The following is a 57,671-nucleotide window of genomic DNA, read 5'->3' as shown; positions in this document are numbered from 1 at the left end:
ACCGGCACGCTCCCCCAGGCGTCGGACATCGCGGCGACGAGGAGGATGCCCCGGCCGCCGGTGGCCTCCCAGCCCGGGTCGGTCGGCTTGACGGGCGTGCGCGGCGAGCCGTCGGTGACGGCGATGCGCAGCCTGCTGCCGATCAGGGTGAGGTCCAGGCGGACCGGGCCGCCGGTGTGCACCAGGGCGTTGGTGACCAGCTCGGACACGACCAGGAGGGCGGCGTCCATCGCGGTCTCGGCGATGCCCCAGGCGCGCAGCGTGCGCCGGGTGAAGCGGCGGGCGTGCCGGGACGCCTCGGGTACCCTCCACACCGTCCAGCCCTCGCGCAGGGGTTTGACGGCCATGCCGTCGTAGCGCATGAGGAGAAGGGCGACGTCGTCCCCGCGGTGGGCGTCGCCGAGCAGGGCGTCGGCGACGAGACCGAGGTGGGCGGGATCGGACGCGGACAGGGTGCGGGCGAGCCGGGCCAGGCCGGTGTCGATGTCCAGGTCGGCGGACTCCACGAGGCCGTCCGTGGTCAGGGCGACGACGGCGCCCGGCGACAGCCGCAGCGGGGTCATCGGGAACTCGGCCTGGGCCAGTACGCCCAGCGGCGGGCCGCCGTCGGTCTCGGCGACTTCGGTCGAGCCGTCCGGGTGGCGCACGACGGGCGGCGGGTGTCCGGCCCGCACGCACCAGGCCGTGCCGTCCTCCATGCCGACGTCGACGTAGCAGCAGGTGACGAAGAGGTCGGTCTCCAGTTCCAGCAGGAGCCGGTTGGCGTGGGCGACGACCACGTCCGGCGGATGGCCCTCGGCGGCGTAGGCGCGCAGGGCCGTGCGCATCTGCCCCATGAGGGTGGCGGCGGCCGCGCTGTGGCCCTGGACGTCGCCGATGACGAGGGCCACGTGGTGGTCGGCCAGCGGGATGACGTCGTACCAGTCGCCGCCGACCTCCAGGCCCGCGGTGGCGGGCAGGTAGCGGGCGACGGCGACGGCGCCGGGCAGTGCCGGCAGCCGGCGGGGCAGCAGCTGGCGCTGGAGCATGGCGACGAGCTCGTGCTCGGCGTCGAAGGCGTGGGCGCGCATCAGGGCCTGCCCGGCGAGGCCCGCGGAGGCGGTGAGCAGGGCGCGCTCGTCGGGCCCGAAGTGGTGCGGCCGGTCCCAGCCGATGAGGCAGGCGCCCGTCGTGCGACCGCCCGCGGACAGCGGCAGGACGGCGAGACCGCCCGGACCGACCCCGGCCAGCGCCGGTTCCAGCGCGGTGCCCGCGGGCCAGATCCGGGCGCGTCCCTCGCGCAGGGCGGCGGCGAGGGTCGGCATGGCGCGCACGGAGGCGTCCGGCCACTCGGTGCGCCACTCCAGCCGCCACAGCGCGGGCCAGGACTGCGGCTCGGGAGGGTCGAGGACGGTGACGACGAGCCGCTCTCCCTCCAGCTCGGCGAGGGCGATGCGGTCGGCCCGCAGCGGCTCGCGCAGGGCGGCGACGACGGCCTGGCTGACGTCGCGGACGGTGCCGGCGGTGGCGAGGGCGGCGGCCAGCCGCTGCACGCGCGCCACGTCGGTGACCTCGTCGCGCAGGGCCGACGCGTCGGCGACGGTGCCGACCAGCCGGGCCGGGCGGCCGTCGCCGCCGGGCAGCAGCCGGCCGCGCAGCCGCAGCCATTTCGGCGGCCCGGTGGGCTGGAGCACGCGGAACTCCAGCTCGCGGTCGCCGATCGACATGTGGTCGGCCTCGACGACGGACATCAGCGAGGGCAGGTCCTCGGGGACCGCGCGCCCGAGCAGGGTCTCGACCCGGCCGTCGAACTCGGCGCGGGGCATGCGGAACAGTTCCAGGATCTCGTCGCCGACCTCGACCCGGCCGGTGTCCATGGCGAGGCTGAAGTCACCCGCGCGCAGTTCCTCGCCCTCGGCGGGAGCGCCCGCCGCGGGGAAGGCGACGACCTCGGCCACCAGCTCCAGACAGGCCCGGTCGTCGGCGTCGAAGCCGCCGGGGCGCTCCCCGAGGGCGAGCAGACAGCCCGCGCCGTCGGGCAGGGGCAGCGCGGCCAGATGGACGTCGCGGGCCGGCATCCGCCGTGCCTCGGGGCAGTCGGCCAACTCGGCGGGGCCGAGCCACACCGGGCGGCCGGTGCGGTGGGCGTCGGCGGCCGGCGAGCGGCCGTCCAGCGGATAGCTCTCGCGCAGCCCGTACAGGGTCCGCGGGACACCGGCCGACTCGGCCAGGCACAGCAGCTCGCCGCCGTCCCCGGGCGTGTACACGGCGGCGAGGGACGCGCCCGCGAAGACGAGCGCCTGTTCGAGGGTGCGGCGCACCCGTTCCGGCGCGGCGAGGTCGGCCGTGATCGTCTTGAGGGCGATTTCGGCGCGCGAAGGTCCCGTTCTGCGCGCTGCGGCACCCTCACTGACCACGACCGCAATTACAGCGCCATCGGGGTCCGCGCGCAGCCCCTGTGCCCGTTTCGGGTCCAGGAGGACGACGGGACGACGCGAGGAGCGGGGTCGGGAGGGCCGCCGCGCGGGTCCGGCGGCCGGGCGGCGGGCGGAGCGCCGGGGGCGGGCGCGGGCGCGGGAGGGCCGGGTTTGACCGGCGGTCGGTGAGCGGGGCGGTCGGCGAGTGGGCCCGTCAGCCGGTCGGCGGGTCGGCCGTCGGCGGGTCGGGCGGCGGTCCGTGTTTCGAACGGACCGAACAGGTCTTTACCCGTGCGTTCCGCACGGTGAGCTCGTGACAGGCGTGACTGTCCGCGGCCCCCTGCGGCTTGCGAGGCTCTTCCCGGGTCCACGGAGGGGGACGCATGGACAAGCGGTACGAGGTGTACGCGCTGGCGGACACGCACTTCTACGAGACGCCCGACCGGCTGAACGCCGGCGGCACGGGGAGCGCCCCGCTGTACGGCACGGCGCGCCGGCCGGTCCCGGAGGGATGGACCTCGGCGCGGATCGGCGACTGGCTGACGCTGACGCCGCTCGACGCGGACGGCCGGCCGGCGGCGGGACCGGCCCAGGGGTGGAAGATCCACGCCTCGGCCACCCGGACGAACGCGGAGCGGATCGCCGCCATCGTGTGGGACTACTGCGTCGGGCGCCGCATCCCCTTCAAGTTCGTCCCGGGCCCGCACCTGCTGCACCTGCGCAACACCAAGTACGCGGGCCGCGACACGAGCGGCAAGTTCGTCACCGTCTACCCGGCGGACGAGGAGCAGCTGCACACGGTCCTGCGCGAACTGGGCGCGCTGCTGGAGGGCTTCGAGGGCCCGTACATCCTCACCGACCTGCGCTGGAACGAGGGTCCGCTCTACGTCCGCTACGGCGCGTTCGCGCGGATGTTCGTCGTCGACGACCGGGGCTCGCTGGTGCCGGCGGTGCGCGACGGCGAGGGCGGCCTCGTGCCGGACCGGCGGGCGCCGTCCTTCCAGGTGCCGCCGTGGGTGACGCTGCCCGCGTTCCTGGAGCCGCACCTCGCGGCCCGCAACACCACGACGGTGGGCGAGCTGCCCTACCGCATCGAGAAGGCGCTGCACTTCTCCAACGGCGGCGGGGTGTACGCGGGCACCGACACCCGCGACGGGCGCAAGGTGGTGCTGAAGGAGGGCAGGCCGCACGCCGGTCTGGCCTCCGACGGGGCGGACGCGATCGTCCGGCTGGAGCGCGAGAAGCGGGCGCTGGAGGCGGTGTCCGGCACCGGGGTGGTGCCGGAGGTGCGCGACTGGTTCCTGCTCGGCGACCACCGCTTCCTGGTGATGGACCTCGTACCGGGGCGGCCGCTGAACTCGTTCTTCGCCGAGCGGCACCCCCTGCTGTGCCCCGACCCGGATCCGGCCGCCGTCGCCGCGTACACGGCGTGGGCGGTGCGCATCCACCGGGCGGTGGAGCAGGCCGTGGAGCGGGTGCACGCGCGCGGCATCGTCTTCAACGACCTGCACGTCTTCAACATCATGGTCGCGCCCGACGAGGAGTCGGTGCACCTGATCGACTTCGAGGCGGCGGCCCCGGCCGGGGAGAACGGCCGCCAGGTCGTGGCGCACCCGGGCTTCTTCGCCCCGCCGGACCGCCGGGGCGCCGACGTCGACCGGTACGCGCTCGCGTGCCTGCGGCTCGCCCTGTTCCTGCCCGTCACGACGTTGTTCGTGGTCGACCGGGGCAAGGCGGCCCACCTGGCGGAGGTGATCGCCGAGCAGTTCCCGGACGTGCCGCGCGCGTTCCTCGACGAGGCGGTCGCCGAGATCACCCGTGACGCCGGTGACGTCGCACAGGCCCCGCCCGGCGCCTCGCCCGCCGGTCGGTCGCGCCCCGCGCGCGTGGCGGCGGCGCCCGCCCCGCGCGTGGAACCCGCCGACTGGCCGCACAGCCGTGACTCGATGGTCAAGGCGATCCTCGCCTCGGCGACCCCGGAGCGCGACGACCGGCTCTACCCCGGAGACGTCGCCCAGTTCTCCGACGGCGGCGGGCTGGGTCTGGCGCACGGCGCGGCCGGCGTCCTGTACGCGCTGAGGGCCACCGGCGCCGAGCGCCACGAGGAGGGCGAGCGCTGGCTTCTGGACCACACCGCCCCGCCGCCGACGGGCACCCCGCTCGGCCTCTACGACGGCCTCGCCGGCGTCGCCCACGTACTGGAGCTGCTCGGCCACCGGCAGCGCGCGCTCGACCTGGTCGACGGCATCCTGCGCGAGCGGTGGCAGAACCTGTCCTCCGACCTGCACGGCGGTCTGGCCGGGCTCGGGCTCGTCCTCGCCGACCTGGCGCACCGGACCGGCGAGCCTGAGCTGCGCGCACGGGCCGCCGAGGCCGCCGACGTCGTCGTGCGACGCCTGGCCGAACCCGTGCCGGACGCGCCCCGGCGGCGGGCCGGGCTGCTGCGGGGCGCGAGCGGACCGGCGCTGTTCCTGCTGCGCCAGTACGAGGCGACCGGCGAGAGCGCGCTGCTCGCGGCGGCGGACGTCGCCCTGCGCCGGGACCTGGCGGCCTGCGTGGAACGCGAGGGCGGCTCGCTGGAGGTCGACGAGGGCTGGCGGACCCTGCCCTACCTCGGCGACGGCAGCGTGGGAGTGGGCGCGGTCCTCGACGACGCCGTGGTCCATCTCCCCGACCCGGACGGGGAGTTCGCACGGGCCCGGGCCGGCGTCCTGACCGCCGCCACGTCCCGCTTCTACGCGCAGCCCGGCCTCTTCCAGGGCCGCGCGGGGATGATCCTGCACCTGGCCCGCACCACCGCCGAGGGCGCGACCCGGGCGCGGCTCGACGAGCAGATCGCCGCACTCGGCTGGTTCGCGATGCCCTACCAGGGCCAACTCGCCTTCCCCGGCCACCAGATGATGCGGCTGTCCATGGACCTCGGCACCGGCACGGCGGGCTGTCTGCTCGCGCTGGCCGCCGCCCTCGACCCCGACGGCACGGGCGCCGGCGCCCGGTTGCCGTTCCTTCCGCCGCCGCACCGGCGGCCCTGAAGACGCGGCTCCGCGGCAACGGCGGAGTCGTGACGCAACCCCGTCCCCACGGGACGAACATCCAACCGACGAAAGGACACACCATGGCCCTTCTCGACCTTCAGACGATGGAATCCGACGACTACAACGGGGGCGGCGGCAACAGCACCGTCAGCCTGCTGTCCTGCGTCAGCGCGGCGAGCGTCATCCTCTGTCTGTGATCCGCACGTCGTGCTGAAGGCCCCGGGCGGTCCGCTCCTGCGGGAGAGGGCCGCCCGGGGTCCTGCCGCCCCCTGAGACCTCGAAGGAAGCGCGGGACCACGATGCCGATGGACCGGACGACCGGTGAGCTGCTGCGCGCGGCCGCCCGGCACAGCGCCGGACGCTGCGTCGCCCTGTGCCTGGTGAGCGTGACGGCGACGGGCGCGAGCCTGCTGCTGCCGGCGGCCCTCGGCCGCACCCTCGACCTGCTGATCGCCCAGACGCCCGCGACGCGCTGGGTGCTGTACTGCGCGGCCCTCGTCGCGCTGCTGACGCTGCTGGACGCCCTGGAGACGGTGCTCGCCGGGACCACGGACGCACGGACCACCGCGTTCCTGCGCCGCCGCGTCACCGGGCACGTCCTGGCCGCGGGCCCGCGCGCCGCCGACCGTTTCGGCGCCGGGGACCTCGTCGCCCGCGTCGTCGGCAACGCGGCCCAGGCCGGAACCGCGCCCGCGGCCCGCGCCGCGCTGCTGGCCGCGCTCGCCGGGCCCGTCGGCGCCGTGGCGGCGCTGGCCCTCGTCGACTGGCGGCTCGCCGCCGTCCTCCTGGCCGGGGCGCCGGTCCTGACCCTCCTGCTGCGCACCCTCGCCCGGGACACCTCGACCTGCGTGGCGGACTACCAGCGGGCGCAGGGGCGGATCGCGGCCGCGCTCGCCGAGGCGGTGGCCGGGGCCCGCACCATCCGCGCCGCCGGCACGGCCGGCCGCGACACCGCCCGCGTCCTGCGGCCGCTGCCCGAGCTGTCGCGGGCCGGGGTCCGCATGTGGCGGGTCCAGGGCCGGGCCGCCGCGCAGGCGGTCGCCGTGGCGCCGCTGCTGCACCTCGCGGTCGTCGCCGTCGCGGGCGTCCTGCTCACCCGGCACCGCCTGACCGCGGGCGACGTCCTCGCCGCCTCGCGCTACGCGGTGCTCGCCACCGGCGTCGGCGTGCTGGTCGGACGGCTCTCCGGGCTGGTGCGGTCCCGCGCCGCCGCCGCCCGCCTGGGCGAGGTCCTGGACCAGCCCGCGCCCGCGCACGGCGACCGCCGTCTGCCGCCGGACGGCACGGGCCGGCTGGAACTGCGCGGGGTCACCGCCCGGCGCTGCGGGCGCACCGTGCTGGACGGCGTCGACCTGGTGGTGCCCGGCGGGCGGACGCTGGCCCTGGTGGGCCGCTCCGGCGCGGGCAAGTCGCTGCTGGCCGCCCTGGCCGGCCGGCTCGCCGACCCGGACGCGGGAGAGGTCCTGCTGGACGGCGTGCCGCTCGCCGCGCTGCGCCGGGACGAACTGCGCGCGGCGATCGCCCAGGCCTTCGACCGCCCGGCCCTGCTGGGCGGCACGGTGGAGGGCACGATCGCGCTCGGGCCGCCGGGCCGCGCCCCCTCCCCCGCCCGCGTCCGGGAGGCCGCCCGCACCGCCCGCGCCGACGACTTCGTCCGCCGTCTGCCCCACGGCTACGCCACCCGGTGCGCGCACGCCCCGCACTCCGGGGGCGAGGCCCAACGCCTCGGCCTGGCCCGCGCGTTCGCCCACGGCGGCCGGCTGCTCATCCTGGACGACGCCCTCTCCAGCCTGGACACGGTCACCGAACGGCAGGTCACCGACGTCGTGTTCGGCAGCTCGACGACCGCCACCCGGCTCGTCGTGGCCCACCGCGCCGCCACGGCCGCCCGCGCGGACGCCGTGGCCTGGCTGGACGGGGGGCGCGTGCGGGCGGTGGGGACGCACCGGGAGCTGTGGCGCTCGCCCGGTTACCGGGCCGTGTTCGGCGCGGCCGGGTCCGGAGGGGCGGGGTCCGGAGGTGAGCCGCGGTGAGCCGCGTCGGCCCGCACCGGCTCGGGGCGCGGGGACTGCGGTTCCTCAAGGAGCACCGGGGGGCGCTGGCGCGGCTGGCGGGCTGGTCGGTGCTGGAGTCCGGGCAGACCTTCCTGCTCGGATACGCGCTGGCGCGGGCCCTGGACGACGGCTTCCTGGCCGGGCGCGCGGCCGTGGGACTCGGATGGCTCGCACCGGCCGCGCTCGGGGTGCTGCTGGGCGCCTACGGGACCGGGCGGGTGTACGCGGCGGTGGCCGCGCTGGTGGAACCGCTGCGGGACCGGCTGGTCGTGCGGGTGGTGGACCGCGGGGTGCGCGAGGCGGACGCGGGTGCGCTGTCCGGGCTCACCCAGCAGGTGGAGATCGCCCGCGACACCTTCGCGGGGCTGGTGATGGTCTCGCGTTCGTTCGTCTTCACGTCCGCCGGGGCGCTGGCCGGTCTGTGCTCGCTGGCCCCGCCGCTGCTCCTCGTCGTCGTGCCGCCGCTCGCCGCGGGGGTGGCCCTGTTCGCGGCGACCCTGCGCCCGCTGGCCGGGCGGCAGGAGGCGTTCCTCACCGCCGACGAGGCGCTGGCGCAGGACCTGGGCGCCGTGTGCCCGGGGCTGCGGGACGTCACGGCGGCCGGCGCGGAGGACCGGATCGCCGCGGACACCGGCGTCCTCGTGGACTCGGAGCTGCGGGCGGCCCGCGCGCTGGCCCGCTGGGGCGTGACGCGGGTGGCGTGCCTCGCGCTGGGCGGTCACCTGCCGCTGGTGCTGCTGCTGGCCGGCGCCCCCTGGCTGCTGGCGCACGGCGTCACACCGGGGGCGCTGGTCGGCGCCCTGGCCTACGTCAGCCAGTCGCTGCTCCCGGCGCTGAGCGGTCTCATCCACGGCCTGGGCACCAGCGGGTCCCGGCTGACGGTGGTGCTGCGCCGGCTGACCCCGCCCGCCCCGGCGCCGCCCCGCGCGACCGGCGGCGAGGACCGGGACGACCGGCTCCCGGACGGAGACGAGGAGCGGGCCCGCCCACTCCCGGAGGGAGGCCAGGAGCGCGGCCGCCCACTCCCGGACGGAGACGAGAAGCGGGCCCGCCCACTCCCGGAGGGAGGCCAGGAGCGCGGCCGCCCACTCCCGGACGGAGACGAGAAGCGGGCCCGCCCACTCCCGGACGGAGACGAGAAGCGGCCCCGCCCACTCCCCCAGGACGCCGGCGCACCGCCCCCCGCCCTCTCCCTGACCGCACTCGCGTTCGCCTACGGTCCCGCCTCCTCGCCCGTCGTCGACGGCCTCACGCTCACGCTGCCCGCCGGGGGGCACTTGGCCGTCGTGGGCCCCAGCGGGGTCGGGAAGTCGACCCTGACCGGGCTGGTGGCCGGCCTGCTGGAACCGGTGCGCGGCGAGATCCGGGTCTGCGGCCGGCCGGTGCCGGGAGACGACGCCGCGGCCCTGCGCGTCCTCATCCCGCAGGAGGCGTACGTGTTCAGCGGCACCCTGGGCGAGAACCTGGCGCATCTGCGGCCCGATCCCGTGCCCGAGGAGGAGGCGCTCGCCGCCGCCGAGGCCGTCGGACTGACCCCGCTGCTCGACTCCCTGGGCGGCCTGGGGGCGGCCGTGGACCCTACGGCGCTGTCGGCGGGCGAGCGCCAGCTGATCGCGCTCACGCGCGCGTACCTGTCGCGGGCCCCGCTGGCCCTGCTCGACGAGGCGACGTGCCACCTGGACCCGGAGGCGGAGGCCCGCGCCGAGCAGGCGTTCGCGGCCCGGCCGGGCGGCACGCTGCTCGTCGTGGCGCACCGCGTCAGCTCCGCCCGGCGCGCCGGGCGGGTGCTGGTCATGGACGGGCCCCGCACGATCTGCGGGACGCACGGGGAGATGGTGCGCCGCTCCGCCCTCTACCGCGACCTGGTCGGCTCATGGACGCCCCGGGAGGCCGACGAGGGCTGCGGAGCGGGGACAGCCGGGGAGAGCGGGGACGCGGGGCGGGTCGGGTCACAGCCAGCCCTGCCCCTGGGAGATGCGGATGGCGTCCACGCGGTTGCGGGCGCCGGTCTTGCGGGTGATCGCCGCCATGTAGTTGCGCACCGTCCCGTGGGACAGGTGGAGGCTCCCCGCGATCTCCGCGATGGAGGCGCCCTCGGCGGCGAGGGTCAGCACGCTCAGTTCCCGGCGGGTCAGGGGCATCTCGGCGGCCTTGAGGAATCCGAAGCCCAGTGAGTCGGTGACGAAACGTTCCCCCTGGGCGACTCTCCGGATCCCGCGCAGTAACTGCTCCGGTGTGCCGGCCCGGTCGACGTAGCCGAGCGCCCCCGCCTCCAGCGCCCGTTTCAGCAGGCCCGGCCTGTTCGCTCCGGCAAGCACGAGCAGCCGCGGCGGCGCGAGTCCGACGCTGCGCGCGCTGAGATCGCCCAGGGGCGGGATGCCGTACGTGTCGGAGCAGTCGAGGTCGGCCGCGCACACGTCCGGCCGCACCGCCCGCACCCGGCCGGCCGCGCCGCGCCACGGGACGTCGTCCACCCGCAGGTCCGGCTCCCTGGACAACCACTGTGCGAGGACCGATCTGACCAGACATGCGTCGTGCACCAGAAGTACCCGGATCACTGCCGCCCCTTCGACTAGCCGTACACAGGTTTTCTCGGTGTTCAGCGCGTGCCCATTGTTCGGGCTTCGGGACCGATCCTGAGCGCGAAGATCCGGCCATCAGGGTGCGCGGGGGCGCACGCGCGGCGGTCGTACCCCTGTGCGCGCTTCGGCTTGGGGGGCATGACAACGGGCCGACGGGGTACGAGACGGCACCCGGCGGGCGCGCCGCTCGCCGTGCGCGTCGCGTCGCCAGGGGGCAGATTTGAGGCCTGACCCGCGCGGCGGCGGGCGAGGAGGTGGTCGCCGTGCCCGAGCAGACGTCCGGCCAGGCGCCGGCCGCCTCGTCGGCCCCGGTCGGCCGGCCGCTGCTCTCGCTGGCGCTGACGTCGATGATGGACGCCGTCGGCGCGCACTCCGGCGCGGTGTACCTGCGTCCGGGCGACGAGCCGGTGCTGGCGATGGCGGTGATGGCCGGCCTGCCGCGGTCCTTCGCCGCGCCCTGGGAGCGGGTGGGGCTGAGCGCGCCCATCCCGGTGGCCGAGGCGGTGCGCGAGCGGCGGCTGGTGTGGGTGGGCGGGCAGGAGGACATGGCCCGGCGCTATCCCCGGATCGCCGTCGTGCTGCCCTATCCGTTCGCGCTGGCCGCGCTGCCGGTGGCGACCGGCTCCCGGGTGTACGGCGCCGTCTTCCTCACCTGGCCCGGCTCGCACCCCCCGGATCTGTCGGACCTCGAGCGCCGCGAGCTGACGTCCGCCTGTGAGCGGCTGGCGCTGCGGCTGGAGCGGGCGGCGGCCCACCACCGTGCCGTGCTCGCCGAGGCGGACGTCCTGGACGCCGGGCCGGTGGGCGGCGCCTCGCAGACGCTGGGCTCGCTGGAGGCGGCCCGGATGGTGGCCCGGCTGCCGTACGGGATGTGCTCGCTGGATCTGAGCGGGCGGGTGGGCTTCGCCAACGCCGCCGCTTCCGAGATGCTCGGCGTCCCCGTGCACGGGCTGCTCGGGTCGCAGTTGTGGGCGAGCGTGCCGTGGCTCAACGACCCGATGTACGAGGAGCGCTACCGGGCCGCGCTGATCAGTCAGGACGCCACCTCGTTCGTGGCGCTGCGGCCGCCCTCCGACTGGCTGTCGTTCCGGCTGTACCCGAGCACCACCGGGATCAGCGTCCGGATCAGCCGGGCCCGGGCCGTGTCGGAGATACGGCCCGCCGGCCCCCGCCCGGGGGACGCGCCGACCCGGCTCGTGTCGATGTCGCAGGCGCTGAGCATGGCCGGGGCGCTCACCGAGACGGTGAGTGTGCAGGACGTGGTGGCGCTGGTCGCGGACGAGATCGCGCCGGCGGTGGGCTGCCGGGCCCTGGCCCTGCTCGGCGCGCAGGCCGGGCGGCTGCATGTGCTCGGACACCACGGGTATCCCGACCCGGCGACCGTGGAACAGTTCGGCGGGATGCCGCTCACCGCCGCGACCCCGGGGGCCCGCGCCGTCGCCCACGGGGTGCCCGCGTTCTTCGACTCCCGCGAGCACCTGGAGCGCCTGTACCCGGCGCGGCACGCCACGCCGGACGGCTTCGCCGCCTGGGCCTACCTGCCGTTGATCGCCTCCGGCCGTCCGGTGGGCGCCTGTGTGCTGGCCTACGCCGAACCGCGGCGGTTCTCCACGCACGAGCGCGCGGTGCTGGCGAGCCTGGCGGGGCTGATCGCCCAGGCCCTGGACCGGGCGCTGCTGTACGACGTCAAGCACCAGCTCGCCCACGGGCTCCAGGCGGCGCTGCTGCCGCCCTCGCTGCCGTCGCTGGCCGGCCTGGAGGCGACCGCCCGCTATCTGCCCGCCACGCGGGGCATGGAGATCGGCGGCGACTTCTACGACCTGGTGCCGTCGCCCCCGCTGGCGGCGGCGGTGATCGGGGACGTGCAGGGGCACAACGTGACCGCGGCCGGGCTGATGGGGCAGATCCGCACCGCCGTGCGCGCCTACACGACGGTGGGGCAGGGGCCCGGCGAGGTCATGCGCAGCACGAACCGGCTGCTGATCGACCTCGGCTCCGAGCTGCTCGCCAGTTGTCTGTACCTGCGCCTGGACCCCGCCCGCGGCCGGGCGGTCATGGCCCGCGCCGGGCATCCCCCGCCGCTGTTGCGCCGGCCGGACGGGCGGGTGCGCGTCCTGGACCTCGCGGGCGGCCCGCTGCTGGGCATCGACGACGCGGCGACGTATCCGACGACGGAGGTCGAGCTGAGCCCCGACTGCGTCCTCGCCCTCTACACGGACGGGCTCATCGAGACGCCGGGGGTGGACATCGAGGACGCGGTCGTGGATCTGGGGCGGCGGCTCGGCGCGGCCGGGGACCGTCCGCTGGAGGAGCTGGCCGACGAGCTGGTGGGGCACTACGCGGCGGCGGAGGAGCGGATCGACGACGTGGCGCTGCTGTTGCTGCGGCCGCGGGCGGACTGACCTCGGGCGAGGGCCTGGCCGGGCTCCGGCGCACGAACGGTCCGGCCCTCCGCCGAGGGCCGGACCGTTCGGTGACGCCGGGTCAGTGCGAGCGGTTCACAGCCGAGCCGTCCTGCTGACCGCCGCCGGACTGGTTCTGGTTCCCGTTCTGGTGCCCGCCGTCGCCCGTCTGGTTCTGCGCGTCGCCGTTCTCGTCGACCGCGCCGCCGGCGCCCGCGCCCTGCCCGCCGTCCTGAACGGCCTCGCCGGTCTGGTCGTCGATGCCGTCGCCGTTCTCGTCGACCGCACCGCCGCCGGCGGCCTCGCCGCCACCCTGAACGGCCTCACCGGTCTGGTCGTCGATGCCGTCACCGTTCTCGTCGACCGCGCCGCCGGCGCCCGCGCCCTGGCCGCCGTCCTGAATGGCCTCGCCGGTCTGGTCGTCGATGCCGTCGCCGTTCTCGTCGACCGCACCGCCGTTGCCCGCACCGCCGGCACCCGCGCCGCCGGCGTTGCCCGCGCCGCCGTCGCCGAGGGTGGCGCCGACCGCGGCCAGCGCGGTGGTCACCGGCTGGAAGAAGGTCTCGCCGCCCGCGGTGCAGTCGCCGCTGCCGCCCGAGGTCAGGCCGACGGCCTGGCCGTCCTGGGTGAAGAGCGAGCCGCCGCTGTCACCGGGCTCGGCGCAGACGTCCGTCTGGATGAGGCCCGTGACGGTGCCCTCGGGGTAGTTGACGGTGGCGTCGAGGCCGAGGACCTGGCCGTCGTGCAGGCCGGTGGTGCTGCCCATCCGGAAGACCTGCGTGCCGACCGTGGCCTCGCCGGCCTGGTTGATCGCGACGGTCTGCTGACCGGTGTCGACCTCGCTGGGCGCCTGGGTGTTCGGGTCGTCGTACTTCACAAGCGCGAAGTCGCCGTCGCCGGGGAAGGTGGCCTGGTCGACCGTGGCGATCGGCTGGCCGTTCTGGGAGTCGGACCACTGCTTGGCCGCGACCCCGCAGTGACCGGCCGTCAGGAAGGCGGGGGAGCCGTCGCCCGCCGTCACGTTGAAGCCGAGGGAGCAGCGCGCTCCGCCGCCGAATATCGCGTCGCCGCCGGAGACGAACGGCTTGAGGGCGCCGGAGGACTTGCGGATCGTCGCCATGCCGGAGCCGAGGCTCTTGACGGTGGACTCGATGCGGCTCCACTTGGCGCCGGTGACGGTCGAGTCGGCGGTGACGAGGATCTTGTTCGTCTTCGGGTCGACGGCCCAGGAGGTGCCCGGGATGGTCGCCCGGGTCTTCAGCGTCCGCGCGGCCGCCTTGAGTTCGGCCGTGCTGTTGTCGACCTGCCGGATCCTGGCGCCGGCCTGCTCGGCCTGCGCCAGGACGTTGTTCCCCGTGCCGGAGACGTTCACGACGTTGACGACCAGCTGCTTGGCGGCGGCGTCGTAGTAGGAGCCGGCGAAGGCGTCGCCGAGCTGCTTCTGCAGCTGGGAGGCGAGGTCCGAGGCGTTGCCCGCCTTCAGGGTCTTCACCGAGGCGGCGCCACCGGAACCGCCGTCCTGAGAGGCGTTGGCCTGGGGAAGGAGGATGGCCGCCGCTCCGAGCGCCGCCACACCGCCTGCCGCGACGATGGCCTTGCGCTTCGTAACTCGCTTGTGACTCAAAAAACTCGACCTCCTGGGGGGACGGGGTCTGGCTGCCGGGGTTCGGCAGCTCCGTACAGCGGCGCCTGGTTGGCCATCAGTACGCGGCCGGCGCGCGGCGCGTTCAATCGCGTTTGCCAACTTCCTTTGCACACCACCGATTCGGCCGCGCCGGGCGAAGGTCCGGAGCGGTGGATTCCGGCCCGGGGGCGCGCAACCGGGCGGTCCGGCCGTCCGAATCCGTGCGGTGGCCGCCGTCCGCGTTCCCGCCACGTCCCCGCCAGGTCCCCGCCACGTTCCCTCCGCGCCCCGGCCGTCGGCCGCCGACGGGCTCGGAAACAACTTCCGGGACCCTTCGTGTCCGTCCGGACACGTTCCGTCGACGATCCGAAGCGGAATCCCCGCTTCAGGGAATCTGCACAGCGAATGCCCAATCAGGTCACGGCGAGCGGGGGTTCTGCACAAGTGCGCGGCGGCCGCCGTGCCATAGGTGCGCGAGTGTCCGATTCGCCGCGAGAGCGGCCCGCGCTCATCCGGGCGAACCCGGCCCGTGGTGTGAAGATGTCGCCGACAAGGCGTGGGCGCGCCTGCACCGTTTCTCGCTCCTGTGACGCAAGTGCCCAGGTGAGACGTGGGTTTGATTGGAAGCGCCGGCCGTGGACCTGCTTTGATCCATCGCATCGCAGGGCCGCAGCGGTCTCCCGGAGACGGGAGGTCCGGGCCCCGCGGTTGCGGCCGTCTGTCCCCAGAGGGGGCCGCTCCCCCCTTATGAGATATCCATGTGAAGGGAAGTTCCCCCATGAACTCCACCCCCCAGGTTGAGACCGTCGAGATCTCCGACGCCGAGCTGGACAACGTCTCCGGCGGTCTGTCCCTGAACGCCGTCGGCACCGTCACCGGCCTGGTGGACGGCGTTGCCCCGGTCTCCGGCCTGGTCAACACGGTCGTCGGCACGGTCGAGGGTGTCACCGGCCTGAGCACGGCCCCGGTCACCAACCTGGTCGCCGGTCTCTGATCGCGCCCTGTGTGACCCCCGCGAGTCCCGGAGCCCTCACCCGGCTCCGGGGCTCGTCGGCGTCCTGACCCTCCCGGGGGAAGTCCGTGCAGTTCCGCCAACAGGCCCTCGCCAAGCTCCAGTCACCGGAGGAACTCGACCTGCCGGTGCGTTTCGCGCGCCCTCAGGGCTGGCTGGTGCTGGCCGTGACCGTGGTCGTCGTCGCGGCCGCGTCCGTGTGGGCGGTGACCGGTTCGGTCGCCTCCACGGTGAGCGCGCCCGCCGTCCTCACCCACGGCGAGGGCAGTTACATCCTCCAGAGCCCGGTGGCCGGCCAGGTCACGGCGGTGCTCGCGACGGAGGGCCGCCGGCTGCCCGCCGGCGCCCCCGTGCTGAAGGTGCGCACGGCGGACGGCGACACCGTGGTGCGCACGGTCGCCGCCGGCCGGGTCACCGCCCTCGCCGCCACGATCGGGCAGATCGTCTCCACCGGCGCGAACGTCGCCGCCGTGGAGAAGGTCGCCGACGCCGACGACCCGCTGTACGCGACGGTGTACGTCCCCGCGCCGAACGCGGCCTCCGTCCCGGTCGGCGCGCCCGTCGACCTCACCGTGCAGACCGTTCCGTCCCAGGAGTTCGGCGTGCTGCGCGGCCATGTGAAGTCGGTGGACCGCGAGGCGCAGTCGGCGCGGCAGATCTCCGCCTTCCTCGGTGACAGCCAGCTGGGCGAGCAGTTCACCGAGGACGGCCGGCCGGTGGCGGTGCTGGTGCGTCTGGACCGGTCCGCTTCGACGAAGAGCGGCTACCGGTGGTCGTCGGCGCAGGGCCCGCCGTACGGCCTCGCCTCCATGACCATGGCCACGGGTTCGATACGGCTGGCCGACCAGCGTCCCGTCGACTGGCTGCTGCCATGAGCACCGACGAGCGCACCCGCGGCCGGCGCCGGGCCGCGCCGCCCCGGCGCACGGTCCCCAAGCCCTCGGCGAGGACGGTCCGCACGCCCACCGTGCTCCAGATGGAGGCCGTGGAGTGCGGGGCGGCCTCGCTCGCGATGGTCCTCGGCCACTACGGCCGGCACGTCCCGCTGGAGGAGCTGCGCATCGCGTGCGGCGTCTCGCGCGACGGCTCGCGCGCGAGCAACCTGCTCAAGGCGGCCCGCGGTTACGGACTGACGGCCAAGGGCATGCAGATGGACCTGGCGGCCCTCGCCCAGGTGAAAGCCCCGGCCATCCTGTTCTGGGAGTTCAACCACTACGTCGTCTACGAGGGTCTCGGCCGGCGCTTCGGCCGCCGGGGCGTCTACGTCAACGACCCCGGCAAGGGGCGGCGGTTCGTGCCGATGGAGGACTTCGACGGCAGCTTCACCGGAGTCGTGCTGGTCCTGGAGCCGGGCGAGGGCTTCGAGCGGGGCGGACGCAGGCCGGGCGTGCTGGGCGCGATGCCGGCCCGGCTGCGCGGGACGGCGGGCACGATGCCGGCGGCCGTGCTGGCGAGCCTGCTGCTGGTGCTGGTGGGCGCGGCGGTGCCGGCGCTCAGCCGGACCTACATCGACATGTTCCTGATCGGCGGCCAGACCTCCCTGCTGACGGTGCTGTTCACGTCGATGGGCGCCTGTGTGGCGCTCACGGTCGCCCTCACCTGGCTCCAGCAGGCCAATCTGCACCACGGCCGGATCATCTCCTCGACGCTGTCCAGCGCCCGCTTCCTGCGCCATCTGCTGCGGCTGCCGGTGACCTTCTTCTCCCAGCGCAGTCCGGCGGACCTCGTCCAGCGCCTCCAGTCCAACGACGCCGTCGCCGAGACGCTGGCCCGCGACCTCGCCTCGGCGGGAGTGGACGCGGTGGTCGTCGTCCTGTACGCGCTCCTCCTCTACACCTACGACCCGCAGCTGACGTACGTCGGCGTCGGCGTGGCGCTGCTCAACGTCGTCGCGATGCGGATCGTCGTCCGGATGCGGGCGACGCGGACGGCGAAGCTGCGCGCGGACAACGCGCGGCTGACCAACACGGCCTACACCGGGCTCCAGTTGATCGAGACGATGAAGGCGACCGGCGGCGAGGACGGGTACTTCCGCAAGTGGGCCGGTCAGCACGCCACGACGCTGGAGGAGCAGCAGCGCCTCGGGGTGCCGAGCGCGTGGCTGGGCGTGGTCGCGCCGACGCTCGCCACGCTCAACAGCGCGCTGATCCTGTGGATCGGCGGCATGCGGGCGATAGAGGGCCACATCTCGGTGGGTCTGCTGGTCGCGTTCCAGGCGCTGGTCACCCGGTTCACCGCGCCGCTGACGCGGCTGAACGGCGTCGCGGGGCGGATCCAGGACTTCGCGGCGGACGTGGCCCGGCTGAAGGACGTGGAGAACTTCCGCTCCGATCCGCTCTACGACCGCCGCGCCGGCTCCGACTCCACCCGGCGGCTGCGCGGTCACGTCGAGCTGGAGAACATCGCCTTCGGCTACAGCCCGCTGGACAAGCCCCTGCTGACCGGCTTCGACCTGACGGTGGGGCCGGGGCGGCAGGTGGCGCTGGTGGGCGGCTCCGGCAGCGGCAAGTCGACGGTGTCCCGGCTGATCTCGGGGCTCTACACGCCGTGGGAGGGCGTGATCCGCATCGACGGGCAGCGCCTGGAGGACATTTCGCGCGGGGCGCTGGCCTCTTCCGTCTCCTTCGTCGACCAGGAGGTGTTCCTGTTCGAGGGCACGGTCCGCGACAACGTGGCGCTGTGGGACCCGTCGATCCCGGACGAGGCCGTCGTCGACGCGCTCCGGGACGCGGCCGTCTGGGACGTCGTCCAGCGCCGGCCCGGCGGCGTCCACAGCAGGGTGGAGCAGGACGGGCGCAACTTCTCCGGCGGGCAGCGCCAGCGGCTGGAGATCGCGCGGGCGCTGGTGCGCGGGCCCAGCGTCCTGGTCCTGGACGAGGTGACCAGCGCGCTGGACGCGGAGACGGAGCAGACGGTGATGGACAACCTGCGGCGGCGCGGCTGCGCCTGCGTGGTGATCGCCCACCGGCTCAGCACGGTGCGCGACAGCGACGAGATCGTCGTGCTCCAGCACGGCGCGGTCGTGGAGCGCGGCCGGCACGAGGAACTGGTGGCGCGCGGCGGTGCGTACGCGGCCCTGGTCAGGGAGCGGTGAGATGACGGCCGGATCCGTGGACGACGTCGTCGTCGGCGCGCTGGGACAGCTGGGGGTGCGGATCGACTGCGCCGGTCTCGGCCGCCTGGACCTGGAGGGTCCGCAGGTGCTGTGGCTGGTCGCGGCGGGCGCGCTCGACCTGTTCGCGGTGGACGCGGAGCAGCAGGGCCACTGGCATCACCTGGGCCGTCTGGAGGCGGGGTCCCTGCTGCTGGGCCCGGTGACCGGCCCCCGGCACACGCTCGTCGCCCGTCCGTCGCGCGACTGCGCGGTGCACCGCGTCGGGCTGCGCGAGCTGTACGAGCCGGCGGGCACGCAGACCTGGTCCTACGACGAGTACGGCAACCCCCGGTACGTGCCGCCCGCGTCGAGCCCCCTGGAGTACGCGCTCGCCCTCGGCGTGGGCCGCGGTCTGTCGGTCCTCTTCCAGGCGCCGATGGCCGCCGAGCGGGCCGCCGACGGCGGGGGCGTCCCGGCGCGGGCGCCCGGCGGCACGGGCGACGACGACGAGGTGTTCTGGATGCAGGTGCCGCCGGGCAGCGTGCGGTACGGCTCGCTGTACGGCGCGGAGGCGGCCGCCGACCTGCTGATGGACCCCGGTGTGTGGCAGTCGGTGGTCGACCAGCAGTACCGGCTGCTGACGGCGCTGGACCGCTGGATCGAACAGCGGGAGCGCAGCCACGAGACGCGTACGGCCGCCGGGATCAAGGCGGGCGAGACGGTCCGTGCCCAGGCCGACCGGACTCTGCTCGCGTCGATCGGCGGGAAGGCGGACCGGCGCACGACGTCCGCCGACGCCGACGCCACCTTCGCGGCCTGCCGGCTGGTGGGCCGGGCCGCCGGGATCACCCTGACCGAGCCGTCCGTGACGGGCGCCGACGGCGACCGGCTCGATCCGGTCGAGCGGGTCGCCCTGGCGTCCCGGGTGCGTGCCCGCGCCGTCCGCCTCGACGGCCGCTGGTGGCGGGACGACCTGGGTCCGCTGGTCGGGCGCCGGGCGCTGTCCGGGGCGCCGGTCGCGCTGCTGTGGCGGCGCGGCGGCTATGTCGCCGTCCATCCGGCGACCGGGCGGGAGACGCCGGTCGAGAAGGCCAACGCGGCGGAGTTCGAGCCGCGGGCCGTGATGTTCTACCGGCCGCTGCCCGAGCGAAGCCCCGGCCCGCTCGGCCTGCTGCGGTTCAGCATGCGCGGTACGGGCTCGGACCTGAGGAACCTGCTGGTCAGCGGGTTGGTGACGGTGGCGATCGGGGCGCTGGTGCCGATCGCCACGGGCAAGGTGCTCGGCGAGTACGTGCCGAGGGCCCAGCGGGAGCCGATCGTGCAGGTGTGTCTGGCCGTGATGGTCAGCGGTGTGGTGGCGGCGGCGTTCATGCTGCTGCAGAACCTGACCATGCTGCGCATGGAGGGCCGGATCGAGGCGACGCTCCAGCCCGCCGTGTGGGACCGGCTGCTGAGGCTGCCGACGAAGTTCTTCGCCGAGCGTTCCACGGGCGAGCTGGCGAGCGCCGCCATGGGCGTCAGTGCGATCCGCCGACTGCTGGCGGGGCTCGGCCCGTCGGTGGCGCAGTCGGTCACCGTGGGCGCCATGAACCTGGGGCTGCTGCTCTGGTACAGCGTGCCGATGGCGCTGGCGGCGATCGGGATGCTGACCGTCGTGGCCGCGGTGTTCCTGGGCCTCGGGCTGTGGCAGGTGCGCTGGCAGCGACGGCTCGTGGTGCTCTCCAACAAGCTGAACAACCAGGCGTTCCAGACGCTGCGCGGGCTGCCGAAGCTGCGGGTGGCGGCGGCCGAGAACTACGCGTACGCGGCCTGGGCGGCGCAGTTCGCGCGCAGCCGTGAGCTTCAGCAGCGGCTCGGCCGGATCAGGAACCTCAGCACGGTGCTGGGCGCGGTGTACCTGCCGCTGTGCTCGCTGCTGATGTTCATGCTGCTGGCCGGCCCGGCCCGCGGCGCGCTGTCCGCGGCGGACTTCCTCACCTTCAACACGTCGATGACGATGCTGCTCACCTCGGTGACGTCGCTGACCGGCGCGTTCGTGTCGGCGGTGGCGGCGCTGCCGCTGTTCGAGGAGATCCGGCCGGTGCTGGAGGCGGCCCCCGAGGTCCGCACGGCGAACACCCGGCCGGGCCGGCTGACGGGCGCGCTCGAGGCCCGCCGCCTGTCGTTCCGCTACTCCGACGACGGTCCCCTGGTCCTCGACGACGTCTCCTTCGCGGTGCGGCCGGGCGAGTTCGTGGCGATCGTCGGCCCGAGCGGCTGCGGCAAGTCGACGCTGCTGCGGCTGCTCATCGGCTTCGACCGGCCGGTGTCGGGCAGTGTGCTGTACGACGGCCAGGACCTGGCCGCGCTCGACCAGTCGGCGGTGCGCCGCCAGTGCGGGGTGGTGCTCCAGCACGCCCAGCCGTTCACCGGCTCCCTGCTGGACGTCATCTGCGGCACGGGGGCCTACACGCCCGAGGAGGCGATGGCGGCGGCCGAGATGGCGGGTCTCGCCGAGGACATCGCGCGCATGCCGATGGGGCTGCACACGATCGTCTCGGGCGGCGGCTCGGTCTCGGGCGGCCAGCGCCAGCGCCTGATGATCGCCCAGGCGCTGATCCGGCGGCCGCGGATCCTGTTCTTCGACGAGGCGACCAGCGCCCTGGACAACGAGACGCAGCGCACGGTCATCGAGAGCACCCGCAAGCTGAACGCCACGAGGGTGGTCATCGCGCACCGCCTGTCGACGGTGCTGGACGCCGACCGCGTCATCGTGATGGAGAACGGCAGGGTCGCCCAGCAGGGCCCGCCTGCCCAGCTCCTCGCGGACACCGGCGGGCGCCTGCACGAACTGGTGCGGCGACAGCTGGCCTGAGCGGCTCCCGCCCGGTCGGGCGCGCGGTCGACGCCGTTCCCGGCGCCGGTCCGGCGGCCGCCGCGCGACGCCCTCCCCCGCCGCCCCGGCACACGGACCCGTCCGGCCGGGGCGGCTCCGCGCGCGCCGGCCGGGGCCACTAACGAAACTTTGCCGTTTCGCTGGAACTGGTCTAATCTCGATGTGTACGAAACAGTTTCGTTCAAGTTCTCCGCCCCGCGTTCCTGGAGTGGTTCCCCATGCCTTCGAAGACCTTGACGGACGGCACCCGCACGGGCGCCGCACAGGAGCCGTCCACGGCGTCCACCAGAAAGTGGTGGATCCTCGCGGTCGTCGCACTCGCCCAGCTCATGGTGGTGCTGGACGCCACCATCGTGAACATCGCCCTGCCGTCCGCCCAGGCCGACCTCGGCTTCTCCGACGGCAACCGGCAGTGGATCGTCACCGCGTACGCGCTGGCCTTCGCCTCCCTGCTGCTGCTCGGCGGCCGGATAGCGGACCTCTTCGGCCGCAAGACGGCCTTCCTCGTCGGCGTCGTCGGCTTCGCCGCCGTCTCCGCGCTCGGCGGCGCGGCCACCAACTTCGAGATGCTGGTCACCGCCCGCGCCCTCCAGGGCGCCTTCGGCGCGCTTCTCGCACCGGCCGCCCTGTCGCTGCTCAACACCACGTTCACCGACGCCAAGGAGCGGGCCAAGGCGTTCAGCGTCTACGGCGCCATCGCCGGCGCCGGCGGCGCGGTGGGCCTGCTGCTCGGCGGTGTGCTGACCGACGCGCTCGACTGGCGCTGGACGCTCTACGTGAACGTCGCGATCGCCGTCGTCGCCTTCGCGGGCGGCTGGGTCCTGCTCTCCAACCACCGCGACGCCGCCAACTCCAAGCTCGACGTGCCCGGCACCGTCCTGGTCGCCTCCGGACTGTTCGCCGTGGTCTACGGCTTCTCCAACGCCGAGACGCACGACTGGGGTTCACCGCTGACCTGGGGCTTCCTCATCGCCGGCGGACTGCTGCTCGCGGCCTTCTCGTGGTGGCAGACGCGCGCCGCGCACCCGCTGCTGCCGCTGCGCATCCTCTTCGACCGCAACCGCGCCGCCTCCTTCTTCGCCGTGCTGATCTCCGGCGCCGGCATGTTCGGCGTGTTCCTCTTCCTCACCTACTACCTCCAGCTCAACCTCGGCTTCAGCCCGACGAAGACGGGCGTCGCCTTCCTGCCGATGGTCGCCGCGCTGATGGTGGCGGCGCAGCTCGGCACGACGCTCCTGGTGCCGCGGGTGGGTCCGAAGGCGGTCATCCCGCTGGGCTTCGCCGTCGCCGGAGTCGGCATGGCCTGGCTCACCGGGATCGACGTCGGCTCGCACTACCTGAGCGCGGTGCTGCCGCAGCTGATCATCACCGGCCTCGGTCTCGGCCTGGTCATGCCGCCCGCCATGCAGATGGCCACCGGCGGAGTGGCGGCCGAGGACGCGGGCGTGGCCTCCGCGACCGTCAACGCCATGCAGCAGGTGGGCGGTTCGATCGGCACCGCGCTGCTGAACACCCTCGCCGCGAGCGCCGCGACCGACTACCTGGCCGGCAAGGACCCGACGGACAAACTGGTCCAGGCGCACGCCACCATCGAGAGCTACACCACGGCCTTCTGGTGGTCCGCCGGCTTCTTCGCGGCCGGCGCGGTCATCGCGTTTCTGCTGTTCCGCCGCGGCGTCCCGGAGCAGGACGCGGACGCGGCCCCGGTGGTCCACATGTGACGGGTTCCGGGGATCCGGGCCGAACCAGGCACGAGAGGGGCCGCCGTCCACCGGGGACGGCGGCCCCGCCGCGTGTCCCGGCCCGCCCGCCCCGAGGATCCGGAGCGGGCGGGACGCAGGCGGCTGCGCGCCGGGTGCGCACATGCGGCGTGGAGCGGTCCGGGCCTGGGTACTCGCGGGCCATGACCGAGCACGAACAGCAGCAGCACGACGACGGCCAGGAACGTCCCAGGACCGCGCTGGAGGAGGTCCTGCGCGAGATAGAGGACGCCGAGACCCACCCCGACGAGCCCGACGGCGAGGACCACGGGCACGGCATGGGCGAGGCCGCCGACGCCCTCACCACCAACCGGCGGGCCCAGGAGGAGTCCGAGGGCGACTGAGCCCGGGCCCCGGGGGCGGCTGCGCCGCGGGCGGGGCCCGCCGGACCCCCTGGGACGGGTGCGCCGCACGTCGCAGGGGTGGCCGTGCGGGTGCGGGGTACCCGGCCCGCATGGCACACGACCCCCAAGGACCACGGCTGCCGGCCGCCCGCGGCCCGGTCTCCGCAGCGGTCCGCGCGTATCTGACGGACACGGGCCCGCTCCCGGCCGCCGAGACGGTCGCCGCCGCGTCCCCCTACGGCGACGATCTCCAGCTGGCGCTGTATCTCTGCTACGAACTCCACTACCGCGGCTTCGCGGGCGTGGCCCCGGACCGCGAGTGGGATCCGGAGCTGCTGCGCGTGCGGGCCGCGCTGGAGCACCTCTTCCTGACCGCCCTGCGCGAGGACACGCCGGTGCACGCGGGCGTCGACGAGGCGCTCGCGGATCTCCTGGTCGAGCCCGTCGACGGCGCCGGCGTCAGCCACTTCCTGGCGGGCGAGGGCGAGCGGTGGCAGGTGCGCGAGTACGCGGTGCAGCGCTCGCTGTACCACCTCAAGGAGGCCGACCCGCACGCCTGGGTGCTGCCGCGGCTGTCGGGCCGGGCCAAGGCGGCGATGGCGGCGGTGGAGTTCGACGAGTGGGGCGGCGGCCGGGCCGACCGGGTCCACGCCCGGCTGTTCGCCGACCTCATGACGGACCTCGGCCTGGACACCACGTACGGCCGCTATCTGGACGTGGCGTGCGCCGAGACGCTGGCCACGGTCAACCTGATGTCCCTGCTCGGGCTGCACCGGTCCCTCAGGGGCGCCCTCGTGGGCCACTTCGCGGCGGTGGAGATCACCTCGTCGCCCGGCTCGCGACGGCTCGCCGAGGCGATGCGCCGGACGGACGCCGGCCCCGCCGCGGTGCACTTCTACGACGAGCACGTCGAGGCCGACGCCGTGCACGAGCAGGTCGTACGCCACGAGGTGATCGGCGGGCTGCTCGCCGACGAGCCGCATCTGGCGGCCGACGTCGTCTTCGGACTCGACGTCACGGGGTTCCTGGAGGACCGTCTCGCCGACCGCCTGCTCGCGGCCTGGCGCGCCGGCGAGTCCTCGCTGCGCCCCGCGCCGGACGAGCCCATGGGCGGGGGGAACGCCCTCCGCCCCGAACCCGAAGCGGCCCATGTGCGCTGAGCGCCCGACATCCGACGAGAACGAGGAACTGGTGGTGGTCGTCCGTGCCGAACTCCCCTGCTGACAGGCCGTGCCGCATCAGCGTCCAGCGCCGGGGCCCCCTGCTCGTCGAGGGCCCGGTCGAGGTGGAGCTGGAGGACGGCACCACCGTCTCCTCCGACCGCTTCCGGGTCGCCCTGTGCACCTGCCGCCGCAGCCGCCGCTATCCCTGGTGCGACACGAGCCACCGGGACCGCGAGCGCAAGCCGTCCTGACCGCCTGACGGCCCGCCCCCCGACGCACCGCTCACCGGCAGCGGAACGGCGGGACGGCTGCGCGGCCGTCCCGCGTGAACGCCCTGGGCGCCGATCCGGTCCACGGGCCCGGCACGCACGGCGCCGCCCCGGGGCCGGCCAGTCGGCCCCGGGGCGGCAACGCGTTGATCCCGGAGGCCGGCCGGGGGCCCCACTCCGCCCGTCCGGCCTCCGGGTACGAGATCACTGCGGTCCCTCGCGTAAGGGGCTCGCACTCCCCACTTCACGAGCCTCTCTCGGCGTCCACGGGGACCGCGTGATCCCGGTCTCAGAACGCGAAGAGGCTGCTCACCGCAGCGTTCTTCACGCATTCGTTGGCGAAGGCGCGCTCGAAGGCGACGCGCTTGCCCTGCCACACGCCGCTGACGGTGACGACCACCGGGTCGTACTGCTTCGTGCACACGGCGCCGCCAGGACCCGCCAGCAGGTCGAGGTCGCCGCCGGCGGCGCGCAGTTCGGCGCAGGCACGGGCGGCGGCGGGGTGGGTGCCGGACGGGGTCGGGGCGCAGTTGAGGGTCACGGCCCGGGCCACGTCGACGGTGGCGGCGCTGTCTCCGTGGCCCACCGTCAGCACGAAGGCCGAGGGGGCGTAGAGGGAGGTGGGCGCTGCGGCCGGGGCGGCGAGCGCGGGTCCGGTGAGGGATCCGCAGACGGTGACGGCCGTGAGGCCGAGGGTCGCTGCCCAGCGCGCGGTGTTCCGCATTGTGTGCATCCTTCCGCTCGATTCGGGGGTGTGCCGGCCCGGCCCGATCGGTGCCGGACGCGGCGAGCGCGAGTCTGCCTAGTCCGCCGCCGAATCTCACATCGACCCCATGGGTTTCAGTAACCTTGCGTATTGAATCAGTGGCGTGAAGTCACGGGATTCGAACGTTCCAACGCCTCAAGCAAGCGCTTCATGATCTCTTCGGTCCACTCGGTGACCGGTTTTCATAGCTTCGTTAATCGGCCTGAAACATTCCGCTCCGCGCCTCCCGGCCCGCGCGACGCCCGCGCGTTCCGCCCTCGGCGGACTTCCTTGCGACCCCTTGCGTTCACCGACCAGCGGAGTAATCGTCATTACATGATTACGAGCGAGCAGAACGCGAAGCTGAGAGGCTGGTTCGCGGGCCGGCTGCCCGACGGCCTCTTCGAAGAACTGACCGAGGTCACGGCCGACCGCGAGGAGATCACCGTCGTCGGGCGCATCGCCGCCCCCCGGCTGGCCGAGGACGCCCCGGACGCCGAGCGGAAGGCCGCCGTCGACGCCCGCATCCAGGAGTTCCGCGACCGCACCCGCGAGACCCGGATGGACGTCGCCCGCGACGCCGAGCACCGCTTCCGGCACAAGGTGTCCTGGGGCGTGGTGTGCGACGGGGAGCGGGCCCTGTTCACCCATGTCGCGGCACCCGTGATGACCCGGCTGCGGCAGCCCGAGCGCCAGGTGCTCGACACCCTCATCGCCGCGGGCGTGGCCCGCAGCCGCAGCGACGCTCTCGCCTGGTGCGTGCGGCTGGTCCAGCGTCACACTGACGACTGGCTCACCGAGCTGCGCGATTCCCTCGAACACGTGCAGCGCGTGCGGGCCCAGGGTCCCGACGCGGCCCCCGGCCCGGCCGCGGCGGCGGAATCCGACGGCGGCTCCCCCGACCGCGGATGAGTGCGGCAACCGCTCCCCGCCGCACGCGTACCCGCCGGTATGGTCGCCCTGCCCCTGCGACGCGGGGCGACCACGCGACGGCGAGAGGCGGCACGGACGGATGGCCAGGCACTGGGCGGACTTCCAGTACGAGATCTATCTGAACGGCACGACGGGCGCGGTCCCCCGGCTGCCCACCGACCTGACCCGGCTGGAGGAGATCACCGAGCAGCGCCTCGGACCGGGCCCGGTCGGATACGTGGCCGGCAGCGCCGGGGACGGCAGCACGGCACGGGCGAACCGCGCCGCCCTGGAGCGCCGCCGGATCGTGCCGCGCATGCTGCGGGACGTCGGGGAACGGGACCTGTCGGTCGAGGTGCTGGGCCGGACGCTGCCCGCGCCGCTGGCGCTCGCACCGGTCGGCGTGCTGTCGATCATGCACCCCGAGGCGGAGTCCGCCGCGGCCCGGGCGGCCGCCGCGCAGGGCGTGCCCTTCATCCTGTCGTCCGCGTCCAGCACGCCGATCGAACAGGTCGCCGAGGTCATGGGGGACGCCGAGCGCTGGTTCCAGCTGTACTGGTCCAAGGACCGCGAGGTGACCCGGAGTTTCCTCTCCCGGGCGAAGGCGAGCGGGTTCCGCGTGCTCGTCGTCACCCTGGACACCCCGCTGCTTGCCTGGCGGCCCCGCGACCTGGACCAGGCGTATCTGCCGTTCCTGCACGGCGTGGGCACCGCCAACTACTTCACCGACCCGGCCTTCCTGGCGGGCCTGGCCAAACCGGTGCACGAGGACCTGGACGCGGCCGTCCTGCGCTTCGTCGGGCTGTTCGCCGACCCCGGAAAGACCTGGCCGGACCTCGCGTTCCTGCGGGAGAACTGGGACGGCCCCATCGTCCTCAAGGGCGTGCTGCATCCCGACGACGCCCGGCTGGCGGCCGACGCGGGGATGGACGGCGTCGTCGTCTCCAACCACGGCGGCCGCCAGGTGGCCGGCTCGATCGCGGCGGCCGACGCGCTGCCGGAGGTGGTGCGGGCGGTCGGCGACCGGCTGACCGTGCTGTTCGACAGCGGGGTGCGCACCGGCGCGGACGTCTTCAAGGCGCTCGCGCTCGGCGCGCGGGCGGTGCTGCTGGGCCGCCCCTACGCGTACGGGCTCGGCCTGGACGGACAGGCCGGCGTCGAGCACGTGATCCGCTGCCTGCTCGCCGAGTTCGACCTCACCCTCGCCCTGTCCGGACACGCCACCCCGGCGACAGTGAGCCCGGCCGACCTGGCCGAGCCCTCCGCCTGACACCGGACAGCCCCCCGCCGCAGCCTCCCCGACACCCGGCCCGCAGACCGGACGCCGTCGCGCCCCCGCCCGGCCGTCAGGCCGTACCGTCCGGGAGGGCGACCGGGCGGGCCGACGGCGGGGCCTCCGTGCCAGTCGCGGCTCGAGCCCCACCGTCCAGCGGTCAGGCCGTGCCGTCCGGGAGACCGACCGGTCGGGCCGACGGCGGGGCCTCCGTGCCGGTCGCGGCTCGAACGCCACCGTCCAGCGGTCAGGCCGTGCCGTCCGGGAGACCGACCGGTCGGGCCGACGCCGACACGATCATGCCGGTCAGGGCGCAAACCCCCCTCGCCGTCCTCCCCCGCGCCGCCAGCCGGACCCGGTCGCGCCACCGCCCGGCCGTCAGGCCGTGCCATCAGGGAGGCCGACCGGGCGGGCCGACGGCGGGGCCTCCGTGCCGGTCGCGGCTCGAACGCCACCGTCCAGCGGTCAGGCCGTGCCGTCCGGGAGACCGACCGGTCGGGCCGACGGCGGGGCGTCCGTGCCGGTGACGGCGAGCGAACCGGGAGCCGCGGAGGCGACGTCGGTCAGCCAGCGCTGGGCGGTGGAGTGGTCGCGCACCTTGACGACGACGTCGGCGCCCGCCTCCTCGCCGGCCGGGGCGAGCGCCAGCGCGTCGTCCCAGCGGGGCAGCAACTCGCCCTGCACGGTGAGGTCGTAGCGGACGTCCTCACCGCGGGCGTCGGAGGCGTCGGCGCACGCGCCGAGGATCACGACCCCGGCGTCCGCGTGCGAGTCCACGCACAGGTCGGAACGGGCCGCGCTGCGCAGTTGCCCGTCGTCGCCGTACGACCACGCCTGCGTCTCCTCGGACGAGCAGGCCGCCATCTGGACGGCGGCCCCGGTCCGCGCCTCGCCCCGGATGTCCAGGCACAGGTCGGTGGCCGCGCTGCGCAGCCTGGTCTGCCGGGGCGGAGCCGGCAGCTGGGCGGTGCCCGGGGCTCCCGGCGAGGCGCTGGCCGCCTGCGAGTCGGTTCCGGGGGCGCTGCCGCTGGTGGAGGCGGCGGGGTCGGCGCCGCCGTCGTCCGACCACATGCCGGCGGCGAGCAGCGTCGTCAGCAGTCCGGCCGAGGCCAGGCCGACGCCGGTGAACAGCGCCCGCGGCGAGGGTCCCGCTCCGGACGCCCGGCGGCGCGGCGAGGGAATGCGGGCGAGCAGACCGCCGCCCCGGCCGCGCGTGCCGCCGCCGCCACGATGGCGGGCGGAGCCCTTGAGCCGGACGGTCTGCTGCCCGGCCCGCCCGGGGCGGGTGTCGTGGTAGCGGCGGGCTCCCCAGCCGAGCACGGCCTCGGCGAGCAGCACGCCGAGGCCGCTCTCGAAGTGGCCGAGCTGCTCGGCGGCGGAACGGCAGTAGCGGCACTCGTCCAGGTGCTGCCGCACGTCCGGCAGCAGTTCGCCGCCGCGGCGGATGGGGACGTCGAGGAGCCGGTTGTAGAAGCGGCAGTCCTTGCTCGGGGCGAGTTCGCGGTGGGCGCGCACCACGCCCTCGCGGAGCTTGTCCCGCGCCTCGTCGAGGACGGCGGCCACGGTGTCGGCGTCCATGCCGAGCAGCCCGGCGGCGACGGTGACCGGCTCGGCCTCGACCTCCACGTGCCACAGGACGCAGCGGGCCACCGCGGGAAGCCCCTGGAAGGAGCGCTCCGCCAGCACCCGGTTGTCCGGGGTCATGGACTGCGAGGTGCGCATGCCCCGGGCGCCCGCGGGCTTGCGCAGCACGGGCAGGACGCCCGACAGCGCCTCGTCGGCGGACCACAGCCGGGCCGTGTCCCGCACCGTCACCAGCAGCCGGGGGCGCAGCGCGGTGCCCGGCTCGCCCAGCTTGAGCCGGTCGAAGACCTGGTGGAAGACGGCCGTGGTGAGCATGGACGCGGCGCTCCCGGAGGAGGCTAGGCAGATGACCGCGTAGTCGTGCACCGGCCGCCAGTGCCGGGCGATCAGCATGGCGGTGGACTGGGCCACCTCGCTGTCCGCGCCGCCGCGTGTCCCGGCGGCGAGAGTCTCGTCGGATTCTCCGGGTCCCCCACCGGGCGGGGGGTAGGGCGGAAGGGGAGGCTGAGGGGTGGGCACTGAGCGAATTCCTTTGGTACGTACCTGTTCGGTGCGGCAGGGAGCGGGAATTCGCCTCCGCCGACGAACGCAGGGGGCCCGGCCTTGACCCCCCGCACGGGTGCTTCACCTTTGCACAACCAAGTCGGGCACAACAAGGCGGCCACTGAAGCCACGCTTATTGATGGAATGTCGATAAGCAAAAACCTGCTCAGGGCCGTGCCACGCGCCTTTGGGCGTATCGGTGCGGCCCGGCCGAATTCCGCCCCGCGCCCCGTGTGAATCACGCGCACCCGGCGAGGGGCCTCGCACGCTCCCGGCGCACCGGCCCGCGTAGTTGGCTGGAACCGGCCACTTCCTCGGAGGCCCCGCGCAGGACGGCGGCTCTCCTGCGCGAAACGGCCGCCGGCCCTGTTCCTCCCGCCCTGGGCCGGCGGCCCGAGAGGCAGGTCGCGCGCCTCCGGCGGGCGAACGTCTCCCGGCCGTGCCTCGGCTATATCTGCCAGGACCTCAGACGGTCGGCCGCTCCGTAGACGTCGGTCTTGCCGTCGAGCAGGTCACGGGCGAGGTCGACGAGCGCGCCGTACGGCGGGTCGATGCCGGCGCCGCTGGTGAACATGTACGCCACCGCCGTCGCGCAGGCGAAGCGGGCGTTGGCCGAGGGCAGCGGTCTGAGCAGGGTGAGCGTGTGCAGCAGGGCGGCGGCCCGCCAGGCCGGGTCGGAGTCCACGCCGAGCCGGGGCGGGTCGACCCGGTGCCGGGCCACGGCGGCGACCAGAGCGGAGAAGTCGTTGACGGTGGGCTGCTCGGGCAGCACCTCTTCGTGGCGCTGGAGCAGCCAGGGCACGTCGATGTGGATGACGGGCGTCATCGGTCAGGCGACCCGCCCCTCGCTCCGGACGGAACGTTCGTCGTCCGGGAAGGCGGCGGCGAATTCGTCGGCGTGGGAGGCGAAGAACCTGCGGAACGCCTCCGCGCCCTCCTGAAGCGCCCGGTGCCGCGCTATGTCGGCCGCGGCGGCCTCCCGTACGAGCGCCTTCATCGACGTGCCGCGTTCCTTGGCGATCTGCCGCAGGTCCTCCAGCTCGCGATCGCTGAATTCCACATTGAGGGCTGGCATGTCCTTCACGGTACCGCGCGGGTACTTACCCGTAAATATCGCCAGGTCACGCCGGTGACCGCGCGGTACCGCAAGGGGGTCGCACCGGCCCGTCCGGGCCGCGCCGTCCGGGCCCGTGCCTTTCGGGCGGGCCCGGACGGGCGGGGTCAACCCTGGTCGGCCACGAAGGACGCCATCCGGGCCAGGGCCGCGTTCCAGTTGATCGCGGTCTCGTTGGTCGACCACGACTGGATGTCGTCGATGTAGCAGAACTGCCCGACGCAGCCCTGGAGCTTGGACTGGGCGTAGGGGTCCTGGATGTCCGAGTTGGCTCCGCCGGCCAGGGTCCCCGCCGGCGGCGACGGCAGCTTCGGGTCGAGCTGGTGGGCGTACCAACGGCTGTGCTCGTGCTGGGCGTTGACCTCTCCGTAGCCGGTGACGTACGAGATGTTCAGCGCGTTGCGGCCGAGGATGTAGTCCATCCCCTGCACGGCTGCGTCACGGTACTTCGAGGCGCCGGTCACGTCGTAGGCCGTCGCGAGGACCACCGCGTTGTTCAGCACCTGGTGGCTGGAGCCCCAGTCGTAGCGGTTGCCGACCGGCGCGTAGGGCATGCCGTACGGCTGCGAGGCCAGGGCCGCCAGGTACGCGTCGGCCCCGCGCACCACCGAGCGGCGCACCTTGTCGCGCCCGGGAAGCTTGCTCGGGACGAGCGCGAGGTCGAGACGCCCGGCGGCCGCCGTGCGGGACCAGTCGAACCCGTAGGCGCCGAAGACGTCGGCGGTGTGCTGCGGCGAGTTCAGCACGTGGTCGGCGTACCGCTTCTCACCGGTCGTCAGATACAGCTCGGCCGCCGCCCAGTAGAACTCGTCGGTGACGTCGTCGTCGTTGTAGGCGCCGCCGCCGGTGCCGTCGGCCGCGTCCGCGTACACGTCCGGGTGGGCGAGGGCCGCGGTCCAGGCCTTGCGGGCGGCCGACAGCGCCTTCGCGGCGAAGGCCTTGTCGTAGGGCCGGTAGAGCCGGGCCGCCTGCGCCGCCGTCGCGGCCAGGTTGAGGGTCGCCGCGGTGGTCGGCGGGTGCAGTTCGCGCTGCTGCGGGTCGTCGGCGGGCAGCAGGGGCAGACCGGTCCACTGCGCGTCGTGGATCTTGTGGTGGGCCATGCCGGCGAGCGGCTGCCCGTCCGGCACCTGCATCCTCAGCAGGAAGTCCAGCTCCCAGCGGGCCTCGTCGAGGACGTCGGGCACGCGGTTGCCGCTCTCGGGCAGGGCGAGCGTTCCGTCGCCGAGCTTCGCCGGACGGCCGGTGCGGGCGACGAGGGAGCGTTCGTAGGTGCTGAGCAGTTCCCAGGCGGCGATCCCGCCGTTGACGACGTACTTGCCGTGGTCTCCGGCGTCGTACCAGCCGCCCGAGACGTCGAGACGGTAGTCGCACTCGCCCGTCCGGCAGGGGACGCTCGTGTCGCCCAGGTTGGGGGCGACGCCCACGTGACCGGCCGCCCTGCCGTAGCCGGGCCGCAGGTCGTCGCGGATCGCGATGCCGCTGCGCTGCGTGTAGTAGTACTTCACCGCGTCCAGGCGCAGCTGCTCGTAGGCGGCCGCGCCGATGTCGAACGGCCGGCTGGTCTCGCCGTCGGCGACCAGCGTGAACCCGGCGCCGCGCTTGCGGTAGCCGCCGAAGTCGATGGTGTGGACGTTCTGCCCGGACGAGGCGTCGAGTCCGCGCGGCACGCTCCAGCCGTGCGCGACCGTCGCCCCCGCGCTGTTCTTCAGCTGCCAGGGCAGCTTCGCGGCGGCGTCGGTGACGAGGGTGGCGTTCTTCGGTCCGGCGGGCAGATAGGCGACCTGGTTGACGCGCACGCGGGGCCCGGTGTCGGGCTCGTACACCTCCGGCGGCACCCCGCCCAGCAGCGAGACGTCGTCCACGCAGAAGCGCCACGGTTCGGCGCTCCCGCCGACCTGGAAGGCGACCTGCGCCTGAGTGCTGTCCACCGGCGCGGTGAACGTGTAGGAGTACGCGTCGCCGGCCGGGTCCAGCACCGGGCTCGCCTCCTGCCAGGTGTCGTACGGGGCGACCGCGAGTCCCACGATCGCCCGCACCGCGTGTCCCTCGGGCACCCCGGAGGCGCGGAACGAGAAGCGGTACGTCGTGCCCTTGACCAGGGTGATGTCGTTCTGGCCGATGGCGGAGTCCCAGCGGTTGGCGGTGCCCCCGGGCACGTCCGCGCACAACTGGCCCCCGGTGAGGGCGGCGCTGACGTTGCTGGTCCACCAGGGGTCGGCGGTCGTGTCGAACCCGCCGTTCCTGACCTGCTCGGCCTCGTCGGCCCCGGCGCTCTGCACGGGCAGCGCGGTGAGCGCCGCGCCCAACAGGGTCGCGAGGGACAGCAGGGCCGTTCTGCGTCGTTTCACGTCCAGGCTCCTCGGTGGGGGGCGGGACACTCCGCGCGAGGTCCGTACGCATCGCGTGGGAGCGCTCCCAAAACGGGTTCGCAGGATATAACCGCGGCGCGCCCGTGGGTAGTTGACGGAGCGAAGCTCTATGACGAATGTGCGGAGCGGGAGCCGGGCGCAGGCCCGCGGGACACTCACGTCCGGGACGCGGACGCACGGGACGCGGACGCGCGGGACGTGGACGCGCGACGGGAGTGGGACGCGCGACGGAGTTGGGCGGGCCCGCACTACACAGGGCTCGGGAGGGGGCCCGTCGACCGTGCACCTCGGCGGCCGGGCCGGCGGGGACGACGAATGCGTCCGGCGCGCCGAATTCGCGCTCACTCGCGAAAGGACAGAACCTCCCGGACGGAAAGGAAGGGTGACCGCGCGGTCACGGAGCGAGCACGTCACCGCGACGGCCTGCGGATTCCCGCCCCGTCAGGTTTCCGGCGCGCCACTTCCTGCCTTACCGATTTCCCGCTCTCCCCGCTCGCCGCTTTCCGGTTTTCCCGACTTCCGCGGGTTCTCGGGATTGCCGGCTTTCGAGCAGTCGGGGGTTCCCGGGATTCCGGTCTCCGGGCTTTCCCCTTTCTCCGGACTTTCCTGTTTCCCGGTGGGACGGGCGGTGCGCGGGGGCCGGGGCTCGGGCCGGGTCGTTGTCGGTGGTGCGTCCTAGGGTGGGTCGCAGGAGGACCCGCGCCCGCGGAGGCGCACCGCGCATCCGCCGAACAGGAGGTCATGATGACCACGCTGCCCGACCGGCCCCGCACCGCCCTGCTCGTCGTCGACGTCCAGAACGGCGTGGTGGCGGGCGCGCCCCGCCGGGATGAGGTGATCGCCAACATCGGCGCCCTCGTCGACGCGGCCCGCGCACAGGACGTGCCGGTCGTCTGGGTGCAGCACTCGGACGACCAGCTGGTGTCCGGCGGCGAGGACTGGCGCTATGTCGACGAGCTGGTCCGCCTGGAGTCGGAACCGCTGGTGCACAAGATCTACTCCGACTCCTTCGAGGACACGGAACTGGAGTCGGAGCTGGCGCGGCGCGGGGTGGGCCGGCTCGTCGTCGCGGGCGCGCAGACGGACGCGTGCATCCGCTCCACCCTGCACGGCGCCTTCGTCCGGGGCTACGACGTGACGCTGGTCGGCGACGCGCACACCACGGAGGACCTCACCGCGTACGGGGCGCCCGCTCCGGAGCAGGTCATAGCCCACACCAACATGTACTGGTCGTGGCAGAGCGCGCCCGGCCGCAGCGCGGGCACGGTGGACACGGCGAAGGTCACGTTCGAACCGACCGGAACGGCCCCGGCGAACTGAGCCGCACGGAAAGAGGCCCGCGCCGCCGGTCGTGCCGTGCTCGGGGGCGGGGGCCCGCTCCCCCATGCTCCGGTCGTGCGGGCCGGCCACCTCGCGCCCGGCCCGAGTCGTCGTAGCCGGAGGCGGCGGCGTCCGCGGACGGGGCGGCGGGGTCGGCGGGTCCCGTCCGGTCCGGCCGACGCGGGGTGCCGGCCGTCGCGCGGGCGACGCGGCCGTCGAGTGCCCGGGGGCCCCTCACAACCCGTCCCGGCGGAACGTCCTGTTTTGGCTCTTGACCCGGTGGGGAACCCGCTGTCCGTCCGGCCCCAGGGGGTTCTCGTCCGCGCCCGGACGGAACACACTAGGCTGGAACGCAAGTGACGTGCCTGTTCACGGTGAGTGTCCGCGATGGAGTGGCGAGATGAGCCCGGAGTATCCGTTCGACGAGGCTGCGACGGCCCGGGCGGTCGTCGACGACGCCGGAACGCTCGTCGGATGGAACGACGGGGCCCGCGCCCTGCTCGGCTGGGAGAGCTCCGAGGTCGTGGGCCGGCCCGCCGCGGAGCTGCTGGCCGGACCGGCCCCCGCGCCCACCGGCCCGCGCTGGGACGGGACGGTCGTTTTGCGCCATCGTGACGGCACGCCGGTCCGGCTGTGGCTGCTCGCCCACCGCTGCGAGGACCCGGACGACGGCCCGGGACGGTGGCTCGTCGTCACCCCCGTGGCCGGGCCCGACGGCGCGCTCCCCGCGGACGACCCCCTCGCCTCGGCGGCGCTCGTCCAGTCCCCGTGCGCCGTGGCCGTCTACGACGAGCGTCTGCGGCTGCGCCGGATCAACGAAGCGATGGGCGAGGTGATCGGACTGCCCGAGGGGCGGATCCGGGGGCTGCGGCTGTCGGAGATCGGCGGCCGGCCGCAGAGCACCGAGCTGGAGCACCACATGCTGCGGGTCCTCGCCAGCGGTCGCGCCCAGGACGTGCAGATGTACACCCGCACCGGCGGCGAGAACCGGGCGCACGCCTGGCTGGCCCGGATGGCCCCGATCACCGACGCGGCGGGCCGGGTGCGGGGCGTGTGCCTGGCCGCCCACGACTTCACCGACAACTACCTCGCCCGCGAACGGCTCCAGCTGGTCAACGAGGCGAGCGTGCGCGTCGGCACCACCCTCGACGTCACCCGGACGGCACAGGAGCTGGCCGAGGTGTGCGTGCCCGCGCTCGCCGACTTCGTCAGCGTCGACCTGCTCGACCCGCAGGACGGCGGGGACCTCCCGGCCCGCTTCACGCCGCCGCTGAGCCTGCGCCGCACCGCGCACTGCTCCGTCAACGCGGGCACCCCCGAGGCCGTGACCAAACCCGGCGAGGCGCAGGGCTACCCGGCCGGATCGCCCCAGGCCGACTCGCTCGTCGCCGGGCGCACCATCGTCGGCACCGTGCCCGGCGGCCAACTGGACGCCTGGCTGACCTGGGACCCGGTGCGCGGGGCCCGGGTACGGGAGCTGGGGATCCACTCGACTATGTCCGTGCCGATCCAGGCGCGTGGCGTGACCCTCGGCGTCGCCGTCCTCACCCGGTTCCGCCGGCCCGACCCGTTCACCCCGGACGACGTGCTGCTCGCCGAGGAGATCACGGCGCGCGCCGCCGTCTGCATCGACAACGCCCGCCGCTTCTCGCGCGAGCGGGAGACCGCCCTCGCCCTCCAGCGCAGCCTCCTCCCGCGCACCCTGCCGCGCACCGCCGCCGTGGACGCCGCCTCCCGCTATCTGCCGGCCGCCCGCGCCGGGGTCGGCGGGGACTGGTTCGACGTGATCCCGCTGTCCGGGATGCGCGTGGCCATGGTCGTCGGCGACGTCGTCGGACACGGCATCCAGGCCTCGGCGACGATGGGCAGGCTGCGCACCGCGGTCCGCACCCTCGCCGACATCGACCTGGCCCCCGACGAGCTGCTCACCCACCTCGACGACCTGGTCGTCCGCCTGTCCGAAGAGGCCGGGAACGAGGGCAGTCCCGGCGAGGTCGGCGCGACCTGCCTGTACGCGGTCTACGACCCCGTGTCCCGGCGCTGCACGCTCGCGCGGGCCGGGCATCCCGCGCCCGTGGTGCTCCGCCCGGACGGCGTGTCCAGGCGGGTCGAGCTGCCCGCCGGTCCCCCGCTGGGCGTGGGCGGCCTGCCGTTCGAGTCGGCCGTCGTGGAGGTCCCCGAGGGCAGCGTGCTCGCCTTCTACACCGACGGGCTGACCGCGTCCCGCGAGCGCGACGCGGCGACCGGCCACCGGCTGCTGGGCGAGGCGCTCGCGGCGCACACGGACTCCCTGGACGAGACCTGCGACCGGATCCTGCACGCCCTGCTCCCGCCGGGCGGCGCCGCCGACGACGTGGCGCTGCTGCTCGCCCGCACCCGCGGGCTGCCCGCCGCCCAGGTCGCGACCTGGGACATCCCGGCCGATCCCTCGCTGGTCGCGCCGATCCGCAAACAGGTCGTGGCGCAGTTGGCGCGCTGGGAGCTGAGCGAGGCGTCGTTCACGACGGAACTGGTGGTGAGCGAGCTGGTCACCAACGCCATCCGGTACGGTTCCCGCCCGATCCGGCTGCGGCTGATCCACGACGCGTCGACGCTGATCTGCGAGGTGTCCGACAACAGTCACACGGCCCCGCACCTGCGCCGGGCGAGGACCTTCGACGAGGGCGGCCGCGGCCTGCTCCTGGTCGCCCAGCTCACCCAGCGCTGGGGCAGCCGGCACACCCCCGAGGGCAAGACGATCTGGGCCGAGCTGAGCCTGCTCGACGAGGCCTGAGCGGGCCCCCGCTCCCCCGCTCCCCGATCGCCGACCTCCGGCCGCTGCCCGCCGCTCCCCGCCGTCCGTCCCGGCCGACGCGGCACGGTGACCCGCCGCCCGCCCCGGCCGGTGTCACGGAGGCCCGCCCCGGGCGGTGTGACGGGCGCTACTCCTTGAGAAAGCGTTTACCCGGGCATGTTTACATGGACGGGCACCCGGACCAGTTCGATGGGCGGGCCCGACCGCGTCCCCGCCTCCGGAGTACCGCTCTGAACACCCCGCTCGCCGAAACCCTGTCGATCTGCCTGCTCGCCGCCTCCCTGGTGTGGGCCGTGCTGCGTCCCGCGGGACGGTCCGAGGCGCTGATCGCCGTTCCCGCCGCCGCCGTTGCGGTCGCCCTCGGGGCGGTCTCCCCGCAGCACGCGCTGGCCGAGGCCGAACGGCTCGGGCCGGTCGTCGGCTTCCTAGCGGCGGTGCTGGTCCTGGCCCACCTGTGCGACGTCGAGGGACTGTTCACCGCGTGCGGGGCGTGGATGGCCCGCAGGGCCGCCGGCCGGCCCCGGCGGCTGCTGGTCTCGGTGTTCGCGCTGGCCTCCGTGGTGACGGCCGTGCTGAGCCTGGACGCGACCGTGGTGCTGCTCACGCCGGTGGTGTTCGCGACCGCCGCCCGGATGGGCGTCCGTTCCCGGCCGCACGTCTACGCGTGCGCGCATCTGTCGAACACGGCCTCGCTGCTCCTTCCGGTCTCCAACCTCACCAACCTGCTGGCCTTCGAGGCGAGCGGGCTGAGCTTCACCCGGTTCGCCGCGCTGATGGCGCTGCCGTGGGTCGTCGCGATCGGCGCCGAGTACCTGGTCTTCCGGCGGTTCTTCGCCGACGACCTGCCCGATGCCGGCGGCGGCTCCGACGACGGTCCCGCACCCGAGCTGCCCCTGTTCGCGCTGGTCACCGTCGCCTGCACGCTCGCCGGGTTCGTCGTCGCCTCGGCGGTCGGGATGGAACCGGCGTGGGCGGCGTTCGCGGGGGCCCTGGTCATGGCCGTACGGGCGCTGGTGCGGCGGCGGGCGACTCCGGTCGCCGTCGTGCGGGCCGCCGCGCCGGGCTTCCTGGCGTTCGTGCTGGCGCTCGGGATCGTCGTGCGGGCCGTGGTCGACAACGGGCTGGCCGGCGCGCTGCGCCACGCCCTGCCCGGCGGCTCGGGGCCGCTCGCGCTGCTGGGCGTGGCCGCGCTGGCCGCCGTCCTGGCGAACCTGATCAACAACCTGCCCGCGGTGCTGGTGCTCGTGCCGCTCGCCGCCCCGGCCGGGGCCGGGGCGGTGCTCGCGGTGCTGCTCGGGGTGAACATCGGCCCCAACCTGACCTACGCGGGATCCCTGGCGACGCTGCTGTGGCGGCGCGTGGTGCAGGAGCGCGAGGAGCGGGTCGGCACGGGCGAGTTCACCCGCCTGGGACTGCTCACCACGCCGGCCGCGCTGATCGCGGCGGTCGCCGCGCTGTGGGCGTCGCTCCAGGTCATCGGCGCCTGACCGGCCGGGCGCGGCGTGCGGGACGACCGCCGTCCGTTCCGCCGGTCGTCAGTCCCGCCGCCGTCGTCCGTCCCGTGGGTCGTCAGTTCCGTCGGTCGCCGGAGCCGTAACCCCCGTAGCCGTACCCGCCGTATCCGCCGTATCCGCCGTACCCGTAGCCCCCATAGCCGCCGTAGCCGTAGCCGCCGCCCGGCCCGCCGCCCCAGTGGCAGGCGGACGGGTTGGCGCGCGAGCAGGACGAGTCGTCCGGGCCGGACGAGGAGCCGGACGGCGTGGGCGCGGGACCGGCGGTCGGGCCGGCCGTGGGGGCCGGGGCGGGCGCGGCGGACTTCGCGGCCTTCGGGACGGCGGCCCGGTCCGGGGCCGCGGACGCGGTGCTGTCTGCGCCCCAGTTGACGAACTCCATCTGCGGGTCGGGCTTCGAGGTGTCGATCACCCAGCGCTGTGCGGCGCTGTCCGCCCGGTTCTTCAGCACGAGGGCGCCCGAGCCGTCCGTGGCGGCCGGGGCCAGCGCGAGGTTCTGTCCCGAGCGCGGCACGAGCGTGCCCTGAAGGGTGAAGTCGTAGCGCACGTTCTCCGGTTGCGGCTGGCCGGCGCCGGCGCACGGGCCCAGCCGGACCGAGTAGCCGAGGCGCGAGTCCAGGCACAGACCGGCGTCGGCGGCGCTGCGCAGCAGCCCGTCCGGCTCGTACGACCACTGCTGGCCGGGCGCCGAGGAGCAGGCGGCGAGCACGGCCTCGGCGTCGTCGGCGGGCTTGCCCCCGGCGATCCCGATGCACAGCCCGGACGCGACGTTGTGCAGCCGGCCGCGCATCGCGCCCTGGGCGTCGTCGCCGGAGCCGGCCCAGGAGGGGCCGCCGGTGGCCTTGCCGGCGCCCGTGGCCGGGGCCTTGACCGCCTCGTTGTCCACGACCGAGCCGGTGTCCTCCCCGGAGCCGAGGGCGGCCCACACCACGAGCGGCAGGACGACGATCCCGCTCACCGTCAGCACGGCGGCGGTCAGGTTGCGGCGGCGGGCGCGGCGGGCCGCCTTCTGGGCGGAGCGGCTCCTCCCGGGGCCCGCTCCCGCGTCGGCCACAGCGTCCGACCGGCCGGCGAGGCCCGCGGCCCGCGCCCCGATCCGGGACAGCGCGCCGGCCCGCGACCCGGCACGGCGGTCGGTGGCTGCCGGCCGCGCGCCGACGGCGGACGCGGGGTCGTCCTGCGGGTGCGCGGGGTCTCCGTCGGTGAAGGCCTCGCCCGCGTACCCGCGGGGCCGTTCGACGGGAGCGTCGGACCCCTGGCCGTCGCCGGCCATCCTGATCTCGACGTAGGCGGCGGCCGCCCAGCCCAGGACGCCCTCGGCGAGGGCGGCGCCGAGCAGTCCCTCGAACTGCCGGAGCTGGTCGGCGGTGTGGGCGCAGTGCCGGCAGCGTTCGAGGTGGGCGCGTAGATCGGGGTCGAGGTCGGCGCCGCCGCGGCGGCAGGTGACGTCCAGCAGGCGGTGGTAGCGGTGGCACTCGTCCTCGGTGGCGAGTTCGCGGTGCACCTGGAGGCACTCCTCGCGCAGCCGCTCACGGGCCCGGCGCAGTTCGACGCGCGCGCCGTCCTCCTCCAGCCCCAGCAGACCGCCCGGCACCGCCAGGGGCTCGGCTTCGACCTCGGCGTGCCAGAGCATGCAGCGGGCCGCCTCGGGCAGACGCTGGAACGCGCGGGACAGCAGGCGCCGGTGCACGGGCGGCAGCATGATGGCGGCCGCGCGGCCGCCGCCCAGGCCGTCGTCGGCGCCGTCCGCCTCCGCCTCGGAACGCAGCGCGGGGTGGAGCAGGTCGCGGCGGCCGTCGGCGTCCCATTCGGCGGCGACGCGGCGCACGGTGACCAGCAGATGCGGGCGCCACGCGGCCGTCGGCCCGTTCTGCCGCAGGGTCTCGCCGAACAGCCGGGTGAAGGCGGCCGTGGTGAGCATCCCGGCCGCGCGTTCACCGTCGGTGCACAGCCGCGCGTAGGCGAAGGCCGCCTCCCAGTGCCGGTCCAGCAGTTCGCCGACGGGATGCAGCGCGGGTGACGCCCCCGTCCACTTCTTCAGCTCCGCGCTCAGTTGTTCGTCCGTCGCGTCGAAGCGGCGCGCCGAAGGGGAATTCGACAGGCCTGCGTCATTCACGGTCTGCATTCCTTCCGGAGGCATGCGGCATAAAGTCCATACCATCGGGTAGGCGACCCCGCCGGGGAAGCGGGATCGGCTCGCACAGGGTTCGACGCATCCGAACGTCCGCGGGGGACGGCTCTTTTGGAGCGCGGGGGGTGTGGACGGGAGGCGTCTCGCGCGCACAGTGCAGAAGACATTGTCCGTGCGCCGACAAGGCACACCTTCGCACAGCCGGACCAGGAGGAACAAGAGATCACGCGGTTTCCCGCATTCCCCGCCGGTCCGGAGGTCTTGACGAAACGTCAATAAGGGATGGCGGGTTGGGGCAGCGCCGGTATCGACGCCCCTTTGGCCCCTTTCGGCGAGACTTTTCGACGAGGCTTTCGACGCGCTTTCAACAGGTTTCCGGCGGGAATGGGCCGACGCGTTTCCGTCCCCGGCCTCCGTCGGCTCCGGGCCGGTCGGCTCCAGGCCGGTCGGCTCCAGGCCGGTCGGCTCCGAGCCCGTCGGTTCCGGGCGGACCGGGCTCTGTCGGGGCGGGGCGGTCGAGCAGGTCCAGCGCCCGCTCCCATCCGAACCCGTGGCCCCCGGCGGGATCCTGGGCGGAGCCGAACCGCACGCCCATCCCGCGCAACCGCGTCAGGCTCTCCCGGTAGGCGGGATGACGGGCGAGGGTCTCGTTGACGCAGGGCAGCACGACGACGGGGACGCCGAGTCCGACGGTCTCGCACAGAGTGCCCAGCGCGAGCGTGTCGGCCACCCCCGCCGCCCACTTGTTGACGGTGTTGAAGGTGGCCGGCGCCACCACGACCGCGTCGGGATCGGGGAAGGGCCGCGGATCGCCGGGCCGCCGCCAGGCGGACCGGATGGGGCGCCCGGTTTGCGCCTCCACGGCGTCGACGTCGAAGAAGCCGTTCACGGCCGTCGGGGTGGCGATCACTCCGACCTTCCACCCCCGCCCCTGCGCGGCGGCGATCAGTTCGCCGACGTCCGCGGCGACGCCCGCGGCGCAGACGACGAGGTAGAGGAACGACTGCTGTTCGTCCTGTGCGATCACTGGCGAACCCTACTGAGACGTCGCCCCCTGTGGCTCGACGGGGGTGTTCGACGGAGGCGCTCCGGGAGGTGACGGAGGGCTGCCCGTGATGCTCGCCGTGCGCCGGGCCGGCCTCGACGCGTCCGCCGCCGACTGCTCGGCCAACCGCACCCGGCCACTCCCGGTGTCCCGGCCGTCGAGGAGCGGTCCCCCCGGTCGACCGGTTCCCGGTCGGCGTCAGCGCCCGCCCGACCTCGGCCCGACAGGCGTCAGCCCGCCCGCCGTCGGCCCGACAGGCGTCCGTGAGCCCTGCGGGCGTCATTCCGGCGGAACGGACAAGGTGATCGCGCCGACCGGGCAGGCGCGTACCGCCTCGTGGAGCATCGGGTCGCGCCCGGCGTCCTCGCGGCCGGGCAGGACGGTGCTGAAGCCGTCGTCGTCCTGGGTGAAGACGCCCGGGGCGGCGAGGGCGCACTGGCCGGCGCCGATGCAGACGTCCGTGTCGATGTGGATGTCCATGGTCCGGCCCCTCACCAGGTCACGGGGAGTTCCAGCATCCCCTGGATCGTGTCGCCGGGCTTGAACCGGGCCTCTTCGGCCGGGACGGCCAGGCGCAGTGCGGGCAGTCGGGCGAGGAGCGTGCCGAGGGCGATCTCCAGTTCGGCGCGTGCCAGGTTCTGGCCCAGGCACTGGTGGATCCCGAACCCGAAGGCCACGTGGTGGCGGGCGGAGCGGCTCCAGTCGAGGGCGTCCGGCGAGGGGAAGGCGCTCTCGTCGCGGTTGATGACGGAGGTCGCGAAGACCACGCCCTCGCCGGCCCGGATCGTCGTCCCGTCCACCTCGATGTCCTCGGTGGCCTGCCGCAGCAGTCCGTCCGCGATGGACAGCATCCGCATCAGCTCCTCGACGGCCGCCGGCAGCAGCGTCGGGTCGGCGCGCAGCTCGGCCAGCCGCTCCGGGTGCTGGAGCAGGGTGTAGACGCCGAGGGAGATCATGTTGGCGGTCGTCTCGTGTCCGGCGACCAGCAGGATCGTGGCCAGCGCGACGGCCTCCCGGCGGTCGACCGTGCCTTCGCGCACCTGCTGGTCCACCAGGGCGTCGAGGACGCCGTCGCCGGACGGGTCCTCCAGCTTGCGGTCGATCAGCGCGCCGAGGTAGGCGTCGAGGCGGTCGCGTGCGTCGCGCACCTCCTGCTGCACCCGGCTGCGCAGCAGACGCCGCGACTGCTCCTCGAAGAACTCGTGGTCGGCGTACGGCACACCGAGCAGTTCGCAGATCACCGTGGACGGAACGGGCAGCGCGAAGGCGCTCACCAGTTCCGCGGGCGGCCCCTGGGCGAGCATCGCGTCGATCCGCTCGTCGACGACGCGCTGGATGGCCGGGCGCATGGCCGTGGCGCGCTTGAGGGTGAAGTTCGCCAGCACGAGCCGGCGCTGGGCGTGGTGCTCGGGGTCGTCCACGTTGAGCAGGGCGGCCTTGCGGTCGGGCAGGGCCCGCAGCCGGGGCGAGGTCGCCGGGTAGCCGGGGCGGGTGCGGTCGGTCGACAGCCGGGAGTCGGAGAGCAGGGCGCGGGCCGCCTCGTGCCCGGTGACCAGCCAGGCGGTGCTGCCGTCGTAGAGGGTGACGCGCGCGAGGGGGCGGGAGGCGCGCAGGGGGTCGTAGGCGGCCGGGGGCCGGTAGGGGCAGGTGCGGTCCTGGGGGAAGGCCACGGGGACCGGCTCCCCGGCGGGCGCGCCGGCCGGGTCGGCGCCGGTGCGGGCGGGCATCCGGCTGTCCGTGGCGTCCGGGGCGTCCGCGGCGTCCGCGGCGGTCTCCGCGTCCGTCGTGACCTGGGTGTCCGTGGTGACCTGGGTGTCCGTCATGGTGACCTCGCAGACGAGGGGTGCGTCCTGCCGATCTTCATTAGATGCCCCGGGCACCTATAAGGCGACGCGGAGTTCGGCCAGATCGACGAATCGGGCGATAAGGCCGGAATCGTTCGCTCCGGTGTTCCGCCCGGACGGCGGATCAGGCGTTCTCGGCGGCGGCGCCGACGGACGCCCGGGGAAAAACAGTTGCCGCCGGCCGGTCGCCACCCGCACCATCCGGCCATGTCCCTCGACGAAACCCTGCCGCTGCCGATGTCCGCCGCCGTCTCCCCGGCCCCGGTCCAGCAGCAGCCCGGCGTCCCCCGGAGGCCCGGCCCCGCCGCCACGTGACGGCCGCGCTGGTCGCGGGCCTGGTCGCGGGATACGGCATCGCCGTACCCGTCGGCGCGGTCGCGACCTACCTCGTCTCCCTCACCGCCCGCACCTCCCTGCGCACCGGCGTGTGCGCCGCGCTCGGCGTCGCCGCCGCCGACGGGCTGTACGCCCTGGTCGCCACGGTCGGGGGCGCCGCCGTCGCCGCCGTGCTGCGGCCGGTGCTGACGCCCCTGCGCTGGGCCTCGGCCCTGGTGCTGCTCGTGCTGGCGGCCCGGGGCGCGGCCACAGCGGTGCGGCAGTACCGGGCGCACCGGCTCAGCACCCGTTCCGCCCCGCCCCCGCCGAGCCCGGCCCGGGCCTTCCTGAGCCTGCTCGGCATCACCCTCCTCAACCCGACGACCGTGATCTACTTCGCCGCGCTGGTCCTGGGCAACGGCGCCGACGACGCCGTACGTCCCATGCAGCAGGGCGTGTTCGTGCTGGCGGCGTTCGCCGCGTCGGCGAGCTGGCAGGTGCTGCTCGCCGCGGGCGGGGCGCTGCTGGGCCGCGCCCTGACCGGTCACCGCGGCCGGCTGGCGACGGCGCTCGTGTCGAGCGCGGTGATGACGGCGCTCGCGGTGCGCATGGTGGCGTAGGTCCGCGGCCGTACGGATGAAACGGGCGGGTACCGGTGGTGAAGCACGACGCGGGAGGACGTGTGCCCGGCCGGTGCGCGAGGAACGGATCCACGAGGAACGGACGTACGCGGAACCGATGCGGCCGGACCGGCGCGGGCCGGGCCGGCGCAGGCGACCGGCGTACGCCGGACCGCACGCACGCGGTGCCGGCGCACGCGGGACCCGCGAAGACGACGAAGGGGAAAGGAAGCCATGCCTCTCGAAGGCGAGTACGAGCCCAGCCCGGAGCAGTGGGTGCGCGACCAGGTGGAGCAGTACGAACGCTCCGGCGGCAAGGAGGGAACGACCCTGCGGGACACGGGGCTGCCCGTCATCCTCCTGACGACCCGGGGCGCGAAGAGCGGGAAGCTGCGCAAGACGCCGCTGATGCGGGTCGAGCACGACGGCCGGTACGCCCTGGTCGCCTCCCAGGGCGGCGCGCCGAAGCATCCGGTCTGGTACCACAACGTCAAGGCCGAGCCGCACGTCGAGCTCCAGGACGGGCCGCGCAAGCAGGACATGACGGCCCGTGAGGTCACCGGCGCGGAGAAGGCCGAGTGGTGGGAGCGGGCCGTCGCCGCCTATCCCCCGTACGCGGACTACCAGAAGAAGACGGACCGGGAGATCCCCGTGTTCGTCGTGGAGCCGGACCGCGCCGGCTGACCCGCACGAGGCACACCGGCCCCTCGGGGCGCGGAAGGGCCCTCCGCCAGGCGGAGGGCCCTTCCCTGTGGACCCGGCCTGCGAAGGGCCTTGCGCGCCGATCTGCCGCGCTGGGAAGAGATTCCGGCGGCGGCCGCATGAACGCGTCCGCACCGGGCAGCCGGGTGTCAGGCCCCGCCGCGCTCCCCCGTCGCGGCGGGGCTCTCCCCTGCCTCGCGGGCGAGGCGGTCGGTCACGTCGAGGAAGATCTGGTCGGCCTCGGGGACCACGCCGGCGATCGAGCGCTTGATGCGGACGGCGACCTCCTCCACCCGCTCGCTGTCCAGACCCGGCACGAGGTCGATGCGGGCGGCCACCAGGGCCGACTCCAGGCCCATCTTCATCGTGAAGAGGGCCTCCACGCTGTCGATCTCGGGCTGGGCGTCGAGCAGCGCGCGGATGCGCGAACCGGTCTCGGGGTCGGCGGCCTCGCCGATGAGCTGGTCGCGGGCCTCGCGGCCGAGCCGGTAGGCGACGAAGACGAGCAGCGCGCCGATCGCCAGCGACGCGGACGCCTCCCACACGACCTGCCCGGTGACCATGTGCAGGGCCATCCCGGCCGCGGCCAGGGTGACGCCGAGCACCGCCGTGCCGTCCTCGGCGACGACCGTGCGCAGGGCCGGGTCGCGCAGTCCCGCGACCGCGCCGCCCTGTCCGCGCACCTGGTGCAGCGCCCGCAGCAGCGAGGCGCCCTCCGCCAGGAAGGAGACGCCGAGCACGACGAGACCGGCCACGTAACCGCTCGTCTTCTCGTCCGCGCCCGACCGCAGGGCCTCGACGCCCTGGAAGAAGGAGAAGCAGCCGCCCATGACGAAGATCCCGACGGCGGCGAGCAGCGACCAGAAGAACCGCTCCTTGCCGTAGCCGAAGGGGTGCCGGCGGTCGGCGGGGCGGCGGCTGCGGCGCAGCGCGGCGAGGAGGAAGACCTCGTTCAGGCTGTCGGCCACGGAGTGCGCGGCCTCCGACAGCAGCGCGGGCGAGCCCGCGAGCAGGCCGCCGACCGCTTTCGCCGCCGCGATGATCAGGTTGGCGGCGAGGGCCACCAGGACCGTGACGCGTGTGTTGCGGTCGGCGTTCCCTTCGGCACCGCGATCGCCTTTCTCCGGGGTCGTCCGTTCGCCTGTGCGTTCGGCGTTCCGTGTTGAAGATGTCCCGCTCACGTTCGCCGACTGCCCCGGCGGGTGCGGCTCACACCGTGCCGTCGGCGGAAATCGGGGAACGCGGTGAGCAGGGAACGCACCGGCATCGGGAGGAAGCATGGGCGACGGGGACGGCGGCAACAGCGCGTACGGGCACAAGTCGTTCGACCGGTCCGCGAGCCGTTTCACGGACCGGGTCACGGCCGACGGCCGCGACGGCTGGCCGGTGGAGGCCGGCAGGTACCGGCTGGTCGTCAGCCGCGCCTGCCCGTGGGCGAGCCGGGCGGTGATCTCGCGGCGGCTCCTCGGCCTGGAGGACGCGCTGTCGATGGCGATCGCCGACCCGATCCAGGACGACCGCAGCTGGCGCTTCACCCTCGACCCGGACGGCCGTGACCCGGTGCTCGGCATCCGGTACCTGAGCGAGGCCTACGAACGGCACGAGAGCGATCCGCCGGGCGGGGTCAGCGTGCCCGCCCTGGTGGACGTGCCCAGCGGGAAGCTCGTCACCAACGACTACCAGCAGCTCACCCTCGACCTCGCCGCCGAGTGGACGGCCCTGCACCGCCCGGGCGCCCCCGATCTGTACCCCGAACAGCTGCGCGACCAGATCGACACGGTGATGGCCGGGGTGTACGAGGACGTCAACAACGGCGTGTACCGGGCGGGTTTCGCGACCGGGCAGAAGGAGTACGAGGAGGCGTGCGCGGGCGTCTTCCGGCGTCTGGAGCTGCTGGCGTCGCGGCTGACCGGTCAGCGGTACCTGGTCGGCGACACGATCACCGAGGCGGACATCCGGCTGTTCACCACTCTGGTGCGTTTCGACGCCGTCTATCACGGTCACTTCAAGTGCAACCGCTGGAAGCTGACCGAGAACCAGGTGCTGTGGGCGTACGCCCGTGATCTGTTCCAGACGCCCGGCTTCGGCGACACCGTCGACTTCGACCACATCAAGCGCCACTACTACCAGGTGCACACCGGCATCAACCCGACCCGGATCGTCCCCCTCGGGCCCGACCTGGCCGGCTGGCGCTCCCCGCACCACCGCGAGGAGCTGGGCGGCCGGCCGTTCGGCGACGGGACTCCCCCCGGGCCGGTGCGCGCCGGGGAACAGGTTCCGCAACGGGGACGGCCCTGAGGCCCCGTATCCCTCACACAAGGAGAGACCGACGTGTCCAAGAAGAGGAAACTGCCTCTCGTCTACCAGCCCGTGGGCTTCGCGCTGGGCTGGGCGAGCGGCGCCCTGGCGGGCCTCGCGTTCCGCAAGGCGTGGAAGGCGATCCGGCACGAGGACGACGCCCCCGACGCCCTGGACCGGGACCGCGGCTGGGGCGAGGTGCTGCTGGCGGCGGCGGTCCAGGGCGCGATCTTCGCGGCGGCGCGCAGCGCCGCGGACCGCACCGGCGCCAAGGCGATCGAACGGTCCACCGGCGTCTGGCCCGCCAAGGAGAAGACCGGCCGGGACTGAGCCCGGACGGCGCACGTCCGCCCGCGTCCGCGTTCGCCCGGCCCGGCGCCGCCCGGTTTTCACGCCGGGCGGCGCCGGGCCGGCTGCCGGTGACGCCCCGGACCGGGCGCCCGTTCCGCGCCCGTTCCGCGGCCGGGCCGTGCGCCGGTCCTGCCGCGGTGTGGGTCGGTCCGGCCGCGGTGTGGGTCGGTCCGGCCGCGGTCACGCCGAGGTGCCGCGTCGGCGTGACCGCGGCCGGAAGCGGGTCAGCCCTGCTTCGGCGCGGTGGAGGGTTCCAGGCGCAGGGTGAAGGAGTGGCCGGCCGGGTCGGCGTAGCCGCGCTCCTCGTGCGGGCCGGGGGCGCCCTTGGTCTCCAGCGGCCGCCCGCCGAGGCCGACGACCCGGCGTTCCACCTCGTCGAGGTCGTCGACGAGGAAGTCCAGATGGGCCTGGAGGGAGTTCTCGGGGCGGGGCCAGCTCGGCGGCGTCGCGTTCACGTCCCGTCGGAAGGCGAGCCGGATGCCGTCGGCGCCCCTGATCTCCACCCGGTTGGCGCTCCGGTCGGTCTCCTCGGCGTCGAGCAGCCCCTTGTAGAACTCGGCGAGCTTCTCGGGCTCGGCACAGTCGAGCACCACGACGCCCGCTTTCACCATTGCCATGTCGTCGTCTCCTCCGCGAGGTCGGGGCCGGGACGGGCGACTTGCGTCCCGGAACCATGCGGATACCCCCGTTCGCGTCAGCCACCGGCGACGCCCCGTCACGGGCCCGCGCGGATCGCGCGCACATCCCGCACATCCGAGGGGTTCCACCCTGGACTTCCTGGACAGGTGTCCCGCTATAGTGGACACCTGTCCAGGAACCAGGGGTCGAGGGAGAACATGAACATTCTGGCGAACGTGCTGGTCGCACTGGTGGCAGCGCTGCACCTCTACATCCTGGTGATGGAGATGTTCCTGTGGCAGAAGCCGCCGGGGATGTCCTTCCACGGCTTCGACGCCGAGCTGGCGAAGCGGACCGCGCCGATGGCCGCCAACCAGGGGCTCTACAACGGCTTCCTCGCGGCGGGGCTGGTGTGGGGGCTGGTCGCGGCCGATCCGACCGGATTCCGGGCGCAGGTCTTCTTCCTGTGCTGCGTGATCGTCGCGGGGGTGTACGGGGCGGTCACCGCGAACCGGCGGATCCTGTTCGCGCAGGCGCTGCCCGGCGCGATCGCCCTGGCCGCCGTCCTGATCGCGCAGTGATCCGCGGCGAGGCCGAGGACCCGCGGGCGGCCCGCACCCGCGCGAAGCTGCGGACGGCGCTGCTCCAGGAATGCGCCGAACGGCCCCTGGAGGAGGTCGGGGTCGCCGCGCTGGTGCGCCGGGCGGGCGTCGGACGGGCCACGTTCTACGTCCACTATCCCGATCTGGAGGCTCTCGCCGTCGACGCGTGCGCGGACGTCGTGCGCGAGCCCGTGGAGGCGCTGCACGCCTGGCGCGGACGGCCGGACCCGGTCCGCGCGCCGGGCGCGCTGGCGGAGTTCTTCGGCTCGCTGGCCCCCCACGCCGCCCTGTACCGCACCCTGCTGGCGCCGGGCGGCGGCGGTCCGCTCGGCCGGGTGCTCCACCGGGATCTGCGGGCCTACAGCCTGCGGGAACGGCAGCGGGCGGGAGCGGCGGACGCGCCCCTGGTCGCCTCGGCCGTCGCCGCGACCTTCGCCGGCGTGCTCGCCGACTGGCTGCACGGCGACCTCGGCGGCACGCCCGCCGAGATCGCGGACCAGGTCTGGCAGTTGCTGGTCGCCCTGCACGCGAGCCGCTGAGAGGGACCAACCCCGGCCGCCGCGGCGACGTACGGACGGGCCTTCCACCGTCGCGGCCGGGCGCTCAGCGGGCCGTCTGGAAGGTCCGGCGGTAGGCCTGCGGGGAGACGCCGATGGCGGTGTGCAGGTGCTGGCGCAGGGACGCGCCGGTGGCGAAGCCGACGCGGGCGGCGATCTGGTCCACGGACAGGTCGCTGGCCTCCAGCAGGTGCCGGGCGTGCGCGACGCGCTGCTGGATCAGCCAGCGGCCGGGACTCATGCCGACCTCGTCGTGGAAGCGGCGGGCGAAGGTGCGCAGGCTCATCCGCGCGTGGGCGGCGAGGTCGGCGAGGGCGAGCGGCTCGTCGAGCCGCTCCATGGCCCAGGAACGGGTGGCCGCCGTGCCGGCCGCTCCGGCCTGCGGCACGGGCTGCTCGATGTACTGCGCCTGGCCGCCGTCCCGGAAGGGCGGCACCACGCAGCGGCGGGCCACCCGGTTGGCGAGTTCGCTGCCGTGGTCCGTGCGGACGATGTGCAGGCAGACGTCGACGCCGGAGGCGGCCCCGGCGGAGGTCAGCACCCGGCCGTCGTCGACGAAGAGCACGTCGGGGTCCAGCTCGACCTGCGGGTGCATCCGGCGGAAGTCGTCCGTCATCTGCCAGTGGGTGGTGGCCCGGCGGCCGTCGAGCAGTCCGGCCGAGGCCAGGACGAACGCGGCGGTGCAGATGGAGACGATGCGCGCCTCGGGACGGATCAGGGCGAGGGCCTCGGCGACCGCGTCCGGCAGGTCGTGCGTCACCCGGTCGGCCGCGACCGGGGCGACCACCACGGTGTCGGCCGTCGCCAGCGCCTCGCGGCCGTGCTCGACGCCGATCGTGAAGTCGGCGTTGGTCCGCACCGGGCCGCCGTCGACGGTGCAGGTCACCACCTCGTAGTGGCCGTCGGCCGCGCCGAAGATGCGGGCCGGGATGCCGAGCTCGAACGGGTAGACGCCGTCGAGGGCGAGGACGACGACGCGGTGCTGGTCTGCGGAGGGCATGGCACGATCTTATCGGATGTTGGCAATCATGCCATTTCCCGGCGGGGCCGGACCGGGCAGGCTGTTCCGCATGAGCACTGAGAACACCCCGCGCACCGGCACGACCATGCGCGTCATCGGTCAGGACGTCCTCGGCGGTCCCGAGGCGCTGAAGCAGACAGAGGCGGAGCGGCCCGCGCCCCGCCCGAACGAGGTCCTGGTCCGGGTGCGCGCCGCCGGCGTCAACCCGACCGACTGGAAGCACCGCGCCACGGGCGGGTTCCTGGGCGAGCCGCCCTTCGTCCTGGGCTGGGACGTCTCCGGCACCGTGGAGGCGGTCGGCGTCGGCGTCGCCGCCTTCGCGCCCGGCGACGACGTCTTCGGCATGCTGCCCTACCCCTTCGGCCACGGCTCGCACGCCGAGTACGTCATCGCGCCGACGCGCGCCCTGTGGCACAAGCCCGAGGGCGTGGACCACGTCCAGGCGGGCGCGCTGCCGCTGGTCTCGCTGACCGCCTGGCAGGCGCTGGTGGAGACCGCCGAACTCGGTCCGGGGCAGCGGGTGCTGATCCACGCCGCGGCCGGCGGCGTCGGCCATGTCGCCGTGCAGATCGCCAAGGCGCGCGGCGCGTACGTGATCGGGACGGCCAGCGCGGGCAAGCACGACTTCCTGCGCGAGCTGGGCGTCGACGAGGCGATCGACTACCGGGAGACCGACTTCGCCGAGGCCGTGAAGGACGTCGACGTCGTCCTGGACACGCTGGGCGGCGACACCTCGGTGAAGTCGCTGGGCGTGCTGCGGCCGGGCGGCATCGTGGTGTCGATCCTGCCGGTGGGGTCGGACGAGTTCCACGAGGAGGCCGAGCGGCTCGGGGTGCGCGCGGTGCGGATGCTCGTGGACGCCGACCGGGCCGGAATGCGCGCGATCGCCGAGCTGGTCGAGACGGGCCGGCTGCGCGCCACCGTCTCGGGGACCTTCCCGCTGGCCGAGGCCGCCGAGGCGCACCGCCTCGGCGACACCGGCCGGACCACCGGCAAGCTGGTCCTCACGGTCGACTGACCGCCCGTCAGGGCCGGGAGTGTGTCCGTGCCCTGCGGCCGGACGGCTTCCCGAGGCAGGACACGGGCTCGCCGCCCGGCCGTCGACCGGTCCTCGGGAGGCGAACGGAACCGGGCCCCGGCGGTCGTCCGGCCGGCCGCCAGGAGACCCCGGCACCGGACCGGCACCGGACCGGCTGTCATGCGGCCGGCCGGCGGAAGGCGACCACCGGCTCCACGGCCGGGCGGCCGGGCGTCAGAAGACGAGGACCGGCTTGACGGTCTTGCCGCTGGTCATGTCCCGCACCGCCCGGTCGATGTCCGTGAACGCGTAGCGGCCGATCAGGCGGTCCAGCGGGAGGCGCCCGTCCTTGACCATCTGGACCAGGGCGGGAATGAAGGTCTGCGTCTCGCTGTCGCCGAGGGTGAGTCCCACGACGCGCCTGCCGCCCAGCAGCCCGTTGACGTCCAGGGCGACCTCGCTGCCGAAGGGCGGTGCGCCGACGACGACGAGGGTGCCGCGGGCGGCGAGCGCGTCGACGCCCCCGCGCAGCACGGCCGTGTTCCCCGTGGTCTCCACGACGCCGTCGGCGCCCTGCCCGCCGGTGATCTCCGCGACGGCGTCGCCCAGCGTGGCGCGGCCTGCGTCCACCGTGTGGGTGGCGCCCAACTCCTCGGCCAGTTCGAGGCGTTCGGCGATCCGGTCGACGGCGACGATCGTGGTCGCCGGAGACAGGGCGGCCGCCATGACGGCCGACAGGCCGACGGCTCCCGCGCCGAGGACGACGACGGTGTCGCCGGCCGCCGGCTTCAGCACGTTCCAGACGGCGCCGACGCCGGTCTGCACCCCGCAGCCCAGCGGCGCGATCGACGCCAGCGGGACGTCGGGGTCGACCCTGACCAGGCTGCGCTCGTCGACCAGCGCCCGCTCGGCGAAGGAGGACTGGCCGAAGAAGTGGCCGCCGAGGACCTGGCCGTCCCGGCTGACGGTGCCGGTACCGTCGGCGCGGCGGCCGCCGAGCAGGTTCAGCGGCAGCCACGCGGCACAGTAGGCGGGGTGGCCGCCCCGGCAGTCGCGGCACCGGCCGCAGGAGGTGAAGGACAGCACGACGTGGTCGCCGGGGACGACGCCGGTGACCGCGGAGCCGACCGCCTCCACCACGCCCGCGCCCTCGTGGCCGAGGACCCCGGGCAGCGGGAAGGGCAGCCCGCCGCCCGCCACGCCGAGGTCGGTGTGACACAGGCCGGCCGCGACCAGCCGGACGACCGCCTCGTGCGGCGCGGGGTCGTCGAGGACGACGTCGGACAGGGTGAAGGGCGCTCCGGCGGACTCGACGACGGCGGCGCGGGTGGTGAGGGGCATCGGTGCGACTCCCTTGTCGGGGGCGGGGGTTCGGGCGGCGGCGGTCAGTCGAGCGAGACGACGACGGACTTGACCCTGGTGTACGCGGCGAGCGCCTCGGGTCCGTACTCGCGGCCGAAGCCGGAGTCCTTGACGCCGCCGAACGGGACGGCGGGGTCGAGCATCGCCCAGTCGTTGACCCAGACGATGCCCGCCTGGAGGCGTGCGGCGACGCGGTGGGCGCGGGCCAGGTTGCCGGTCTGGACGCCCGAAGCGAGCCCGTAGGGCGTGGAGTTGGCGAGCGTGATCGCCTCGTCCTCGTCGTCGAAGGGCTGGACGGTGAGGACGGGGCCGAAGATCTCCTCCTGCACGACGCGGGAGTCGGGGGCGACGTCGGCGATCACGGTGGGCTTGTAGTAGTAGCCGCCGTCGAGTTCGAGCCTTTCGCCGCCGCAGACGATGCGGGCGCCCTCCTCGCGGGCGAGGTCGACGTACTCCTCCACCTTGCGCAGGTGGCGCTCCCCCGCCATCGGGCCGACGACGGTCTCCGGCAGCCGGGGATCGCCGACCGGCACGCCGGGGACGGCCTCGGCGAGGATGTTCAGCAGGGTGCTGTAGACGGGGTGGGCGACCAGCAGCCGCGGGCCGCCCATGCAGAACTGCCCGGTGTTGAAGACGAAGCCCTTGATGACCGCGCCCACGGCTTTCTCCAGGTCGGCGTCCTCGAACACGAGGTGGGCCGCGTTTCCGCCGAGTTCCATGGTGACCGGCTTGAGGTTCGCGCCCGCGACGCTCGCCGCGTGCCGGCCGACGGCCGTGGAGCCGGTGAAGGCGATCTTGTCGACGCCGGGGTGGCGCAGCAGGGCCTCGCCGGCCACCGGGCCCGTGCCGGTGACGACGTTGACCACGCCGTCGGGGACGCCGGCCCGCTGGAGCAGTCCCGCCATGTACAGGGCGCTGAGCGGGGTCTCGTCGGCGGGCTTGTGGACGACCGTGTTGCCGGCGGCGAGGGCCGGGGCGATCTTGGATCCGGCCAGGATCAGCGGGAAGTTGAAGGGGGTGATCGCCGCGACGACGCCGATCGGCTCCCGCCGGGTGTAGGCGAGGGCGTTCATGGGGGTGTCACGGTGTGCGCCGTCCAGGGCGAAGGCGAGGCCGGCGAAGTACTCGTAGTCGTCGGCCGCGTTGGTGACGTCGACGGCGTGCGCCAGGGTGATGGGCTTGCCGACGTCGAGGCTCTCCAGCCGGGCGATGTCGTCGGCCTCCTCGCGGATCAGCCGGGCCACGCGCAGCAGTACGCGGCCGCGCTCACGGCCGCTGAGTCCGGACCAGTGCCCGGCGTCGAAGGCCTCGCGGGCGGCCTGTACGGCGGCGTCCACGTCCGCGGCGCCCGCCTGCGCGACGGTGGTGAGGACCGTGCCCCGGGACGGGTCGACCACGTCGGTGCGCGCCCCGTCCGCGGCCTCTCGCCACTGGCCCCCGACGAACAGCCGGCCGGGATCGATCTCGAAGGCGGTCATGGACGCTCCTCAGCATCGTCGCCAAGATTTCAAATAACAGGTTTCCTGTTGGTCCGCAGTCTCATTACGGACAGGTTTCCTGTCAATGGTCTACGCTTCGGTCCATGGTCGGACCCCGGACACCACAGGCGGCGGCGCCCCCTTCCGCGCCGCACAGGACACCCCCGTCCCTGCTCTACATGGTCAAGCAGGTGGAGCTGGTCGTCCGGTCCCACCTGGACGAACTGGTCAGGCCGTCCGGGATCACGGCGTTGCAGTACACGGCGCTCACCGTGCTGGAACGGCACGACGGGCTGTCCGCCGCCCAGCTCGCCCGGGACTCCTTCGTCACCGCCCAGTCCATCGCCGATCTGGTGCGCTCCCTGGAGGGGCGCGGCCTGGTCCGCCGCGAGCGCAATCCGGGCAACCGACGCGAACTGCTGATCCTGCTCACCGAGGAGGGGCGCGCCCTGCTGGAGCGGCACGCCGGCCCGGTGCGGGAGCTGGAGGAGCGGATGGTCCGGGATCTCACGGGCCGCCAGGCGGAGCAGTTGCGCGCGGCTCTCTCCAAGGCGTGGCACGCCCTGTCGTAACGCTTTGTCCCCCCTTCGCTCACGACGCGAAAAAACTCGGCAAGAGTGGGTTGCATTTCGAAGACATATGTCAATCGAACATGCTGGAATTCACTCCATCGGGGGTAACTTGCTGAGGCGGGGAACTGCTGTGCGCTCCCCGGCCGTTGGAGGCTCCCGACCGGTGGAGCGGGTTGGAGGCGATGTCGTCGTGCAGCTGGAACCCGCGGCGGAGTCCCCGCATCTGCGCATCCGCAGGGACCGGGGATACACGGTGCTGGAGTTCCGCGGCGAGATCGACCTCGTCGCGGCGACGGAGATCGGCCCGCTGCTCGACGAGGCCACCGCCGGCCCCGCGCCGCGGATCGTCCTCGACCTCACCCGGATCGAGTTCTTCGACTGCTCCGGGCTGCGCCTGCTGTACCGGGCGCGCGGCCGGGTCCTCGACCACGACGGCCGTCTGCACCTCGTCTGCGCGCACCCGCTCACGCTGCGGATCCTGCGGGCCACCGGGCTGTCCCGGCTGCTGCCGCCCGCGACGACGCTCGACGCGGCCCTGGAGCGGCCGGGCGCCGCCTCGGGCACGTTATGACGGCGCTCCGAAGCTCCGCCCGCCGGGCCCGGCTCTCCACCCGGCCCTCGCGCGCCTCCGCCTGCCTCTCCTCCCGCTGCCCTCCCCTCCCTCCCCCTCCCCCTCCGCTCCTGCCGCTCCCGTCGCCCCACTCCCCTACTGACCGCGCGCCGCGTCGAACAGGGCGCTGACGGACTCGCCGTTGTGGATGCGGCGCACCGCCTCCGCCAGAGCGGGGGCGATGGACAGGATCCGCAGCTTGTCCGTGTGCTCCTCGACGGGGACCGGCACGGTGTTGGTGCACACGATCTCCAGCACGTCCGGCTGCTCGCTGAGCCGCTTGAGCGCACCGCCGGCGAACAGCCCGTGCGTGCACGCCACCCGTATCGAGCGGGGCTCGGACTCCCTCAGCCGGTCCAGCAGCTCCAGGACCGTGCTGCCCTTGGCGATCTCGTCGTCCAGGACGATGACGTCCCGCCCGGCGATCTCGCCGATCACGGCGCTGATGCTGACCCGGTCGTCGGCGTAGCGCTGTTTGGCGCCCGCCGCCACCTGGGCGCCGATCATCCGGGCGAAGGCGGCGGCCTCCTTGGCGTTGCCCAGGTCGGGTGAGACGACGGTGGTGCGGGAGAGGTCGTAGCGGCGGAAGTGCGCGGCCAGCTCCCGGTGGGCGTGCAGATGGTCCACCGGCATCGAGAAGAAGCCGTGCACCTGCGGCGAGTGCAGCGTCATGGTGAGGACGCGATGGACGCCCGCCGCCGCCATCAGGTCGGCGACCAGCCGTCCGCCCAGCGAGATGCGGGGGGCGTCCTTCTTGTCGGAGCGCGCGTAGGAATAGTGCGGCATGACGACGGTGATCCGGCCGGCCGACGCCCCGCGGGCCGCGTCGCACATCAGCAGCAGCTCCACGAGGTGCTCCTGAACGGGCCGGACCAGGGGCTGCACGAGGAAGACGTCCCGTTCCCGGCAGTTGGCCTGGAGCTGGACCTCCAGGCAGTCGTTGGCGAACCTGCTGAGGCGGGTGGGGCTCAGGGGCACGCCCAGGTGGGCGCAGACCTCGGCCGCCAGTTCGGGGTGGGCGCTGCCGCTGAACACGGAGATGTCTCGCACGGTCGGCTCCTCGCTGATCACGTCCGGCCGGGGGCGGGACCTCTCATGCTACGGACCGCGTCCGATTTGCCCACCCGCGGGAACTCCGGGAGGCTCCCCGCGCCCTCCCGCCCCGGCCCACGTCCTCCCCGCCCGGCCGCCCGGCCCTCCGCGGCCGACCGGCGGGCGCCGCCGGGTGACGCGCGCCGCGCCGCCGTGTCACAGCGCCTCAACAAGGCGGCCTGACACGGGCATTGGCGGGAATCCGGTCAGGAGGAAGAGAGGACCGTCCGCATGACGACTTCGATCGAGCCCACCAGGGAGACCGAGCCCACCCGGCGTCCGCGCGGCCGTATGCCCGGCTGGGCCAAGGCGCTCACCGCCGTCGTGGTCGTGCTCGTCGTGATGTTCGCGGGGATCCGGCTGAGCCTGCTGCCGGGGCTGCGCGACTTCTTCGGCACCGAGACCCACGACCGCTCGGGCCCCACCCTGCTCCAGTCCATCCAGGACATGAGCCGCTACAACGCCGCGTCCGGCAACTTCCAGGTCGTCGTGGACCTGGAGAAGGACGCCAAGTACCTGCCCGACGCGATCCGCGGCACCCGCACCCTGTACGTCGGGGCGGGCACCGTCGACGCCTACGTCGACCTCGGGAAGGTCGGCGACAAGGACGTGACGGTCGACGGCGACCGCACCTCCGCCACCCTCCGGCTGCCGCACGCC

The 57,671-nt window shown here is 74.4% G+C and carries 44 protein-coding genes and 2 pseudogenes (2 of these 46 only partly in view); 28 read left to right on the top strand and 18 right to left on the bottom strand.

From position 1 onward, the window contains the following. Positions 1-2,396: the 5' portion of a SpoIIE family protein phosphatase gene (locus OG802_RS31430; protein ID WP_329415991.1), read on the bottom strand. 46 nt of this gene lie to the left of the window's left edge; only the first 2,396 of its 2,442 coding nucleotides appear in the window; it begins with the start codon at positions 2,394-2,396; its stop codon lies off the left edge, out of view. Positions 2,397-2,779: 383 nt separating this feature from the next. Between OG802_RS31430 and lanKC the strand changes: the two genes are divergently transcribed. The 4 genes and pseudogenes from lanKC to OG802_RS31410 form a co-directional block, all read left to right on the top strand. Next, positions 2,780-5,428 (top strand): class III lanthionine synthetase LanKC, encoded by a 2,649-nt coding sequence (lanKC, locus tag OG802_RS31425; RefSeq protein ID WP_329415990.1) that lies wholly within the window; start codon positions 2,780-2,782, stop codon positions 5,426-5,428. Positions 5,429-5,511: 83 nt separating this feature from the next. Beyond that, complete coding sequence (locus OG802_RS31420; RefSeq protein ID WP_329415988.1) at positions 5,512-5,628, top strand: SapB/AmfS family lanthipeptide; 117 nt, start codon at positions 5,512-5,514, stop codon at positions 5,626-5,628. A gap of 102 nt (positions 5,629-5,730) precedes the next feature. Continuing rightward, a complete protein-coding gene (locus tag OG802_RS31415) occupies positions 5,731-7,464 on the top strand; it encodes an ABC transporter ATP-binding protein (RefSeq protein WP_329415987.1) in 1,734 nt (577 codons plus the stop codon). A 392-nt stretch (positions 7,465-7,856) separates the two neighbouring features. Next, a pseudogene (locus OG802_RS31410) lies at positions 7,857-9,095 on the top strand (ATP-binding cassette domain-containing protein); the annotation flags it as partial. Between the two features lie 339 nt (positions 9,096-9,434). On the opposite strand, the gene OG802_RS31405 reads toward OG802_RS31410, so the two are convergent. Continuing rightward, the gene (locus tag OG802_RS31405; protein WP_329415986.1) at positions 9,435-10,043 is read right to left on the bottom strand and encodes a response regulator transcription factor; all 609 of its coding nucleotides are present in this window, start codon (positions 10,041-10,043) and stop codon (positions 9,435-9,437) included. A gap of 278 nt (positions 10,044-10,321) precedes the next feature. Here OG802_RS31405 and OG802_RS31400 point away from each other — a divergent pair, with 278 nt between their 5' ends. After that, entirely contained in the window at positions 10,322-12,469 is a 2,148-nt protein-coding gene (locus OG802_RS31400) for a SpoIIE family protein phosphatase (RefSeq protein ID WP_329415985.1), read from the top strand. An 82-nt stretch (positions 12,470-12,551) separates the two neighbouring features. Here OG802_RS31400 and OG802_RS31395 read toward each other — a convergent pair whose 3' ends face one another. Continuing rightward, on the bottom strand, positions 12,552-14,093 hold the full coding sequence (locus tag OG802_RS31395; RefSeq protein ID WP_329415984.1) for a S1 family peptidase: 1,542 nt from the start codon (positions 14,091-14,093) through the stop codon (positions 12,552-12,554). A 778-nt stretch (positions 14,094-14,871) separates the two neighbouring features. Here OG802_RS31395 and OG802_RS31390 point away from each other — a divergent pair. From OG802_RS31390 to OG802_RS31355, 8 genes are all read left to right on the top strand, one after another. Further along, the gene (locus OG802_RS31390) at positions 14,872-15,087 is read left to right on the top strand and encodes a type A2 lantipeptide (protein ID WP_329415983.1); all 216 of its coding nucleotides are present in this window, start codon (positions 14,872-14,874) and stop codon (positions 15,085-15,087) included. Positions 15,088-15,173: 86 nt separating this feature from the next. After that, complete coding sequence (locus tag OG802_RS31385) at positions 15,174-15,980, top strand: HlyD family efflux transporter periplasmic adaptor subunit (RefSeq protein WP_329415982.1); 807 nt, start codon at positions 15,174-15,176, stop codon at positions 15,978-15,980. Then, positions 15,977-18,199 carry an NHLP family bacteriocin export ABC transporter peptidase/permease/ATPase subunit gene (locus OG802_RS31380; protein WP_329415981.1) on the top strand — a complete coding sequence of 741 codons (2,223 nt, stop codon included), beginning with the start codon at positions 15,977-15,979 and terminating at the stop codon, positions 18,197-18,199. Before OG802_RS31385 ends, OG802_RS31380 begins: the two co-directional genes overlap by 4 nt. A gap of 1 nt (position 18,200) precedes the next feature. Next, on the top strand, positions 18,201-21,053 hold the full coding sequence (locus OG802_RS31375) for an NHLP bacteriocin export ABC transporter permease/ATPase subunit (protein WP_329415980.1): 2,853 nt from the start codon (positions 18,201-18,203) through the stop codon (positions 21,051-21,053). 239 nt (positions 21,054-21,292) lie between these two features. Next, on the top strand, positions 21,293-22,795 hold the full coding sequence (locus OG802_RS31370) for an MFS transporter (protein WP_329415979.1): 1,503 nt from the start codon (positions 21,293-21,295) through the stop codon (positions 22,793-22,795). A 182-nt stretch (positions 22,796-22,977) separates the two neighbouring features. Further along, the gene (locus OG802_RS31365) at positions 22,978-23,178 is read left to right on the top strand and encodes a hypothetical protein (protein WP_329415978.1); all 201 of its coding nucleotides are present in this window, start codon (positions 22,978-22,980) and stop codon (positions 23,176-23,178) included. A gap of 110 nt (positions 23,179-23,288) precedes the next feature. Further along, positions 23,289-24,338 carry an iron-containing redox enzyme family protein gene (locus tag OG802_RS31360; RefSeq protein ID WP_329415977.1) on the top strand — a complete coding sequence of 350 codons (1,050 nt, stop codon included), beginning with the start codon at positions 23,289-23,291 and terminating at the stop codon, positions 24,336-24,338. 44 nt (positions 24,339-24,382) lie between these two features. After that, positions 24,383-24,592 (top strand): CDGSH iron-sulfur domain-containing protein, encoded by a 210-nt coding sequence (locus tag OG802_RS31355; protein WP_329415975.1) that lies wholly within the window; start codon positions 24,383-24,385, stop codon positions 24,590-24,592. Between the two features lie 307 nt (positions 24,593-24,899). Here the strand turns inward: OG802_RS31355 and OG802_RS31350 are convergent, their stop codons facing one another. Further along, positions 24,900-25,334: a subtilase-type protease inhibitor gene (locus OG802_RS31350; RefSeq protein WP_329415973.1), complete on the bottom strand. Its 435-nt coding sequence runs from the start codon at positions 25,332-25,334 to the stop codon at positions 24,900-24,902. A gap of 357 nt (positions 25,335-25,691) precedes the next feature. On the opposite strand from OG802_RS31350, the gene OG802_RS31345 reads away from it, so the two are divergent. Together OG802_RS31345 and OG802_RS31340 are read left to right on the top strand one after the other, a co-directional pair. Then, positions 25,692-26,267: a hypothetical protein gene (locus OG802_RS31345; protein WP_329415971.1), complete on the top strand. Its 576-nt coding sequence runs from the start codon at positions 25,692-25,694 to the stop codon at positions 26,265-26,267. A 100-nt stretch (positions 26,268-26,367) separates the two neighbouring features. After that, on the top strand, positions 26,368-27,537 hold the full coding sequence (locus tag OG802_RS31340) for a lactate 2-monooxygenase (RefSeq protein ID WP_329415970.1): 1,170 nt from the start codon (positions 26,368-26,370) through the stop codon (positions 27,535-27,537). Positions 27,538-28,005: 468 nt separating this feature from the next. Here the strand turns inward: OG802_RS31340 and OG802_RS31335 are convergent, their stop codons facing one another. The 4 genes from OG802_RS31335 to OG802_RS31320 form a co-directional block, all read right to left on the bottom strand. Continuing rightward, positions 28,006-29,643, bottom strand: coding sequence for an RICIN domain-containing protein (locus tag OG802_RS31335; protein WP_329415969.1), 1,638 nt, complete (start codon positions 29,641-29,643; stop codon positions 28,006-28,008). Positions 29,644-30,115: 472 nt separating this feature from the next. Beyond that, positions 30,116-30,493: a toxin Doc gene (locus tag OG802_RS31330; protein ID WP_329415968.1), complete on the bottom strand. Its 378-nt coding sequence runs from the start codon at positions 30,491-30,493 to the stop codon at positions 30,116-30,118. A 3-nt stretch (positions 30,494-30,496) separates the two neighbouring features. Continuing rightward, positions 30,497-30,742, bottom strand: a complete 246-nt coding sequence (locus OG802_RS31325) for a hypothetical protein (protein WP_329415966.1) — start codon at positions 30,740-30,742, stop codon at positions 30,497-30,499. A gap of 146 nt (positions 30,743-30,888) precedes the next feature. Then, on the bottom strand, positions 30,889-33,129 hold the full coding sequence (locus OG802_RS31320; protein ID WP_329415964.1) for a glycoside hydrolase family 9 protein: 2,241 nt from the start codon (positions 33,127-33,129) through the stop codon (positions 30,889-30,891). 765 nt (positions 33,130-33,894) lie between these two features. Between OG802_RS31320 and OG802_RS31315 the strand changes: the two genes are divergently transcribed. The 3 genes from OG802_RS31315 to OG802_RS31305 all read left to right on the top strand — a co-directional run bounded on the left by OG802_RS31315 (position 33,895) and on the right by OG802_RS31305 (position 38,751). Continuing rightward, positions 33,895-34,470, top strand: a complete 576-nt coding sequence (locus tag OG802_RS31315; RefSeq protein WP_329415962.1) for a cysteine hydrolase family protein — start codon at positions 33,895-33,897, stop codon at positions 34,468-34,470. Positions 34,471-34,870: 400 nt separating this feature from the next. Continuing rightward, positions 34,871-37,243: a SpoIIE family protein phosphatase gene (locus tag OG802_RS31310; RefSeq protein WP_329415960.1), complete on the top strand. Its 2,373-nt coding sequence runs from the start codon at positions 34,871-34,873 to the stop codon at positions 37,241-37,243. A 185-nt stretch (positions 37,244-37,428) separates the two neighbouring features. After that, positions 37,429-38,751: an SLC13 family permease gene (locus tag OG802_RS31305; protein ID WP_329415959.1), complete on the top strand. Its 1,323-nt coding sequence runs from the start codon at positions 37,429-37,431 to the stop codon at positions 38,749-38,751. Positions 38,752-38,833: 82 nt separating this feature from the next. Here OG802_RS31305 and OG802_RS31300 read toward each other — a convergent pair whose 3' ends face one another. The 4 genes and pseudogenes from OG802_RS31300 to OG802_RS31285 all read right to left on the bottom strand — a co-directional run bounded on the left by OG802_RS31300 (position 38,834) and on the right by OG802_RS31285 (position 43,678). Beyond that, positions 38,834-40,900, bottom strand: a complete 2,067-nt coding sequence (locus OG802_RS31300; RefSeq protein ID WP_329415957.1) for an RICIN domain-containing protein — start codon at positions 40,898-40,900, stop codon at positions 38,834-38,836. Positions 40,901-41,420: 520 nt separating this feature from the next. Then, positions 41,421-41,933: pseudogene (locus tag OG802_RS31295) on the bottom strand (flavoprotein); the annotation flags it as partial. Between the two features lie 297 nt (positions 41,934-42,230). After that, positions 42,231-42,431: a ferredoxin gene (locus tag OG802_RS31290; protein ID WP_329415955.1), complete on the bottom strand. Its 201-nt coding sequence runs from the start codon at positions 42,429-42,431 to the stop codon at positions 42,231-42,233. Between the two features lie 11 nt (positions 42,432-42,442). Further along, positions 42,443-43,678: a cytochrome P450 gene (locus OG802_RS31285; RefSeq protein WP_329417548.1), complete on the bottom strand. Its 1,236-nt coding sequence runs from the start codon at positions 43,676-43,678 to the stop codon at positions 42,443-42,445. Between the two features lie 428 nt (positions 43,679-44,106). Here OG802_RS31285 and OG802_RS31280 point away from each other — a divergent pair, with 428 nt between their 5' ends. Beyond that, a complete protein-coding gene (locus OG802_RS31280; RefSeq protein WP_329415954.1) occupies positions 44,107-44,730 on the top strand; it encodes a LysE family transporter in 624 nt (207 codons plus the stop codon). A gap of 234 nt (positions 44,731-44,964) precedes the next feature. Next, entirely contained in the window at positions 44,965-45,414 is a 450-nt protein-coding gene (locus OG802_RS31275) for a nitroreductase family deazaflavin-dependent oxidoreductase (protein ID WP_329415952.1), read from the top strand. 167 nt (positions 45,415-45,581) lie between these two features. Here the strand turns inward: OG802_RS31275 and OG802_RS31270 are convergent, their stop codons facing one another. Further along, a complete protein-coding gene (locus OG802_RS31270; protein ID WP_329415951.1) occupies positions 45,582-46,712 on the bottom strand; it encodes a cation diffusion facilitator family transporter in 1,131 nt (376 codons plus the stop codon). Between OG802_RS31270 and OG802_RS31265 the strand changes: the two genes are divergently transcribed. Both OG802_RS31265 and OG802_RS31260 read left to right on the top strand, forming a co-directional pair. Then, positions 46,711-47,730: a glutathione S-transferase family protein gene (locus OG802_RS31265; protein ID WP_329415949.1), complete on the top strand. Its 1,020-nt coding sequence runs from the start codon at positions 46,711-46,713 to the stop codon at positions 47,728-47,730. The two genes, OG802_RS31270 and OG802_RS31265, sit on opposite strands and share 2 nt — an antisense overlap. 33 nt (positions 47,731-47,763) lie before the next feature. Further along, the gene (locus OG802_RS31260; RefSeq protein ID WP_329415947.1) at positions 47,764-48,060 is read left to right on the top strand and encodes a DUF4235 domain-containing protein; all 297 of its coding nucleotides are present in this window, start codon (positions 47,764-47,766) and stop codon (positions 48,058-48,060) included. 245 nt (positions 48,061-48,305) lie between these two features. Here the strand turns inward: OG802_RS31260 and OG802_RS31255 are convergent, their stop codons facing one another. After that, the gene (locus OG802_RS31255; RefSeq protein WP_329415946.1) at positions 48,306-48,698 is read right to left on the bottom strand and encodes a VOC family protein; all 393 of its coding nucleotides are present in this window, start codon (positions 48,696-48,698) and stop codon (positions 48,306-48,308) included. 219 nt (positions 48,699-48,917) lie between these two features. On the opposite strand from OG802_RS31255, the gene OG802_RS31250 reads away from it, so the two are divergent. Further along, on the top strand, positions 48,918-49,280 hold the full coding sequence (locus OG802_RS31250) for a DUF1304 domain-containing protein (protein ID WP_329415944.1): 363 nt from the start codon (positions 48,918-48,920) through the stop codon (positions 49,278-49,280). Beyond that, complete coding sequence (locus OG802_RS31245; RefSeq protein ID WP_329415942.1) at positions 49,277-49,840, top strand: TetR/AcrR family transcriptional regulator; 564 nt, start codon at positions 49,277-49,279, stop codon at positions 49,838-49,840. Before OG802_RS31250 ends, OG802_RS31245 begins: the two co-directional genes overlap by 4 nt. 64 nt (positions 49,841-49,904) lie before the next feature. Here OG802_RS31245 and OG802_RS31240 read toward each other — a convergent pair whose 3' ends face one another. Then, complete coding sequence (locus tag OG802_RS31240) at positions 49,905-50,858, bottom strand: GlxA family transcriptional regulator (RefSeq protein ID WP_329415940.1); 954 nt, start codon at positions 50,856-50,858, stop codon at positions 49,905-49,907. A gap of 70 nt (positions 50,859-50,928) precedes the next feature. On the opposite strand from OG802_RS31240, the gene OG802_RS31235 reads away from it, so the two are divergent. Continuing rightward, a complete protein-coding gene (locus OG802_RS31235; RefSeq protein ID WP_329415938.1) occupies positions 50,929-51,897 on the top strand; it encodes an NADP-dependent oxidoreductase in 969 nt (322 codons plus the stop codon). A gap of 234 nt (positions 51,898-52,131) precedes the next feature. Here OG802_RS31235 and OG802_RS31230 read toward each other — a convergent pair whose 3' ends face one another. After that, positions 52,132-53,238: an NAD(P)-dependent alcohol dehydrogenase gene (locus tag OG802_RS31230; protein WP_329415937.1), complete on the bottom strand. Its 1,107-nt coding sequence runs from the start codon at positions 53,236-53,238 to the stop codon at positions 52,132-52,134. 44 nt (positions 53,239-53,282) lie between these two features. Continuing rightward, positions 53,283-54,737: an aldehyde dehydrogenase family protein gene (locus OG802_RS31225; protein ID WP_329415935.1), complete on the bottom strand. Its 1,455-nt coding sequence runs from the start codon at positions 54,735-54,737 to the stop codon at positions 53,283-53,285. 104 nt (positions 54,738-54,841) lie between these two features. Between OG802_RS31225 and OG802_RS31220 the strand changes: the two genes are divergently transcribed. Both OG802_RS31220 and OG802_RS31215 read left to right on the top strand, forming a co-directional pair. Beyond that, positions 54,842-55,309, top strand: coding sequence for a MarR family winged helix-turn-helix transcriptional regulator (locus tag OG802_RS31220; protein ID WP_443055406.1), 468 nt, complete (start codon positions 54,842-54,844; stop codon positions 55,307-55,309). Between the two features lie 190 nt (positions 55,310-55,499). Next, positions 55,500-55,880, top strand: a complete 381-nt coding sequence (locus OG802_RS31215) for an anti-sigma factor antagonist (protein WP_329415933.1) — start codon at positions 55,500-55,502, stop codon at positions 55,878-55,880. Between the two features lie 135 nt (positions 55,881-56,015). Here the strand turns inward: OG802_RS31215 and OG802_RS31210 are convergent, their stop codons facing one another. Then, on the bottom strand, positions 56,016-56,969 hold the full coding sequence (locus OG802_RS31210) for a ribose-phosphate diphosphokinase (protein ID WP_329415931.1): 954 nt from the start codon (positions 56,967-56,969) through the stop codon (positions 56,016-56,018). Between the two features lie 273 nt (positions 56,970-57,242). Between OG802_RS31210 and OG802_RS31205 the strand changes: the two genes are divergently transcribed. Next, positions 57,243-57,671 carry the 5' portion of a DUF4230 domain-containing protein gene (locus OG802_RS31205; protein ID WP_329415929.1) on the top strand. The gene runs 261 nt beyond the window's last position, so 429 of the gene's 690 nt are visible here — the first part of the coding sequence; it begins with the start codon at positions 57,243-57,245; its stop codon lies off the right edge, out of view.

Source organism: Streptomyces sp. NBC_00704 (assembly GCF_036226605.1).
GTDB lineage: Bacteria > Actinomycetota > Actinomycetes > Streptomycetales > Streptomycetaceae > Streptomyces.
The sequence above is the reverse complement of the archived record's forward strand: the minus strand, read 5'-3'. Positions and strand labels throughout refer to the sequence as shown.

What these genes read in the sequence shown, in the direction of transcription:
- OG802_RS31420 (WP_329415988.1), top strand. Translation starts at nt 5,512, where the DNA reads ATGGCCCTTCTCGACCTTCAGACGATGGAATCCGACGACTACAACGGG.
- OG802_RS31375 (WP_329415980.1), top strand. Translation starts at nt 18,201, where the DNA reads ATGACGGCCGGATCCGTGGACGACGTCGTCGTCGGCGCGCTGGGACAG.
- OG802_RS31265 (WP_329415949.1), top strand. Translation starts at nt 46,711, where the DNA reads ATGGGCGACGGGGACGGCGGCAACAGCGCGTACGGGCACAAGTCGTTC.
- OG802_RS31415 (WP_329415987.1), top strand. Translation starts at nt 5,731, where the DNA reads ATGCCGATGGACCGGACGACCGGTGAGCTGCTGCGCGCGGCCGCCCGG.
- lanKC (WP_329415990.1), top strand. Translation starts at nt 2,780, where the DNA reads ATGGACAAGCGGTACGAGGTGTACGCGCTGGCGGACACGCACTTCTAC.
- OG802_RS31370 (WP_329415979.1), top strand. Translation starts at nt 21,293, where the DNA reads ATGCCTTCGAAGACCTTGACGGACGGCACCCGCACGGGCGCCGCACAG.
- OG802_RS31285 (WP_329417548.1), bottom strand. Translation starts at nt 43,678, where the DNA reads ATGCCCGCCCGCACCGGCGCCGACCCGGCCGGCGCGCCCGCCGGGGAG.
- OG802_RS31330 (WP_329415968.1), bottom strand. Translation starts at nt 30,493, where the DNA reads ATGACGCCCGTCATCCACATCGACGTGCCCTGGCTGCTCCAGCGCCAC.
- OG802_RS31325 (WP_329415966.1), bottom strand. Translation starts at nt 30,742, where the DNA reads ATGCCAGCCCTCAATGTGGAATTCAGCGATCGCGAGCTGGAGGACCTG.
- OG802_RS31290 (WP_329415955.1), bottom strand. Translation starts at nt 42,431, where the DNA reads ATGGACATCCACATCGACACGGACGTCTGCATCGGCGCCGGCCAGTGC.
- OG802_RS31305 (WP_329415959.1), top strand. Translation starts at nt 37,429, where the DNA reads ATGGACGGGCACCCGGACCAGTTCGATGGGCGGGCCCGACCGCGTCCC.
- OG802_RS31380 (WP_329415981.1), top strand. Translation starts at nt 15,977, where the DNA reads ATGAGCACCGACGAGCGCACCCGCGGCCGGCGCCGGGCCGCGCCGCCC.
- OG802_RS31360 (WP_329415977.1), top strand. Translation starts at nt 23,289, where the DNA reads ATGGCACACGACCCCCAAGGACCACGGCTGCCGGCCGCCCGCGGCCCG.
- OG802_RS31340 (WP_329415970.1), top strand. Translation starts at nt 26,368, where the DNA reads ATGGCCAGGCACTGGGCGGACTTCCAGTACGAGATCTATCTGAACGGC.
- OG802_RS31310 (WP_329415960.1), top strand. Translation starts at nt 34,871, where the DNA reads ATGAGCCCGGAGTATCCGTTCGACGAGGCTGCGACGGCCCGGGCGGTC.
- OG802_RS31230 (WP_329415937.1), bottom strand. Translation starts at nt 53,238, where the DNA reads ATGCCCCTCACCACCCGCGCCGCCGTCGTCGAGTCCGCCGGAGCGCCC.
- OG802_RS31350 (WP_329415973.1), bottom strand. Translation starts at nt 25,334, where the DNA reads ATGCGGAACACCGCGCGCTGGGCAGCGACCCTCGGCCTCACGGCCGTC.
- OG802_RS31270 (WP_329415951.1), bottom strand. Translation starts at nt 46,712, where the DNA reads ATGCTTCCTCCCGATGCCGGTGCGTTCCCTGCTCACCGCGTTCCCCGA.
- OG802_RS31235 (WP_329415938.1), top strand. Translation starts at nt 50,929, where the DNA reads ATGAGCACTGAGAACACCCCGCGCACCGGCACGACCATGCGCGTCATC.
- OG802_RS31250 (WP_329415944.1), top strand. Translation starts at nt 48,918, where the DNA reads ATGAACATTCTGGCGAACGTGCTGGTCGCACTGGTGGCAGCGCTGCAC.
- OG802_RS31240 (WP_329415940.1), bottom strand. Translation starts at nt 50,858, where the DNA reads ATGCCCTCCGCAGACCAGCACCGCGTCGTCGTCCTCGCCCTCGACGGC.
- OG802_RS31300 (WP_329415957.1), bottom strand. Translation starts at nt 40,900, where the DNA reads ATGCAGACCGTGAATGACGCAGGCCTGTCGAATTCCCCTTCGGCGCGC.
- OG802_RS31365 (WP_329415978.1), top strand. Translation starts at nt 22,978, where the DNA reads ATGACCGAGCACGAACAGCAGCAGCACGACGACGGCCAGGAACGTCCC.
- OG802_RS31315 (WP_329415962.1), top strand. Translation starts at nt 33,895, where the DNA reads ATGACCACGCTGCCCGACCGGCCCCGCACCGCCCTGCTCGTCGTCGAC.
- OG802_RS31275 (WP_329415952.1), top strand. Translation starts at nt 44,965, where the DNA reads ATGCCTCTCGAAGGCGAGTACGAGCCCAGCCCGGAGCAGTGGGTGCGC.
- OG802_RS31220 (WP_443055406.1), top strand. Translation starts at nt 54,842, where the DNA reads ATGGTCGGACCCCGGACACCACAGGCGGCGGCGCCCCCTTCCGCGCCG.
- OG802_RS31255 (WP_329415946.1), bottom strand. Translation starts at nt 48,698, where the DNA reads ATGGCAATGGTGAAAGCGGGCGTCGTGGTGCTCGACTGTGCCGAGCCC.
- OG802_RS31225 (WP_329415935.1), bottom strand. Translation starts at nt 54,737, where the DNA reads ATGACCGCCTTCGAGATCGATCCCGGCCGGCTGTTCGTCGGGGGCCAG.
- OG802_RS31345 (WP_329415971.1), top strand. Translation starts at nt 25,692, where the DNA reads ATGATTACGAGCGAGCAGAACGCGAAGCTGAGAGGCTGGTTCGCGGGC.
- OG802_RS31390 (WP_329415983.1), top strand. Translation starts at nt 14,872, where the DNA reads ATGAACTCCACCCCCCAGGTTGAGACCGTCGAGATCTCCGACGCCGAG.